This window comes from Rhodococcus sp. AW25M09 (genome assembly GCF_000333955.1).
Taxonomy (GTDB): Bacteria; Actinomycetota; Actinomycetes; order Mycobacteriales; family Mycobacteriaceae; genus Rhodococcoides.
In genome coordinates this window covers 57672-114175 of record NZ_CAPS01000072.1, presented here as the reverse complement: position 1 = coordinate 114175, position 56504 = coordinate 57672, and the positions used below count along the sequence as shown (strand labels likewise).

Here is a 56504-nt window from a genome sequence, read left to right as displayed (position 1 = left end):
AGTCCCGCCTCGTTGCGCTTGAGTCTTGCGGACAGGCTCGGATCGAGTGGCATCGAAGAACCTCTTCGTTATCGGACGACGATGCGCTCTGCGCGCATCGCATCTTTGACCTGGCCGATGGTGAGATCGCCGAAATGGAAGACGCTGGCGGCGAGAACAGCGTCGGCTCCGGCGTGCACTGCAGGTGAGAAATGCTCCACCCGGCCGGCTCCCCCGCTGGCAATGACCGGCACGTGCACCGCGGACCGGACGGCCGCGATCATCGGTAGGTCGAAACCGGCCTTCGTACCGTCGGCGTCCATCGAATTGAGCAGAATTTCGCCGACGCCCAACTCGGCACCTCGCAGTGCCCACTCGACAGCGTCGATGCCGGTGCCGCGTTTGCCGCCGTGTGTGGTGACCTCCCAGCCCGACGCGGTGTCCTGCTGCCCCTGTGGAACCGTGCGGGCGTCGACCGACAACACGATGCACTGCGAGCCGAACCGTTCGCTGAGCTCGCGCAGCAACTCCGGTCGAGCGATCGCGGCGGTGTTGACACTGACCTTGTCCGCCCCGGCCCGCAACAGACGATCGACATCGGCGACTGTGCGTACTCCCCCGCCGACGGTCAGTGGGATGAACACCTGCTCGGCGGTCCGGCTGACGACGTCGAGCATCGTGCCTCGATCGGAGGTCGACGCGGTGACGTCGAGGAAAGTCAGCTCGTCCGCCCCCTGCGCGTCGTAGGCGGCCGCCAGTTCGACGGGATCGCCTGCATCGCGCAGATTTTCGAAGTTGACACCCTTCACGACGCGTCCGGCGTCGACGTCCAGGCACGGAATCACTCTGACCGCGACGCTCATCGCAGGGGTCCTTCCAGGTAGTCGACGGGGGCACCGAGCTCGGTGATGACTTTCAGTAGTTCGCCGTGCACCCCGGGCCCGGCTGCGAGCACCGACGTGGAGTCGACCGTCCAGGGCTCGCCTGCGAGATCGGTGACGACCCCGCCTGCCGCGCGCACCAGCAGCGCACCGGCCGCGTTGTCCCAGGCACGATGACCGAACACCACAGCGCCCCCCAGTACCCCGCTGGCCGTGTAGGCCAGATCGACTCCGGTGGCACCGTGCATACGCAATCGTGAGGAATGCATCGACAGTTCTTCTAGAATACGGAATCTGAACCGACCCGGCAGTGGGCCCCGGCTGGCGACATTGAACGCACCGAACCCGATCATGGACTCGCGCAACACTTTCGGTTGCAAGGCCGGCAGGGCCACCCCGTTGAGCAAGAGCGGGCCGTCGGCCACCGCGGCAAATCGCTGATCCACCAACGGCAGCCAGGTCAGTCCGAGGACCGGCTCGCCGTCGTCGAGCAACGCCAACAGTGTTCCCGCCGAGGGCAATCCCGACGAGTAGTTGAACGTGCCGTCGATGGGGTCGAGCACCCAGACCAGCCCCGAGTTCAGATCCGGTCCGCCGAATTCCTCACCGTGCACCGCGATCCCGGTGGCGTCGTACAGTTCCGCGCCGAGTCGGCGTTCGAGTTCCAGGTCCACCGCAGTGGCAAAATCGTCGGGCCCCTTCTGCACTGCACTCGGTGCACCGACGCCGGCGACGAACCGATCGTGGATACCGTCGAGCAACCCACCGGCGATCTCGAGCAGGCGAGTCGGTTCCTCGGGAAGGGTCATTCTTCCGCTACCGAGATACCGCAGCGAGGGCGTCCGGGAGTGTGAAACGACCGGCGTACAGGGCTTTTCCGACGATGGAACCTTCCACTCCGCGATCGACCAGTCCGGCTATCGCTTCCAGATCTGCAATCGTGGACACGCCGCCCGACGCAATGACCGGCTTGTCGGTCTTGGCGCACACGTCGGCCAGCAGTTCGAGGTTGGGCCCGGTCAACGTGCCGTCCTTGGTCACATCCGTGACCACATATCGCGAACACCCGTCGCGCTCGAGACGCTCGAGAACCTCCCAGAGATCACCGCCGTCGCTGACCCAGCCGCGTCCCCGCAGTCGCGGCGCTCCGTCCACGATCAACACGTCCAGACCGACGGCGACGCGATCACCGAACTCGCCGATCGCGCGGGAGCACCACTGCGGATCCTCGAGGGCAGCGGTTCCGAGATTGACTCTGGCGCACCCGGTCGCCAACGCGGCGCGCAACGACTCGTCGTCACGGATTCCGCCCGACAGCTCCACCTTGACGTCCAGCTCGCCGACGACCGACGCGAGCAATTCGCGATTGGATCCGCGCCCGAACGCGGCGTCGAGATCCACCAGATGGACCCATTCTGCGCCGTCGTTCTGCCACGCGAGGGCGGCATCGCGGGGCGATCCGTACTTCGTCTCGCTTCCGGCTTCTCCTTGAACGAGACGGACAGCTTCGCCGCCTGCGACATCGACAGCAGGCAATAAGACCAGGCTCACGTGCGGTTATGATACGGGCCGAGCGGTGGTCAACTCACAACGGGTCGTCGGTGGCGCTACCCGATTTCCTTATTCGTGATTCGGGTGGACACCACACCCATTGCCGTAATGGCCCCCACCACTCCGACCAACGCAATCACCAGGGCAACGCCGGCGCTCGGCTGCAGGATCCCGATCAGTGCCGTGGCGAGTGCGAGCACTGCCACAGCGGCACCGAGTGACCGGTAGGCCAGTCGTCCGAGGGAGAACTCGCGGTCGCTCACACCGATCGCACCCAGTTCTCCAGTAGCGCGGCTCCGGCGTCTCCGGATTTCTCCGGATGGAACTGGGTGGCCGAGAGCGCGCCGTTCTCCACTGCAGCGAGGAATCGACCGCCGTGATCGGCCCAGGTGAGTAGCGGCGCAGGGATGGTGTCGCTCGGTTCGAGCTCCCACTGCTGCGCCGCGTACGAATGGACGAAATAGAAGCGGGTCTCGGGATCGATGCCGTCGAACAGCACGCTCTTGTTCGGCGCCTCGACGGTGTTCCAGCCCATGTGGGGCAATACGTCGGCCTGCAGACGTTCCACCGTTCCGGGCCATTCCCCGCAGCCGTCCGCTCCGACGCCGAATTCGACACCGCGCTCGAACAGGATCTGCATTCCGACGCAGATTCCCAACACGGGCCGCCCGCCCGCCAGACGACGCCCGATGATCCGGTCACCCCGCACCCCCAGGAGACCCTCCATGCATGCGGCGAACGCACCTACACCGGGGACAACCAGAGCCTCTGCATCGAGAGCCTCGTCGAAATCGGAGGTCACGGTCACGTCGGCACCGACCCGGGCGAGCGCCCTTTTCGCCGAGTGCAGATTGCCCGAGCCGTAATCGAGCAACACCACAGAAGTCATGCGAGAAGTCTATCGGGACGTGGTCGGGCGATCAGCGCCACCGCCGCGACGACGACAACTGTGATTGCCGCCGCGGTGAACCCCGCGGTGTACCCCACACTCGTGGCCAGGACGCCCAGTGCGAGCGCGCCGGCGCCGGTGCCCGCGTCGAAGCTGATGTTCCACACGGCACTGGCACTGCTGTATCGAGCGGGCCCGGCTGCATCGAATGCCATCACCAAGCTGTCGTTCTGGCATGCGCCGTACCCGATTCCGAACAGGACGGCGGCGACGAAGAACAGAGCAGCGGGCATACTTCCCAGCGCCGCGATCGCGAACAGAGCGATGCCGATCGCAGCCGACACCAGCGCTGGAGCCACTGAGCGACCGATCCCGATTCGATCTGCTACCGCCCCCGCGGTGTACCGACCGACGAGCATCGCAGCGCTGACGACGGCCAGCGCAAGCCCGATCATCGCGGCCCGGTTCGATTCGGCGATCGGCAGCAAACTGGTGATTCCTCCGTAGGCCGCGGAAACCGAAGCCACGGCGAGGCACGGGACGAGAAATCGGCGCGCGTCGAGGCGAACCCGATCGAGGGCGGGCGGCTGCGCTGCAGGCCTTGTGGGCGGCAACAGCGCCACGCCGATCAGTCCCGCCGCGGGCACGGCCGCGCCGAGCACGAAGACCGCGGTCGGGCTCACTGCGAAGATCACCAGTCCGATCGGCAGTGTGATCATCTGAGACAACGCGACGGCAATTCCCTGCGCGCCCGTAGCACGGCCGAGCAGAGCGATCGGGGCCAACTCTGCGACGATCGCGGCACCGGCCACTGTCAGCATGCCGAAACCGGTACCCCGCAGAGCAGACACGGCCAACGCCGGTATCGCTTCGACGGACACGATGAACAACAATGCAGGCACTCCCAGCAGCAGGCATCCGGCAGCCAGGACCGCGCGGTGGCCCACTCGCATCAGCATTCGCGGCACGAAGAGTTGGGTGATCACCGTGGTGGTCATGAAGATCGCAGTGCTGGCCGCGGCCACCGCGTCGGATGCGCCCGACTGGGACACCGCGAGGGGAACCACCGGAAGCAGCAAGCCCCAGCCACCGAACGATGCTGCGCCCATCGCCATCGCGGCCGGAAGACCGCGAATGGCAAGTAGACCACTCAAAGCACGGGCACCGATCGACCGATCACAGACTTCCCTTGGTGGAGAGAATTCCGGTCACGCGAGGGTCGTACTCGGTGGCCTGTCGCAGCGCGCGGGCGACGGCCTTGAACTCGGCCTCGGTGATGTGGTGCTGGTCGCGGCCGTAGATCACCCGAACGTGCAGGGCGATGCGAGCGTTGGACGCCAGCGTCTCGAACACGTGCTTGTTGATCACCGTGGAATACGGAACGCCCGGGTAGCCGCCGATGACCGAATGCACCATGTAATCGGGCTCACCGGTGTGCACGCAGTACGGGCGCCCGGACACATCGACTGCCGCGTGCACGAGTGTTTCGTCCATCGGAATGAACGAGTCACCGAACCGGGTGATGCCCGCCTTGTCGCCGAGGGCTTGGCCCAGCGCCTGGCCGATCACGATCGCGGTGTCCTCGACAGTGTGGTGTGCCTCGATCTCGATATCGCCCTTCGCACGGACCGTCAGGTCGAATCGAGCGTGGGTGCCGAGGGCGGTGAGCATGTGATCGTAGAAGGGGACGCCGGTCGAAATGTCGACGACGCCGGTGCCGTCGAGGTTCAGCTCGACCGAGATATCGGATTCCTTGGTGGTGCGCTCGATCTTGGCGATGCGGGGAGCGGGTGTGGTCACTGGTGTGCCTCTGCTCTTTCGGTCGATGCAAGTTCTGCGCTGACGGTCAGGAATCTGTCGTTCTCGTGTGCCAATCCGATTGTCGCGCGCAAGTAACCGGCGATTCCGACGTCCCGGATGAGAACGCCTTCGTCGAGGTATCGCTGCCAGGTCGCGGGCGCGTCGTCGAACCGACCGAACAGCAGGAAGTTGGCGTCGGACGGCACCACGTCGTAGCCCTGGCCGGCGAGCGCCAGTGCCACCCGGTCGCGTTCGGCGGACAGCTCGGCCACGCTGCCGAGCGTGTCCGAGGCATGCCGCAGTGCGGCCCGAGCAGCGGCCTGCGTGACAACCGAGAGGTGGTAAGGCAAGCGCACCAACAGCATTGCGTCGACGACAGCAGGTGCTGCGACAAGGTATCCCAGCCGACCCCCGGCAAATGCGAACGCTTTGCTCATGGTCCGGCTGACCACGATCTTGCTGGGGTAGCTCTCGATCAATCCGATTGCGCTTGCTGCCGAGGAGAATTCGGCATAGGCCTCGTCGACTACGACGATTCCCGGTGCGGCGTCGAGGATTCGGCGCAGATCCGTCTCGGCGATGCTGTGACCGGTCGGATTGTTGGGACTGGTGACGAACACGACGTCCGGCCGGCGCTCATCGATAGCCTGCACCGCATAATCGACGTCGAGCGAGAAATCTGCCCGACGCTTCGCCGGTATCCACTCGGTCTGTGTTCCCGACGAGATGATCGGGTGCATCGAATACGAGGGAACGAAGCCCAGTGCTGTGCGATCCGGCCCGCCGAACGCCTGCAGCAACTGCTGCAGAATTTCGTTGGAGCCATTGGCTGCCCACACGTTGGTGGCGTCGACCGGGAATCCGGTCTGCTCGGTGAGGTAGCGCGCGAGGTCGGTCCGCAATTCCACGGCGTCGCGATCGGGGTACCGGTGCAACTGTGTGGCGGCAACCCGGACCGACTCGGCCACGTCGTCGATCAACGCCTGTGTCGGCGGGTGCGGATTCTCGTTAGTGTTCAACTGCACCGGCACAGTCAATTGCGGTGCGCCGTAAGGCGACTTGCCGATCAGCGCATCGCGCAGTGGCAGATCGTCGAGCGATACCGACTGTCCGAGTGCGCTGTTCACGACGCCGCCCCGTCTGCCGGACGCAGGCCCTCGAACCGCAACCGAACGGCCTCGCCGTGCGCCGGCAGATCCTCGGCGTTGGCCAACGCAATAACATGCGCAGCAACATCTTTCAGGGCTGCTTCACTGTAGTCGACCACGTGGATTCCACGCAGGAACGTCTGCACACTCAATCCGGACGAGTGGCGAGCGCAGCCGGCCGTCGGGAGCACGTGATTGGAACCGGCGCAGTAGTCACCGAGGCTCACCGGCGACCACGCTCCGACGAATACCGCACCGGCACTACGCACCCGAGCTGCGACGTCGGACGCGTCCTTCGTCTGAATCTCGAGGTGCTCGGCCGCGTAGGCGTTGACCACGGCCAACCCCTGCGAGACGTCGTCGACCAGCACGATGCCGGACTGGCTACCGTTCAACGCGGTGGCCACGCGCTCCGCATGACGGGTGGACGGCATCTGCGCGTTGACGGCCTCGTCGACTGCGTCGGCCAGCTCCACGCTGTCGGTGACCAGCACACTGGCGGCCATCACATCGTGTTCGGCCTGGCTGATCAGATCAGCTGCCACATGGATCGGGTCTGCGGTGGCGTCGGCGAGAATCGCGATCTCGGTGGGGCCTGCCTCGGAGTCGATTCCGATGAGCGAGCGGCACAGTCGCTTGGCGGCCGTGACGTAGATGTTGCCGGGGCCGGTGATGAGATCGACCGGGGCCAACTCACCGCCGTCGGTATCCGTTCCGCCGTAGGTGAGCAGCGCGATCCCCTGGCCGCCGCCGACTGCCCAGACCTCGTCGACACCGAGTAGCTGGGCCGCAGCGAGGATGGTGGGGTGCGGCAGGCCGCCGAAATTCTTCTGTGGAGGCGATGCCACCACCAGGGAACCGACGCCGGCGATCTGAGCGGGCACGACGTTCATCACCACCGAGGACGGGTACACCGCGTTGCCGCCGGGAACGTAGAGCCCCACCCGATCGACGGGGATCCAGCGTTCGGTCACGGTTCCGCCGGGGACCACCTGCGTGGTGTGGTCGGTTCTGCGCTGATCCGAGTGCACCCGACGAGTTCGTTCGATCGCGACCTCGAGGGCGGCGCGAACATCGGCGTCCAGCTCCTCGAGCGCTCTGGCCAGTTCTTTCTGCGGGACTCTGATGCGGTCCGGCCGGACACCGTCGAACTTCTCGCTGAACTCGAGAGCTGCCTCCGAGCCACGTTCGGCGACGGCGTCGACAACGGGGCGAACCTGATGAAGCACCGAATCGACATCCACTCCGCCTCGGGGAAGTGCGCCGCGTAGTTCGGCGGTGGATGGAGTTCGTCCGCGTAGATCGACGCGGGCGAGCTCGATGCGGGCAGGCATAGTGGGCCCCTTCGTGAAGTCGGTTCGGTGCCGGGGTTCGGTCGAATCAGTGTTGTCCGAACCACCAGGATAGTTCCACCGAATATGCCTCAGCCTCGCACGTCCCACAGATGATGAATCGGATCGTGAATGTAGTACGCGGCCAGTGACTCGACGGAGAAATTCGATCCGTCGCTGCGCCTCCCTGTCCGGTGCCGATTCTCCGGCAGCACAGCCGGGAAATCGTCGGCCAATCCGTTCGCGGCGTCACCGAGATCCGCCGCCACCGCAGCGGGGTTCTGCTCGTTGTAGTTCTCGGCCACTGCGGTCGCGTCCTGGTCCCAGTTCGCGAACTCGGGGTCGTCCTCGGTCAGTACCAGTGCCAGCCGGGTGCGGAAGATTCGGTGCGCGTCGCGCACGTGTGCGGCGTACTCGAGTGCGGACCACGTCGAATCGTCGGGCCGTACGGCCACGTCATCCCTCCGCAGGACCGCCATCCAGCGGCCGACGTCGGCGCGGATCAGGCCGGGGATGTCGTCGTACTCGACGGCACTCGCATCGAACCCGCAATCGGGGCAGGCTCGCTCGAGCACCCACGTCCAGTTCTTCGTATCGGGATCGATCGCCATGCTGGTGAGAATAGATCAGGGTCAGCAGCGACGAGCGCCCACAATTCGCGTCGTCGAGCTAAATTGACGCTTCCGACGGCGAATTGTGGGCGGTGGGCTCGGTTGTCCGGACTACTGCTCAGGCGTAGCGAGCCGCCAGATTCTGCAACGTACTGCCGATTCCCTGCGCATTCTTCTGCGGCATCTTGAACAGCTCCAACATCTTCGGTGCCTTGGCCGTGCCGTACTTGAAGCTCTCGGTGACCGTCGTCAGACCCGGTTGCTTCTCCTCGAACTCCCAGCGCCAGCTGTGTCCCAATGGGTGCTGCCACTCGACGACCTTGTGCTTGTCGGCGTCGAGGAACTCGGTGACCGTGCTGGTGATCTTGTACGGCACGCCGTACTGCTTCATGCCGACGGAGAACTTGGCACCGCTACTGAGCCGGTCGGGGCCGCGAACGGTGTCCTTGACGGTTCCCGATCCGTCGAGCTCGCCGTGTCGCCGGGGATCGGCCACGATGTCGAACAGTTCGGCTGCGGGCGCCCGGACCTCGGTCTGCCGGGTGACCTGCTGGGAGCCTGTATCGATTGTTCTGATGTCTGCCATCCAACTGGCCTACCCCGCACAGACACGTTCGACACCCACGGTCGAACGAAATCGCGGTTGACCGACGTAGTTCAATGAACGCATGTCCTGCTTCTTGTGTCGCGCGAGACATACCTGACGACAGCCTAGAAGTCGGTGGGCTAAAACAGCGACCATGTCGACCGGAATAGCCGAACGTCAAAATCGGTAACGCACAGTCGGTTTGAGCGATACCAACGGCATGAACAAATTGAGAGTTGCCACAGTCACCGTCACCGTTGGTCTTGTGCTCTTGATGACAGCAGGTGTAGCCAGTGCATCGCCTGGTAGCGGTCCCGTGACCCCTACCTGGGTGCCCGACTGGCTCTATCCGGCGTACATCGCCGTCTGGGGATTCTTCTATCAAATCGGTCAGGGTCTCAACCCGTTCGCACTGTAACGAACAAAACCGAAACGCCCTTGTCTGTCGGCAGGGGCGTTTCTGCGTGTCAGCGGCGCAAACCAGGTGGACCGCTCTACGCTGCGTCTGTGTTGGCACGGAGTCACTCCGGCTCCGGACACGCCGAGCTCGGATCGATGCCAACCAGGCTGCCGATGCAACGACCGAGGAACAACAGCGCATCGAGGAACTCGAGCGTGACAACCGAAATCTCCAGGAAGTAAACGGGATTCAAGCAGTCGACATCGATTTTCTTCGCGAGGGAGCTCGTCCCCCGCGAGCGGGAGGTACCCACCTCGCCGCCGCAGATAGTCCAGTTCATCGATCAGATGCGTGCAAAAAACCACCGGGTCGAGTCAAATGGGCCCAAGATCTGGCGCGTATGTGTGCGGGGACTGGCGCGTACGCGCGCGGGGACTGCCGCGTGCTCAACGAGCACAGCGTGCAGGTTGACCCACGCACGGATCGCAACTGTAAGTCAGCACAACTATTGTCTCGGAGGATCTCCGACGCGTACCTCACTCACACTCCCCGCGACACGGTCGGCGGACCGGAAGAGCACTATGGACGGCGCTAGATGCAACGCCACCTGCGCAGGAAGGGTCATATCGCATCTGCGCGCATGGTTCGGCCGCCTGATGGACGACGGAATGTGCGGTGTCGTCCGAGGCGGACGGCACAGGACCACGATCCACGGTGGCAAGAACCCGCCGGGTAGAGCGCGTGCTCGACGTTGGCGCGGCGGTGCAACGCCACCGGTCAGACGGTCGAACGGAATCCCAGTTGACCGACGTAGTTCAATGAACGCATGTCCTGGTCAGTGTGGCTCGCCTTCCTCGGCGCGAGCATCGTCATCAGTCTGTCCCCCGGAGCCGGTGCCATCGCATCGATGTCCACCGGGCTTCGCTACGGCTTGCGCCGGGGATACTGGAACATCTTCGGACTCCAGCTCGGTTTGCTGGTGCAGATCGGCATCGTTTCCGTCGGGCTGGGAGCCGTCCTGGCCAACTCCGCGCTGGCTTTCACGGCCATCAAATGGTTCGGCGTTGCCTACCTGCTCTACCTCGGCGTTCGGCAGTGGCGAGCCGGCCCCACCGACGTCGCGGACGCTCCCGCCGTGGCCGATCGTGGAACCACGATGCTGGCAAGAGGGTTCCTCGTCAACGCCAGCAACCCGAAAGCCGTCGTCTTCATGGTGGCGGTGCTCCCCCAGTTCCTCGATCCGGCGCGGCCCCTGCTCGCCCAGTACCTCGTGATCGCGGCCACGATGGTGGCGGTGGACATGCTGGTGATGACCGGTTACACCTCGCTGGCATCTCGGGTGCTGCGATTGATGCGCTCACAGCGTCAGCAGAAGACGATGAATCGCACGTTCGCCGGGATGTTCTTCGCCGCCGCGACGTTCTTGGCTACCGTTCGCCGGGTGACACCGTGAAGAAATACCGCGTGATCATGAAGAACGCCCTCGGCGGAGATCCGATACCACTGGGATTGTTCGACACGTTGCTCGAAGCCAACACGTGGATCCAGGACGTCGGCAAGCGGGACGAGCACGAGCTCGGTACTTACTCTGTAGGAGTGGAGCCTGCTGAACGACCAGGTGATCAGAAGGTGGTCGACGAGTGAGTGGGAGGTGTCCGTGTTCGAGCGGCGACACGGTGGACGCGTGTTGCGAGCCGTATCTGCTCGGTGTTGCGAGCGCACCGACGGCGGAGAAGCTGATGCGATCACGATTCACCGCGTTCGCCCTCGGAGACGCGGCATATCTGCTCGAATCCTGGCATCCGGACACCGCACCGGCCGAGTTGGAACTGGACCCCGACCAGCGCTGGTATCGACTCGACATCGTCGCAGCCGACGGTGGTGGGCTGTTCGACGACACGGGGACCGTCGAGTTCCGGGCCCACTACAAGCACCCCGCAGGTGGGGGCACGATGAGTGAGGCGAGTCGCTTCGTCCGAGTGGACGGCCGGTGGCGCTACCTCGACGGGGTCGTCTCCCGCTAGAGGTTACGAAGCTTCGTCGGCCGGTTTCCCGCTGTACGACGCGCTTGTTGCTTCTCCTTGATGCGTTCGGCATCCTTGCGAACCTGGATCTGGGTTCGACGCTCGCGAACGAGCCACTGCGGCGGGTTGGCGATGAGCTCGTCGATGGCCTCGCTGGTCAACGCTTCGGTCACTCCGCCGCGGGCCAGGCCGGCGATGGAGATGTCGAGCTTCTTGGCGATGACGTCACGCGGGAAGGGTCCGTTGGCCTGCAGCTCGGTCAGCCACTGCGGCGGATCGCTGCGCAGTGCGTCCAGGTCGGATCTGCTGACCGGGGTGTTCTGAAATTCTTCGGGTGCTGCGGGAAGGTAGATACCGAGCTTGTTCGCCGCGGTCAATGGCTTCATGGTCTGCTGCTTGTTCTCCGGGCTCACCGCACCAGCTTATCCGGCAATACTCGTTCTCGACGCCACGGTCGCTCGCAGACCGCGTCGTCCCATAGGCTCGGGACCGTGAATATCGATGTGCAGACACTGCGCTGGTTTGCGGCGGTGGCGCAGCAACTGCATTTCGCCCGCGCTGCCCAGTCGCTGGGAATCTCGCGAATACGCCTGAGCAAGACCGTGGTGGAACTCGAGGAGCAGCTCGGCGTCGACCTGTTCGTGCCGGGAGCATCCCCCACCGAACTCACCGCGGCCGGCCGAGATCTGCTCGAGCGGGCGCTGGTGGAGATCGCCGAGGACGATCGGCACATTGCTGCGGAGCAGGAGGCAGCGGCGGAGCCGACGACCTTCACGATCGGATACGCCGAGGGTGTGACGCTGACCAAGTGGACGCGCATCTGGGCAGATCGGTTCCCCGGTGTCGCGCTGTCGGTGGTGGCCACAACACCGGAAACACAGGTGCTGAGCCTGCGCGACGGAACGGTCGATGTCAGCTTCGTGCGACCGCCCATCGATCGCGACGGACTCAATGCCATTGGCCTCTACCAGGAAGTGCAGGTCGTGGTGGTTCCCAAGGACCACGCCGTCGCAGCATTCGATTCGGTCACCGCAACCGATCTCGCCGACGAGCATCTGCTTGCAGATCCTGCGACGGTGCCCGAATGGGCAGCTGTGGCTACCGAACTCGTCAGCGGAGATCGTCCGGAACTACCTCCGATGAGCTCCACAGCGGAGACATTCGAGTACGTGGCTGCCGGGTTGGGAGTGGCGATCGTTCCGCACTCGGTCGCCCGATTCAATGCTCGCAAGGATCTCGTCTATCGCCCTGTGACAGACATCGAACAGTCGCAGATCGCGCTCGCGTGGTCGGCCGATCGCGAGGACGACAGGATCGAGGAGTTCATCGGCATCGTTCGCGGTCGATCGACCCGTAGTTCACGAGGGGCGACGGACGACGCGCCGGTCAAGAAGAAGAAGGCACACCCCTCCAAGCCTGCTCGTCCCGTTACCAAGACGAAAACGAACGCTCGGCGCAGCGGAAAGCGGCGCTGAACAGGCCTCCAGGAGACACTCCCATCCGACTGGGAACGTACGTTCGAAAGTCTGTCGGTGGGTCGCGATAGATTCTGTACATGCTTTCGGGGGACGGCGGATCAGGGGTGGACGGCATCGATACGGTGCCGCCCGCCCCTCAGGTGTGCGATCCCGCACTGTCGCTGTTGGTGGACCGGGTCGAGTCCGCGGTCGCGGAGTTGGCGGAGCAGGCGTCGGTGGCGTGGTCCAATGCCGACCGTCGTGCGGTGATCCAGCGAATGGAAACCCTCACGCGCTCGGTGAACGCGCACTCTTATACCTGGCTCAACGAGCTGATCACTCAACACGGCCTCGATGTGTACCCCGGGTCGGTACCGTCCTCGGTGGCGTGGATGCTGCGAATCACCCCACGTGCAGCAGGGGCTCGGGTGCGTCTGGCAGCGGAGCTGGGCGATCGCACCGCGTTCTCCGGCGAAGTGCTCCCGCCGCTGCTGCCGCACACCGCTACAGCGCTACGAGCGGGATTGCTCGACGCCAAGCATGTGCAGATGATCCGGGAGTTCTTTCGGCACCTGCCCTCGAGTGTCGACCCTCAGACGAGGGATCTCGCCGAGGAGCAATTGGTGGAACAGGCCGTGAAATTGCGGCCGGACGATTTCGCGCCCGTGGTGGCATCTCTGGACGCGATGGTGAACCCCGACGGCGATTACGACGAAGACGAAGACGACGGGAAGCAGCCGAAGCCACGCAAGCGGCGGGATGCGTACTTCTACCTCGGTGAGCAGGGTGCCGACGGTATGTCGGAAGGCAAATTCTGCGTCGACCCCGAACTGCGGGCCTACCTCGAAGCACTGTTCTCCAAGGCAGCGAAACCTGGAGTCAACAACCCCGCCGACCCGACATCGGTCGTTCACGACGACGAGACCGACAGCGACGGCAAAGACGGGGACGGCGGGGAAGGCGGCGGGAGCGGCAGAACCACTGCGCCGAAGCCCGAGCCCACTGCCCGTGATGCCGGGTCCAACGATGCGGGCTTGTGGGATGAAACGGACGGCATCAGTGACGACGGCTGCGGTGACTGCGGTGCCGACTGCGGTTGCGACACAGAGCCAGATGACTCCGGCAGGACCGTTGGCTCCGACGGTTCCGACGGAAGTGCCGAACCAGACGACGATGCCGCGGATACGGCAGCACCGGACTCTGCGGTGCGGGATGCCGCTGCAGCTCGGGATCTGCGCACCCAGAACGAACGCCACCACGACGCCCTGAAACTGGCGCTTCGGCACACCCTGGCCTCCGGAACTCTCGGCACCCATCGCGGCCTGCCCGTCACCGCCATCGTCACCATGACCCTGAAAGATCTGGACGCCGGCTGCGGCTACGCCATGACCGCCACCGGATCACGCGTCTCCATCCGCGACGCCATCCGCATGGCCTCCCACGCCCACCACTACCTGACGATCTTCGACGACGACGGCAGAGCTCTGTACCTGGGCCGCTCGAAACGTATCGCCTCCGCCGATCAGCGCATCGTGCTGATCGCCCGAGACCGCGGCTGCAGCTTCCCCTCCTGCACCCGCCCCGCCACCTGGTGCCAGGCCCACCACGTCACCGACTGGACCGACGGCGGCCTCACCGACATAGATTCCCTGACCTTCGGCTGCGACATGCACCACGCACTCGTCGGCGACGGACCCGGCAAGTGGGCGACCACCAAAACCACAGCCGGACATCGATACCCAGGCCGCACCCTCTGGCACCCACCCACCGCAATGGACCCCAAACGCCGCGGGCTGATCAACCACGCACACCACCCAGAAGAGGTCCTCTACCCGCCCGACGAGCACGAAGACCCCGGCGACGAGGAACCACGACAACCCGCATGACGGCCCAGGCCAGCATCAGGCCACAGCCCTGCCTACACACGCCCAAGCGCCTGCGCGAACCGCGATGAAGTCGGCCGGAGGTGACGAGGCCACCTCGGTGAACCTGGCGAAACCAGGCAAGAGTCTCCTCATCCAACAGGGGAAAAGGCGCTCCCAAGCCCGTCCGGTAGACACACGGATGGCTGAGGGCCACGACCGACGATGCACTGGCTACGACTGCCGTCAGGAACAGAACTAGCACTACGGTGGCGGCAACAGTGGCGACCTCGAGCTCTTTCATGTTGCTGATATCGATGAAATCAACTGAACATCAACGGGTTTCGTGCTCAGTCTTTCAGTCGGTGGAGTTGCTGTCGCGGACCAAAAACTGTCAGGCCATTGCCAGCGTGTATGTACCTCAGGTGATTACCAATGGTAGTGACAGAGTGCTGAACGCTCTACTGTTCCAGTCCCCGCAATCGGTCGATCTCGCGCCGATCGCGCTTCGTCGGCCTCCCGGCTCCTCGATCGCGCCTCGGTACCGACGCCAGAACTTCTTTCGGTGGCGGCGGTGGACTGCGATCGACCATGCATTCGGGAACCACAGCTGCGCCGACCCGTTTGGTGATCGCTCGCACGACCACGACGATCTTCTCGACCCCCTCGACTCGGAGCCTGATCTCGTCGTCCGGACCGACGCGCTGGCCGGGTTTGGCCGGGGACCCGTTGACGCGGACGTGCCCGCCGCGGCACGCAGCGGCTGCTGCGGATCGCGTCTTGAACAACCGGACCGCCCAGATCCAACTGTCGAGGCGGCGCTCTGCATTTCCATCTTCGAAGAATTTCCTCACATCGCGAGGCGCTGTTCACATGTCCAGGCCGAGATCGAGCACTGTCACCGAGTGTGTCAGACCGCCCACAGCGAGAAAGTCGACACCCGTTCGGGCGTAGTCTCGCGCCACGTCGACGGTCAGTCCACCCGACGATTCCAATTTCGTCGTCGGCGCGAGCTTGTCTCGGCGCTGCACCGCCATCTGCGTCTGCCACAGCGCTAAGTTGTCCAGCAGAACGAGTTCGACGTTCTCGACGAGTACTTGATCGAGTTGCTCGAGGCTGTCGACCTCCACCTCACAGGAGATGTTCGGCGCTGCCGCTCGTACCGCCTCGAGTGCCGCAACAACCGAACCGGCTGCCGCCACGTGATTGTCCTTGATGAGCGCGGCATCGCCCAGGCCCATCCGATGGTTGACGCCGCCGCCGGCACGCACCGCGTACTTCTGCAACGAACGTAGTCCTGGCAACGTCTTTCGACTGTCGCGAATCTTGCACCCGGTATCGGCCACCTCGGCGACCCAACCGGCAGTTGCGGTGGCGATCCCCGACAGGTGGCACACGATGTTGAGCATCGTGCGCTCGGCCGTCAGCAACCCCCGCGTCGGGGCCTCGATCGTCAGGACGGCCTGTCCTGGTTCGACAGTCGTACCGTCCTCGATGCGATGCAGAATGGAATATCCCTCGGCACCGATCACCTCGTCGAGAACGAGGAGACCCACATCGAGCCCAGCGACGGTACCGAATTGGCGAGACACCACCGAGGCCGTTGTCACGGCGTCCTCCGGAACCGTTGCCACAGTGGTGATATCGGGGCCGTACCTCAGGTCTTCATCGAGTGCTGTGCGGATCAGGGCGAGCACCTCGCCGCGATCGACGCCCGGGCTCACCTCGTTCGAAATGTCGGTCATGTCAACGTGCTCCCGTCATCACTTCGTCGTTCACTATGGCCAGGTTTCCGTCGAGATCTCGCTCGATGTGCAGGCTTCGGAGTTGCGCAGGTTCCCGTTCCGGGAAATCGCGTCGGGTATGGCATCCTCGGCTTTCCCGTCGGTGGGCAGCGGCCAGCACAATGACCTCCGCTGCCGCCGTCAATGCCGCGTCCTCCACCGCACGCGCGTCGACCGGCGGTTCGGACACCACCCCGTGGGCGAGAACGCGGTGCGCCTCGGCGAGACCGGCGGCATCGCGAACCACACCGACGTCGGCAGTCATGGTGCGTTGCAGCACAGCTCGGTCGATACGGCGATAGGTCGGCAGGGCGACGTCCGTGATGTCCACGGCGCGTCCCGCCCGCTCGGCAGCCACGAGTGCCGCACGTTCGCCCACCACCAAGCCCTCGAGCAAGCTGTTCGACGCCAACCTGTTTGCGCCGTGCAGACCGGTGCGTGCCGCTTCACCGGCAGCGAGCAGGCCGGGAACCGATGTACGACCGGATGTATCGGTCACGATTCCGCCGCAGGAGTAGTGCGCGGCCGGTGCCACCGGAATGAGGTCCGTCGCTGGATCGATACCGGCCTCGAGGCACGACGCGGTCACCGTGGGGAATCGGTCGCGCACGCCCTCGACTCCACGAGCATCCAGCAGCACGTGCTCGCCCCCACTGACGTGCAACAGTTCTGCGATGGCCCGCGACACCACATCACGTGGGGCGAGGTCACCGAGCGGATGTACGGCAGCCATGAACGCACGACCGGTGACATCGACTAGCCGAGCGCCCTCGCCGCGTAGCGCTTCGCTGATCAATGGACGGCGGCCCGTCGAACCGGCGGCGAACAGCACAGTCGGATGAAACTGAACGAATTCGAGGTCGGCAACCCGGGCACCTGCGTCGAGGGCGAGCGCGATACCGTCGGCTGTCGCGCCCGCAGGATTGGTGCTGCACGAAAACAGCTGTCCCAGTCCGCCGGTCGCGAGTAGAACCGTCGGGCAACGAACGACTCCGACGCCGCCGGGCCCACGGACGAGCAGTCCCGCAACCTCGCCGTCCGTCGTCAGCACGCGCAACGCCGTCGTGTCGAAGTGCACCGCCGGCACCACAGCGTCGAGCGTGCGCTGAACCTCCGCCCCGGTGGCATCGCCGCCGGCGTGGATGATGCGGCGCACGCTGTGCCCGCCCTCCCGAGTGCGCGCGGGCGATCCGTCGGCGCCGCGATCGAACGACGCTCCGACGGCCTCGAGCGAAGCGATCGCTGCGCGCCCACCCGACACGATGGATCGCACCGCGGCCTCGTCGCACAGTCCCGCACCGGCGACACAGGTGTCGGCAACGTGCGATTCGATGGAATCGTCGAGATCGGGTCCGACGACCGCGATCCCGCCCTGCGCATACTGCGTCGCGGTGTCGGTGCAGCTCGCTTTGCTGACGGTCAGCACGCGCAGGCCTCGGGCTGCTGCGGTGCGGGCGGCGGTCAGACCGGCGATTCCGCCGCCGACGACGACCAGATCAGCCCCGGTTTCCCATCCGACGGGCGCGGTTTCCCACCCGCCCGACATAGTCACTCACCGCCGCCGGGGGTACCGATCTCGATCATCCGCTGCACCGATTTGCTGGCAATGTTCGCGGTTTCGAGATCGACATGCACCTCGTCTCGTCCTTCGACGAGGCAGCGGAGCAGCGCGGCAGGGGTGATCATCTTCATGTAACCGCACGATGCACGATCGTTGACGGCGAGGAAGTCGACCTCGGGAGCGGCCATCCGCAGCTGGTGCAGCATGCCGATCTCGGTGGCGACCAGCACCTGCTTGGACGTGGTGGTGCGGGCAGCATCGAGCATGCCGCCGGTGGACAGGATCTTCACCTTCTCTGCGGGGACGAATCCTTCACCGGCGAGGTACAGCGCCGACGTGGCGCAACCGCATTCGGGGTGCACGTAGAGCTCTGCATCGGGGTGGGTACGCGACTTCTCGGCCAGCTCGTCGCCGTTGATGCCGGCGTGCACGTGGCATTCTCCGGCCCAGATGTGCAGGTTCTCGCGCGCAGTGACGCGCTTGACGTGCGCGCCGAGGAACTGATCCGGCAGGAACAGGATGTCGCGGCTCGGATCGATGGACTGCACCACCTCCACTGCGTTGGACGAGGTGCAGCAGATGTCGGTCAAGGCTTTGATCTCGGCGGTGGTGTTGACGTACGACACGACGACGGCGTCGGGAAAATCAGCCTTCCATTCGCGGAGCTGATCCGCGGTGATGGAATCGGCGAGCGAGCAGCCGGCGCGCTGGTCGGGAATGAGTACCGTCTTGCTCGGGCTCAGAATCTTCGCGGTTTCGGCCATGAAGTGGACGCCGCAGAACACGATGGTGTCCTCGGATACCTCGGCAGCGATGCGCGAGAGTGCCAGCGAGTCACCGACGTGATCGGCGACATCCTGGATTGCAGGCAGTTGATAGTTGTGCGCGAGCAGTGTTGCACCGCGCAGATCGGCGAGCCGTCGAATCTCGGCTGCCCATTCCGGCGTTGCCTCGACTCCCCCGTAGCCGCCGGCTCCGTCGACGATGTCGCGAACTCCGGCGAAAGCCGAGTCCAGGATGTTCATCCGGGTAGCGCTGCTGGTCATGACGGTTCTCCTTCACCGATCATCCGGTCGTCGATGACCGGATTTCCTCCGAGGAAGTTTTCGACTTATGATCGAAAACATGATTCATCGTAGCACCGTCCACGAAGTCCTCATTGCGGTGTTCCAAGTTCGGGTCTTTTCCGACCCCGACGCCCCCGAATTGGCAGTGCTGCTCTGGCAGCGCGCACTCGACCCCGAGGCCGGCACCTGGTCACTTCCCGGTGGCACCCTCAGTGACGACGAGAACCTCGCCGCGTCCGCGCGTCGTCAGCTCGCCGAAAAGGTCGACGTGCGATCCGTCGCGCACCTCGAGCAACTCTCCATCTTCAGCGAGCCGGATCGGGTTCCGGGAGATCGACGGATAGCGTCGACCTTCCTCGGCCTGGTTCCGATAGCGACCGAGCCGACACTGCCCGAGGACACCACATGGCATCCGGTCTCGGAGTTGCCCGCCATGTCGTTCGATCATGGAACCGTCGTCGCCCATGCGCGACATCGACTTGCCGCGAAGCTCTCCTACACCAACATCGGATTCGCACTCGCTCCGGTCGATTTCGCGATCTCGACGCTACGCGAGATCTACGGCGCAGCACTCGGATATCAGGTCGACGCCACCAACTTGCAGCGGGTACTCAGCCGACGCGGCGTCATCGAACCCACTGGGCGGCGCGCGCCGTCGGGCAAAGCCGGCGGGCGGCCACCCGCACTGTTTCGATTCGCCGACAACAGCATTCGAGTCACCGACGAGTTCGCGGCATTGAGACCGCCCAGCGCCAACGGCAACTAGCCGCCCGGCAGCCATCACGCCCTCGACCTTTTCGCCGATAGGCTGGTGCAGTGCAGGAAGCGGCGTTCGATTGGTATGCGCGAGAAATCCTGGATTCAACAGGTACTTCGGCGATAGTTCACGGCGACACCACGAACGCGGAGTACGACGGGCTGATAGCGCAGATCCACGGCGAACGTTGGCGGGTGCGCACCGCTCGGGAGACCCCACGTAAACCGGGTCTCTTTCTGGCTTTCTGGCGACGAGGAGCAGACGGAACCACAGAACCGTTCCGATCGACCGACCAAGATGGTCTCCTGGTGTTGATCGATGCAGGCGGGCGGCGTGCTGGATTCAGGTTTGCAGCAGACCAACTCGACCGACTCGGGATCACCGCGTCTGCGGCGCACCCGGGCAAGAGGGGTTTTCGCGTGTATCCGGCCTGGAGCACCGGGCTCAATCCCCAGGCGAGCCGAACCCAGAAACAGCACGCAGCGGCGTTCTTCGAGATCACTGCCCAGGCGTGACCCAGGAGAACGATCCAGCTCAGTTCGCGAGTCGAGAGTCGAACGACGGCGGTGGCGGCCGGTCGACGTCGAGCTCCTCCGGATCGGGATCGGTGTGTTGCAGATCGTCGTTGGGGTTCATGGCGGCCAACAGCAGAACGACCAACGACGCTGTCAGTGCCTGCACGATCAGCACCAAGGGGGTTTCGACGGCAGGTGCCACCGACACAATGGATCCGATCGCCGGATCATCTGCCTTCGGAAAGCGCAGGGCGGCAACGCCGTTGCCAGTCAGCATCGCCGCGAACGAACCGGCGAGCGCACCGAACAGAACGGCACCGAACAATCGCGGACCGCGCTCGGACTTCCACAGCCACCACCCGATCGGAAGAATCAGACCCAGCGCGAACGAGATGAAGGAGAACAGAGCGAGGGCATCGAAACGGTGCAGGCTCTCCCCCGTCAGTGCCGCACCGCGATCCTGCGCCACCACGAGCAATTGCTCCGCCGGCGCAAGAAAACCCCACATCAGGCCGCCGAGTGCCGAGAGCGCCACCGATATCCCTACGACCGCTACCAAAACCCGACCGGCACCGGCACGCTGTGGGCTTTCGCGCAATTCCGACATGTCCACCTAGCCCCTGCCTGTCGCAACCGAGTCGATCAGGCCGTGCCGCGAGCACACCGAAGTCCACCCGTCGGGCACGATCTGCACCACCATCCGGCGGCCGCACCGAGCACAGAACCTCGGGGGCTCCAGTCCGAGGCGGACTGCGACCGACAGCGAATCCGCGGCCACCTCGGTCCCAGACTCGACAGGGCGACCGGTGTGCGGGTCGTAGTGGGTCTCGCTCGTCATTCGACCCACCCTAATACGCCCATCAGATAGTCGAGTTGAGCGCTTTGATCGGCATCTGCAGTTCACCGAGGAGATCGAGGTCCTGCTCTGCCGGACGGCCGAGCGTCGTCAGATAGTTGCCGACGATCACGGCATTGATACCACCGAGTATCCCTCGCTCGGCCCCCAGATCACCGAGGGTGATCTCACGGCCGCCGGCGAATCGCAGAACAGTGCGCGGCAGAGCCAGACGGAACGCAGCAACTGCCCGTAGAGCATCGTGCGCCGGCAGCACGTCGAGGTCTCCGAACGGGGTGCCCGGCCTGGGGTTCAGGAAGTTCAGGGGCACTTCGTCGGGTTCCAGCGCAGTGAGATCGGACGCGAACTCGGCCCGTTGCTCGAGTGTCTCCCCCATGCCGAGGATGCCGCCACAGCACACCTCCATGCCCGCCTCCCGCACCATGTGCAGGGTGGCCCAGCGTTCCTCCCAGGTGTGAGTGGTCACGACGTTCGGAAAGTACGACCGGGAGGTCTCGAGATTGTGGTTGTACCGATGCACGCCCATCGCTGCGAGTTGATCGACTTGATCCTGTTCGAGCATGCCCAGCGAGCACGCGATATCGATGTCCACCTCGCCTCGAATGGCCTCGATTCCCGCGGCGACCTGTGCGAGCAGTCGGGCATCGGGGCCACGCACCGCTGCGACTATGCAGAATTCCGTGGCTCCGGTCTTGGCAGTCTGCTTCGCGGCTTCGACCAGCGACGGGATATCGAGCCACGCAGCACGAACAGGGGATGCGAAAAGGCCTGATTGCGAACAGAAGTGGCAGTCCTCGGGGCATCCGCCGGTCTTGAGGCTGACGATTCCCTCCACCTCGACCTCGGGCCCGCACCACCGCATGCGCACTTCGTGTGCCAGCAGCATCGTCTCTTCCAGACGGTCGTCACCGAGCTCGAGGATCTCGAGAACCTGAGATCGATCGAGCGCGATGCCGTCGCCCAGCACCTGTTCTCGCGCGGTGTGCACTATGTCCATGCCGGTCCCCTCGTAGTCGAACGACGCCATATTGAACACCGTTCAAGTTGAACGGCGTTCACGTTAGGCACTGGGCTCGGCTACTGTCAAAGCGAACACGCGTCGAACGACTGGGAGGAAACAGTGCAACTACGTCGGCAAGACGTCCTGGACGGCGCGATCGCAATTCTCGACGAGTACGGCCTGGCGGACCTGACGATGCGCCGGCTGGCAACGTCATTGCACGTACAACCCGGTGCGCTGTACTGGCACTTCCCCAACAAACAGACTCTGCTCGGAGCTATCGCAGATCACCTGCTCTCCGGTGCCGATGCACCGCCCACCGAGCAGTCTTGGGACGCGCAGATCGGACAGATCGCACACCGGTTGCGCGATGCTCTTCTTTCACGTCGAGACGGGGCCGAACTCGTCGCTGCAACGTATGCGTCGCGGCTGACCACCAACCACATCCGCGAACGCATCGCCGCCGTCTGCATTCGCGCAGGACTGTCGCGGCGCGATGCGGAACTGACCGCCGACACCTTGCTCTACTACATTCTCGGCCAGACAGTGGACGAACAAGCGCGACTTCAGATGGACTCTGTCGGCGCCCTCACCCAGGACGCGTCACCGATGTTCGAGAGTCCCGACCCGACCAGCAGATTCGATTTCGGGCTGAATCTCTTTCTCGACGGTGTTCGCCACACGACTGCCGACCGCATCCGCCGTTAGCAGATCCGGCGATCAGGACTCGGAGAAGACGACGCGGTCGTTTCCGTTGTCCAGGGTCATGGTGCCGCCCTCACGGGACCATCGCGGGTTCGACGTCAGGAAAGCCGACAGCCAACCGTCCTGGTCCATCAACGCCTGCGGACAGGCGACCCGGGTCGAGCCCAAAGACTCGATGGTGATCCTGCCCTGCGAGGTGTCAACGGTGCCGAACAATCTGTTGCACCCGGCTTCTGCCGAAATTCGGGTGTCGACGAATTCGAGCCTGATCGTCGTTCCGTCGACGGGCGTGTACGAGTCGGGCGCGTCGATGGACGTGTAGGTCTTGCCGGCCGGAAATTCACCGTACGACTCGCCGCACCCACCGGCCAGCACGATCGCTCCGAACGCGACAGCAACCAGCGCGCGACCCGTGTCAGCCACCGAAGATCGGCCCCAGACCGGCCGCTCCGGCATTTCCGCGAGATGCGAACGGGTTGTCGTGCACCATGTACGTCCAGGTCGACGTCGGCCGACGCAGCCCTTCTTCGTGGAGATCGATTCCATCCGCGCTGATATCGGCTGATTCGAAGGTCGCGTGCGAGAGATCCATCGCCTTGGAAGACACCGTCTTGAACGCCTCGACCGCGATGCGGTGATACTCGTCCAGCGGATTTTCCCGGCCCAATGCACGCAGGTGGATACTCTCACGCACGTCGGCAAGGTGGGCGAGGTAATCCGACCAGGATCGATCGAGATGGTAGAGGACTATCTGACGAGCGACTTGGACCAGCGTCTCCTCCGACACGGTCTCGCGCAGCTCTTTCGAGCGCTTCGGCGAATGCGTCTCGAGCAAGGTCAATGCCTCGCTCGAATCGAGTAACGTGGCGCGGCTGCGATCCAGAATGTCGCGATGCTGGGCCGTCAGCTGATTGTAACGCCAGGTGCGAGAATGGATCTCGAGCATCTGCCCCTCGGCGATGCGCTGTGCGTGATCGACGCGATCAGCAGCTGTCGCGGAAGTGAACATGCCGCTGTCGTCGGCGCCCTTGGGGGCATCCTTGTCGCCGATGTTGTTCTTGACGACGTCGTCTTCCCAGCTGCCGAAGAACAGTGAGCGGCCAGGATCACCCTGCCGGCCCGCTCGTCCCCGTAGCTGATTGTCCAGTCGCTCGGTGGTGTGGCGACCGGTACCGAGAACGAACAGCCCACCGAGTTCGGCGACACGATCGCGATCGGCTCCGTCGGGACCGCCGAGCTTGATATCGGTTCCGCGACCGGCTATTTGAGTCGATACCGTCACCGCCCGGTGCACGCCTGCCGCAGCGATGACCGCCGCTTCCTCTGCGTCGTTCTTGGCGTTGAGCACCGTCACGTCCACGCCCGATGCAGTGAGGGTTTCGGCCAGGGCCTCGGACTCCGCCACATCGTGGGTTCCGATGAGGATCGGCTGGCCGGTCTCGTGGATCTTTTTCACCTGCAGAGCAATTGCAGCGTTCTTGTGCTCGATCGTGTCGTACACCCGGTCGCTCTCGTCGACACGAACCGTCGGCACGTTGGGTTCGATGACCGATACACCGAGGCCGTAGAACGTCCGAAGCTGCTCCCCTGCCGCCATCGCCGTGCCGGTCATACCGCACACCGTGGCGTACCGATTGATCAACGCCTGCACGGTGATCGTGTCGAGAATTTCGCCGGTCTCGGTGGGCTCGATTCCCTCCTTGATCTCGACCGCCGCCTGCAACCCGTCCGGCCACCGCTGGAGCTCGGCCACCCGACCGCGCGAGGCGTTGATCAACTGCACCCGTCCCGCGCGGACGATGTAGTCGACGTCGCGCTGCACCAGAACCTGGGCGTGCAGGGCCACGTTGACCGCCACCAGCGTCGATCCGACGTGATGTTCGGAGTACAGGTCGATTCCGCCGAGATCCTTTTCGATCCGCAAAGCGCCCTCGTCGGTGAGGAACACGTTGCGCCCCTCGGCGTCTACATCGTAGTGAACACTCTTGTCCAACAACCGAACTGCATCCATCACGGTCGAGGTCGAGACGTCGCCCGACACCGAACCGGCCAACACCAGGGGCACCAGCGCCTCGTCCACCAACACGGAGTCGGCCTCGTCGATCAGCGCAACATCAGGCGTGGGCGAGACCAGATCCTTCCGATCGTCGACCAAATGGTCACGCAGGACGTCGAACCCGACCTCGTTGACCGAGACATACGTGATGTCGCAGGCATAAGCTTCGCGACGCTCATCTGCGCTGGACGCCTCGCCGATGGAACCCACGCTGATACCGAGCCCCTCGAGCACAGGCTTCATCCACTGTGCATCACGCTGCGCGAGGAAGTCGTTGACCGAGATGACGTGAACCGTGCGCCCCGACAACACGTATCCGACGGCGGCGATCGCACCGGCCAGCGTCTTGCCTTCACCGGTGGCCATCTCGACCACATCACCGGCGAGGAGTCGCACAGCCCCGTGTAGCTGGACGTCGAACGGTCGCATGTTCAGCGCTCGAGCACTTGCCTCCCGCACCAACGCGAGGTAGCGCGGGACGTCGAGCTTCGCTGCATCCTCGACACGCAGCGAGCTCGCCTCGGTGGCCAACGCCGCATCGGACAGTGCCGATGCCCACTCCGCATGCGACTGGGCCTGGTCGACACGCTGACGCGAGGTGCTCTGCGCCTTCTGCGCGGAGCGCCCGAGTACACGCCAGAATCGGTCGGAGCCCAAAGCCATCTGTAATCCCTACCTGAGAAAGAAGAACCGTTCTCTCCCACAGTACCGAGTGCGACTTTCGCCGACGCCGGTAATCGAATGTGCAGGGGTCCTGGTTTCCGGCGTCGGGATCGAGTGATTTCCCTCGGTGTTGCGTCATCGATCCACCGTGTATTCGTTCACCACCACCCCCGATTCGTAGGACGCACTGGCAACGAGTCGACCCTGTAGAGGCGAGTACGCGCGCTCGGCGAAGAGCGGTTTGCCGGAGCCGAGCAGAATCGGATTGACTTTGAGGATCAATCTGTCGATGTCGTTCACCAAAGTCGACGCCAGGATTCCTCCGCCCGCCAGCCAGATCGAACTACCGCTCTCGTGTTTCAATTTTCGAACGACCGCCACGGGATCCTCTCCGGTGAGAGTCACGGCTGGTTCGACGCCCGAGTGGTTGCGTGAGAACACATACTGCCTCAAGTGGCCGTACGGGCCTTCCGGAGGATGGACTCCACCGGCTCGGTAGGTGTTCCATCCCATGAGGACGGTATCGAAGCGGCTCAGGTCGGGTGTCAATCCGGTCGCCCGAAGGCCAAGCGTGGGAATGGTATCGGTGTAGTCCCGCAAAATCATGTCGATGTGGTCACCCTGCATGGGAAAGTCCGAGAACGTGTCGTCGGGGGCCGCGATGTAACCGTCCAGACTGACGGCGACGTAGTACACCAGTTCACGCATGAGACTCTCCGATCACGACGGCTGTAGTGGTTAAAACAAGACTACGACATCCGTAGTGGTTCCGCTAGCCTATTGCCATGGCCCGCAACCCACTCCGACGCTCCGAACTGGCCGACGCCGGTCTCCGCATCCTGGCCGAGGAGGGGGCCAGAGGACTCACCCACCGCGCGATAGACGAGGAAGCCGCGGTGCCCAAGGGGACTGCATCGAACTACTTCAAGACCCGCGCCGACGTCATTGCCGGACTGATCGAGCGCATCGGAGAAAGACTCGCTCCCAGCGCAGAGGTCCACGAACCACTCGCTGCGCAGTCGCCCAGTCCCGAGCTGTTCGGCGCATACATACGCGACATCGTCGCGCGGCTTCTCGCCAATCGCGAGGTGACGCTGGCCTTGTTCGAGTTGCGACTCGAGGCGTCGAGGCGCCCGGAGATCAAAGAAGCACTCGGAAGCTGGCAGCGCGCGAGCTTCGCAGCCGACGTCGAGTTCAATCTCGCCGCAGGACTTCCCGGGGGCGCAAAAGAAATCGCACTCTTTCACTATGCGATCGATGGCCTGCTACTCGACCGTCTCACAGACCCCATCGACCCGGACACGTCGACCGACGAGGTTGTCGACGCCCTGGTTGCCGGGCTCCTGCACCCCCAGCCCTGAAGGGCACCATGGACAAACCGGGCAGTACGTATTACCGTGTTCCACTAATCAACTAGTGAAAGGGTCCTGGTGATCGCATACCGCATCGATCGTCAGTCCGGCATCCCCACTTATGTCCAACTGATACTGCAGACCAAGCAAGCCCTGCGCCTCGGATCACTCATGGTCGGAGACAAACTGCCGACAGCGAAAGACGTGGTCACAGCACTGGCCATCAACCCGAACACCGTGCTCAAGGCCTATCGCGAACTGGAACGAGAGGGCCTGGTCGAACCCCGCACCGGATCGGGAACCTTCGTCGTCGCCTCGCTGGCAAAACCCGGCATGGCCGAACGATCGGCACTCGAGGCCGAACTGGGCCGCTGGATTCGCCATTGCCTCGCAGCAGGACTGGACAGACCTGACCTCGAGGCCATCGTCACCGCAGCACTCGACACCCACTTCGACCGACCGGAAAGAGACTGATCATGACCGACGCGGTTCTCAGCATGAACGAGGTGGTCAAGTCGTTCCGACGGACGACCGTTCTCGACCGCTGCTCGTTCGCCATCGAAAGAGGAAGCGTCACAGCGTTGGTCGGTTCCAACGGTGCAGGTAAGTCGACTCTGATGTCGCTCGCCGTCGGACTACTTTCGCCGGATACCGGAACCATCGAGGTACTGGGCAAGTCGGTGGGACAACGCGGCATCTCCCCCGGACTGTCCTACTTGGCTCAGCACAAGCCCCTTTACCCACACTTCACTGTTGCCGAGATGCTGAGGTTCGGCCGAAATACCAACGTGCACTGGGACGATGCATATGCCGCAGAGATCGTCGACGCAGCCGGAATCTCAGTCTCGGCCCGCGTGAAAATGCTCTCCCCCGGCCACCGCACCCGAGTTGCCCTGGCCGTGGCTCTCGGACGGCGGCCGGAAGTACTTCTGCTCGACGAGCCTCTCGCCGACCTCGATCCGGTTGCCCGTCGCGCCGTGGCTCGCACCCTGATGCGCGACGCAGCCGAGAACGGAACGACCATCGTCCTGTCCTCGCACGTTTTGTCCGAACTCGTCGACGTCGCGGATCGGCTACTACTGTTGCGCGAGGGGAGAATTCGACTCGACGGCGAGTTGGACGCGATCACCGCCGAGCACTATCTCCTCGTCGGTAACCCCGATTCCGAACCCTTCGTCGAGGACGGCGTAATCGTGGCCGAGGCATTCGGTTCCGGTGCCGCGGTTTTCGTCGTCCGCGGCACCCGTCCGCACACCACAGCACCCGGCTGGACCGTCGAGGACGCAACCCTCGACGACGTCGTCCTCGCACACCTCGGTTCGGCGGTGGCGGCATGATCTGGGTGACGTGGCGACAATTCCGCACGACGATTCTGTTCGGGGTACTGACCCCACTTCTGTTGGCCGCGATCACGATTGCGATCACGACAATTGCGGGGGGTGTCGCTTCGACACCAGTACTGCAGGGCTGCCGATCCTTCGAGATGCCGAACTGCGTAGCGGAGACCACGCAGGCGGTAGCGATTTTGCTGACCATCGGCCTCCCTGTGTTGTTCGGGGCATTCGTCGGTGCGACGGTGTTCTCTCGTGACCTCGAACGCCGAACTCACGTAGTCGGTTTGACTCAGTCGGTCAGCCGAAGGCGGTGGTACGGCGTTCGGGTATTCGTAGTGTTTGTTCCCACGATCCTCGCGATGACCCTGCTCGGATGCGCGCTGTTTTGGGCGAAATACCGGACCGCGCCCAATGAGTTCGCGTTTGTGATGGGCGGCCCCGGCCAAACCCGTATGGACTTTCCGATTTTCGGAGCAACGGGATTCGTCACGGGCGGCTATACAGCGATGGCGCTGATGCTCGGCGCAGCATCGGCACTGGCACTGAGAAACACTGTCGCGGCCATGATCACGACGGTGATCGCAACGTCACTGGTGCTGGCACTGTTTCCGACCGAGATTCGGGAACATTATGCAACCCCCTCGGTCGATGTGCTGGAGCTCGAGCAGAAGGTGAACGAGCTGTACGGCACGTTTCCCGCTCAGTATGGGCAGTACGGTCTCTTCGAGACTTACCCACGCTGGGACATCGAATCCAGTTACGTGGACGACGCTGGAAATCCTGTAGCTCCGGACTACGAGTCCTGCACCACCGTCGACTACAACGAGATGGAGTCCCGGGACAATGAGACCGTTGGCGACTACCGGGCACGCTATGACCGACTGATGGCCGAGGATGGACGGCTACGACTGGAGTGCTTGCGCGCCCAGGGAATCGACCACTTCGAAACGAAGTACCACGAAGATCGACTGTTCTGGCGGTTTCAGACGATCGAGACGGCGCTGTCGTTGCTTATCGCCGGTCTTTTCGGTGGAATGTCACTTCTCCTGGTTCGGAGACTGCGACCGTGAGGAAATGTCCCGACTACCGGCCGCTTCGAGGGATCAGAGTTGCGCAACCAGTGCGGGCAGTCCGACCGCAGCAGTGGCACGCCATCGGTAATCGGCCATGTCCGAGACCTCGGTCTCGACCGGATTGATCTCGACGACTGTGGCTCCTGCGCTGCGAGCGATGGCCGGCAGTCCCGCGAACGGGTAGACGACCCCGGACGTGCCGACCACCAGCACGAGGTCTGCAGCGCGAACCGCGTCCTCGGCTGCAGCCCATGCGTCCTCGGGGAGCGACTCGCCGAACCACACCGCCCCCGGTCGAATCAGTCCGCCGCACACAGGACACTCCGGCGGCGGAACCCGTTGGTCCGCTTCGGCTTCCGACATGGCTGCGTCGTCGAGCTGCGCGCGCACTCCACAATCGCTGCAATATGGCTCGAACAGACTGCCGTGCACGTGCGACAGCACGGTGGCTCCGGCGCGTTCGTGGAGGTCGTCGACGTTCTGAGTAGCGATGTCGACGTGAGCCCGCTCCTGCCACCGCGCCAGAGCGATATGGCCGGCATTGGGCTCGGAGCGTCGGACCAGTTCCGCTCGCCACCGATACCAACCCCACACCAGATCGCTGTCGGCCTGCCAGCCCTCGGGACTCGCGAGATCCTTGGGGTCGAAGTCCTTCCAGAGGCCCGTCCGAGCATCGCGAAACGTCGCAATCCCCGATTCGGCGGACATACCGGCTCCGGTCAGAACGACAATGCGCGACGCCCCACGCGCAGCATCCACGACAGGCTCAGGAACAACGACGGAAGACTGGTCCTGAGGGTGAGTCACGGCCTCATTGTGCCAAGCCGTGAAAAGGACCGCGCTACCGTGGTCGCATGAGCATCGACACCACCCCGCACACTCGACGCCGATGGCCGCTGTGGTTGGCGGCGTGCACCGTCGCGGTCGTCGTGGTGGTCGGTGTTCTGTGGCTGGCACCGAGCCGGTACTTCCCGTGGGACACCGAAGCCTTCCCCGAGGTGAACAGCAGTGAGTTGAACTCGGATCAGGCCCGAGTAGTGGAACTGTTGCGGGCCGAGCACGAGCAGCAGCGTCCGGGAACGTTCTACGCCGAGGGCGTCGACGAAGCCTGGTGTGCCGATTTCGTGAGCTGGATCATGAAGGAAGCGGACGTGCCGCTGTCGAATCCCAATTCGGGTTCGTGGCGGATACCCGGCGTCTACACGCTGCAGGAGTACTACGAGCAGCAGGGACGATTCGAGACGGTCGGCACGTACACGCCCGCGGTGGGAGATGTGGTGCTCTACGACAACGCCAGCTGGAGCGGCCAACACACCAACGTGATCGTGGCGGTCGACGGCGACGAGGCCATCACTGTCGGAGGTAACGAAGGCGGAAAGATCAGGGTCCACTCTCTGCACTACGGATCCGATTCCGGCGTTGTCGGATTCGGTCGACTGACCAGCTGACGGTCAGTCGCCGCTACGGCGACTTGCGTCGCTGTAACACCGCGCACCGCCGTCTCGCTTGGCGTCGAAGAGCAACATGTCTGCGCGGTCGAAGCAGTCGTCCACCGACTCATCCGAGCGCAAGGTCGTGTAGCCGGCGGAGAAGGTCTGCCTGTCGGGTACGACGTCAGCGAGCTCGGCCAGCATTGCCGCCATGGTCGTCGACCCCGCGCCCGGGACAGCGAGAGCGAACTCTTCTCCGCCCCACCTCGCGAAACACGCGCGGCCGTCGAGCAGGTCTGCTGCGGCAGCGGAGAACCGGACCAACAGCTGATCACCGCGGCCGTGCCCGTGCTTGTCGTTGTACAACTTGAAGCGGTCGAAATCGACCATTGCCAATGCCAATGCGACATCGCCACCCCGCGGTGTCGTCAGCACCTGCAACCGATCTCGCCATCCGCGCCGATTGAGCAGTCCCGTGAGGGCATCGGTCTGTGCCGCTGTACGCAGGTCGTCCTCGACTCGCCGACGGTCGGTGGTGTCGTGCACGACGGCCATCGTCCACCGCTTGCCGTCAGGCCCGGGAACCTCGCTGGCCGAGATCCAACCCCACCGCACCGTGCCGTCGGAATGCAGATAGCGCTTCTCGACATGGACCGATTCCCCGCGGGCCTTGGCGTCGGCCATGATCTGCTCCATGGCTGCGTGCTGAGCCAGATCGTCGGGATGGGTGAACTCGCGAGAGGACCGGCCGACCAGAAGCGCCCGGGGACATCCGACGATGGCTGCGTACGCGTCGTTTGCGAGAACGAGCAATCCGTCTTCGTCGGCGAGAGCCAATCCGACCGTGCTGGCCTCGAACATCTCCCGGTACCAATGATCGGCGTCGATGATTTTCCTTTTCGGCCACTTCGTCCAGCGGTGCGAGCCAATTCACACCCAAGTCGTCGACGATACGCCGCGCCCGAAAAACCGCTGTCGAACAGTGCCGACGTTCGAGGTTGACCTTGACACAACGTCATGGTTCACAGTGGACACATGAGAATCGGATCGCTGGCGGACGCCGCCGGCACGACACCCCGAACGGTGCGTCACTACCACCGCCTCGGCCTGCTCGGCGAGCCGCGCCGTCTCTCCAACGGGTATCGCGAATACACGATCGACGATGTGGTCCGTCTGATGAGAATCCGATGGCTTGCCGACTGTGGGATGCCGCTGGGTGAGATAGCGGCCGCCCTCGGCGACACCGCGGCGACAGAGGGCAACGTAGTGGCTGATCTACGAGCGCTGCTGACCGGAATCGAAACGCAGCAGAGAGCGCTCACACGCAAGCACACCCGGCTGTCGGCGTTGCTCGACGACGCCGTCGAGCATCGCCCGCTGACCGCTCTTCCGCGGGATGTGGCCGACGCTCTGGGCGCGGTGATCGATGCCGCTGCCGAGACCGATCGAGAAGCTCTGATCCGTGAACGCGATCTGCTCGAGGTGATGGCGATATCGGGTACCGTTCCCGCGACGTTCTTCGAGACGGTGACCGCGACGCTCGGCGATCACGACCTGCGTCAGAAGTATCTGGGAGTCCTACGCCGATTCAGCGCGCTCGAAGGCCGAGATCCGAGCGATGCCGCGAGCGATATCGATTCGCTCGCCGCAGAGTTGGTGTCGATGCTCGATCTCGATTCACTCGCCTCCGCGCAAACTGGAGCCGCCGCTGATCCGGTCGAAATCAGCCAGCTGAGCATCGACGACATCGTGCCCGATCCGGCTCAACGCGCGGTGATCGTTCGCACCACCGCGCGTCTGGAGAACACCGAACAACCAGGGTCCGGAGCCACGCGATGACGGTCGACGCGGGATTCCAAGTGGGCAGATGGCGTTCGTTGCTGCTGTGGATGCGGGGCCGTCACGCGCCGGTTTCCGCGGACTCGACGGTGTTCACGGCAACACGCGGAACACTCGCGATGCCCCTGATGTTCGGTGCCGCGACCGTGATCGAGATGGCCGTTCTCCACCTGCTGATTCCGTGGCTGTGGCTCAGCGCCGCGGTCGCAGCCCTGTCGATGGCGGCGCTGGTCGCGCTCGCATCATCGATCGCCCTGGCCCGGGTGCACCCGCACGTTCTGTCGGCCGAAGCACTCACCCTGCGCACGTCCGGAACGGTGGTCGCGACGGTGAACCGAGCCAGTATCGCTTCCGCCCGAATCCACCGGCGCTACGGCGTCGTGTCGCCGGCTCTCGACGAGGGCAGGCTCGTACTGCCGAACCAGGACGGCACGAACGTTGCCATCGAACTGTCCGTTGCAATACCGGTGCTTGTGCCCGCAATTCTGCAGCGGTGGCAGATATCGGGCACTGCTCACTCACTCAGTCTTCAGGTCGACGATCCTGCAGCACTGGTTGCATCGCTCACGCGGTCCGAACCTCCTCTCGGAGCCGATCGACCGAGCCGAACCTTTTCGTAGCTGTTCGACAGTGCAGAGTGCAGGTTGTCCGGGAGGAAACTGCGTCACCGCAGCGGTCACGACCAACTCCCCGAGCTCGGTCTGTCGACCCGAAACGGACGCCGCGAAGTGCGTTACCTCGTGTACACGTATTGTTTGCCGGGAATCGCACACCCAACCGAGTAGTCGATCGACAGCCGGAGCCACTTCTCTTTCATGCATGTACATCCGAGCACCGTCACCGACTCGGCCTCCGATCTCTCGGCACCGGTCCAGAACGCCCCCATTGCAGACCCCGGCGTGCCATCGCGGGGTGCGCAGGATCGGCCACCGCAGCGGCGAGACCTCAACGGGCTGCGTGGTGTTGCGATCGCCCTCGTCGTCGTATTCCACATCTGGATGGGTCGGGTATCGGGGGGCGTCGATGTCTTCCTCACGCTGTCCGGCTTCTTCTTCACCGCATCCCTGATGCGATCGGCCGAGGCCGGAGCGAGCCTGAATCCGATCACCCGGGTCACCCGTGTGCTGCGCAGACTCGGGCCGCCATTGCTGATCACGCTCCTGTCCGTGGCCGTCGCATCGGTCTTCGTGTTGCCACGTACCCGCTGGGCCGACCTGGGCGATCAACTGGTGTCCGGTGTGTTCTATTACGTGAACTGGCAACTCGCGGCAACGGCGAACGACTATCTGGCCGCCGACCCTTCGGTGAGTCCGCTTCAGCATCTGTGGTCGGTCGCTGTGCAGTTCCAGTTCTACTTGTTCGCCATAGCGGTCGTATTCGGCCTGGCCTGGATCCGGCGCAGAGTCCGCCCGGAAGGACCTCGCAGCCTCGGACCGCGCACTTTCGCGGTGATCTTCACCGTGATCGCTCTGGTCTCCTTCGTGTACGCAGCGGACGGTGCTCGAAGCCATCAGGCATGGAACTACTACGACACCGGTGCGCGACTCTGGGAGATCATGCTCGGCGCCGCAGTTGCCGCCGTGTTCGCCGCCCGACGCAACGGGCCCATGGCCCAGGCTCCGTCGCGATACCCGCGATTGTCGTCCGCGGCGCGCGGAGGCCTCGCCGTTCTCGGCATGACCGTCATCGTGACGTGCGGCTTCGTGGTCGACGGCGTGACTGCTTTCCCCGGTCCCCTGGCTCTGATTCCGGTAGCGGCAACCCTCGCGCTGATCGTCGCCGGCTCCGAGACCGCCGTCGCGGCGACACTGTCCAACCGATTCTTCGCCTGGGTCGGCTCGATCGCGTTTCCGCTGTACCTGTGGCACTGGCCGTTGCTGATCTTCTACCTGTCGGCCACCGGCAAGCCCCATGCCGACGTACTCGGTGGTCTCGGCATCGTCGGAGCCTCGGTCGCACTCGCGTGGCTCACCGTCCGACTCGTCGAGCGGCCCCTACAGTCGAAAACCTTCACTCCGGGACGCATCGCGGTGACCGCCATCGCGGCAATCGCCGCGATCTCGGTCACCGCCGGTTCGATCGGCTGGAACGCCTACATCGCTCGTTCGATCACCTCCGTCCAGGCCGATGGCGCGGTCGACGAGCTGACACACCCGGGAGCGCTCGAGCTGACCGACGGAATCCGAGCGGACGCAGCCGAGGTGCGCCCCCCGCTGTACTCGGCTCCGGAGGATCTCCCCATCAGCACACTCGAAGGCTGCATCGCAGATTTCGAGACGCCCGACGCGATCTCGTGCACCTACGGCGACGTCGACGCGGCCCGAACCATCGTGCTCGCGGGCGGGTCGCACGCCGAACACTGGCTCACGGCCCTCGACACGCTGGGACGTACGCACGGGTTCAAGGTCGTCACGTTTTTGAAGATGGGCTGCCCACTGAGTAAGGACACGATGCCGATGCTCGGCTCCAACGAGTACCCGGACTGCCTGGATTGGACGCAGAGCGTGTTCGCCGACGTCGTTACGATCCAGCCGGATTACGTGTTCACCACCGCCACCCGCCCCCGGGAGAACCTTCCCGGCGACTACACCCCCGACTGGTACGTCTCGGTGTGGCGGGAACTGATCGCGGACGGTGTCGACATACTCGGAATTCGAGACACTCCGTGGCTTCCGTACCGCGCCATGGATTGCTTGGCCGACGGCGGTACGGCCACGTCGTGCGGTATACCGAGGGACGAGGCGTTGGACCCGGTCAACCCAGCACTGGCCTCGTCGTTTCAACTGCAGGGATTCTCTGCTCTCGACCTCTCCGACGCGGTCTGCGACACCACTGTGTGCCGCGCCGAGCAGGGCAACATCCTGATCTACCGTGACGAACACCATCTCACCGCGACATACATGCGAACCATGACCACCGAGCTGGGGCGGCAGATCGGGTCGGCCACCGGCTGGTGGGCCGGACCGTGAGTCGAGGCCCTCGCGCTCGGTAAGCCCGGGCACAGCGGCCACAGTAGGGTTGATCCATGCTGCACGAAGCCTCCGAAGACACACCTGCCATCGCCGTCTGGCCGGGATCCGCGTATCCACTGGGAGCGACCTACGACGGAGCAGGAACCAATTTCGCCCTGTTCTCCGAGGTCGCAGAGGCAGTGGACCTGTGCCTGATCGCCGAGGACGGAACCGAGACTCGCATTCGTTTCGAGGAGTCCGACGGGTACGTGTGGCATGCATATCTCCCGACGGTGGTGCCGGGTCAGCGCTACGGCTACCGCGTCCACGGCCCGTGGGATCCGGCGGCCGGGCACCGCTGTGATCCGAGCAAGTTGCTCGTCGATCCGTACGGCAAGGCGTTCGAGGGTTCGTTCGACGGTGACCGTTCGCTGTTCTCCTACAACATGGACATCGACGGTACGGACACCCCAGCTCCCGAACCGGAACTCGACGCGGCCGAAGCCGTGAAGTCCGACAGCTCGTCCACCGTCGAGGCCCCGTTCGAGGATGCCGCCGATCTTGCCGGTGTCGAAGGGGAGAGCATCGACGCCGCCCCCATCGCGCACGACGACGAACCGAACAACGAATTCCCACAGTACGATGCGCTCGGTCACACGATGACCACCGTCGTGATCAACCCGTTCTTCGACTGGCAGGCCGACCGCGCTCCCAAGCGCCCGTACCACGAGACGGTCATCTACGAGGCCCACGTCAAGGGCATGACCATCAACCATCCGGACATCCCTGAGGCCGAACGCGGCACCTACGCCGGGCTGGCACACCCGGTGATCATCGATCACCTCAATCATCTCGGCGTCACGGCAATCGAGCTGATGCCGGTACACCAGTTCATGCAGGATCAGGTCCTCTTGGACAAAGGGCTACGAAACTACTGGGGCTACAACACATTCGGATTCCTCGCCCCACATGCGGAGTATTCGTCGCTGCAGTCGCCCGGTGCCGCGGTCACCGAGTTCAAGGCCATGGTTCGCGAGTTCCACGCTGCGGGCATCGAGGTGATCCTCGACGTGGTCTACAACCACACTGCCGAGGGCAACCACATGGGCCCCACCATCAGCTTCCGAGGCATCGACAACGCGGCGTACTACCGACTCGTCGATGGCGATCTCGAGCACTACATGGACTACACCGGCACCGGCAACAGTCTCAACGCCCGGCATCCGCACACACTGCAGCTGATCATGGACTCGTTGCGCTACTGGGTCACCGAGATGCACGTCGACGGCTTCAGATTCGACCTCGCCTCCACGTTGGCTCGCGAACTGCACGACGTCGATCGCCTCAGTGCTTTCTTCGATCTGGTTCAGCAGGATCCGGTCGTGAGTCAGGTCAAGCTCATCGCCGAGCCCTGGGACATCGGAGAGGGTGGCTACCAGGTCGGAAACTTCCCCGGACTGTGGACGGAGTGGAACGGCAAGTACCGCGACACCGTTCGCGACTATTGGCGCGGGGAGCCGGCGACGCTGGGCGAATTCGCGTCGAGGCTGACCGGATCCTCGGATCTCTACGAGTCGAACGGCCGTCGCCCCGGTGCGAGCATCAACTTCGTCATCGCCCACGACGGATTCACCCTCAACGATCTCGTCTCGTACAACGACAAACACAACGAGGCCAACGGTGAGGGCAACAACGACGGCGAGAGCCACAACCGGTCCTGGAACTGCGGTGTCGAGGGACCGACCGATGATCCGGAGATTCTGGACCTGCGAGCGCGTCAGATCCGCAACATCATGGCGACGTTGCTGCTGAGCCAGGGCACGCCGATGATCGCGCACGGAGACGAACTCGGTCGAACTCAGCAGGGCAACAACAACGTGTACTGCCAGGACTCCGAATTGGCCTGGATGGATTGGTCGTTGGCCGAGACCAACGCGGAACTGGTCGAGTTCACCCGAAACGCCATTGCCCTGCGCGCCGAGCACCCGGTATTTCGTCGTCGACGATTCTTCGAGGGCCGTCCTATTCGTACCGGCGAGCAGGCCCGCGACATCGCCTGGCTCACCCCCGCGGGCGAGGAGATGACGCCCGAGGACTGGGACAGTGGCTTCGGCAAGTCCCTCACCGTGTTCCTCAACGGAGAAGGAATCCCGGAACCGAATCAGCGCGGCGAGCGCGTGGTGGACGACTCGTTCCTGTTGTGCTTCAACGCACATCACGAGACCCTCGAGTTCGTGACCCCGGACGGGAACTACGCAAAGGAGTGGACCGTGGCACTCGATACGGCGTCACGAACCGGAACAAGTGAGAAATCGATCGAAGCGGGTACACCGGTGGAGGTCACCGCTCGTTCCTTGCTCGTTCTACGAAAGACTGCCTGACACATGCCGCTGCCCACCAGTACATACCGGTTACAACTGCGGGGCGATGCCTTCACCCTGGCCGACGCCGCGAACGTGGTCGACTACCTGCACGACCTCGGGGTGACGCACCTGTATCTGTCGCCGATCCTGACCGCAACCGATGGGTCGACTCACGGGTACGACGTCACCGACACTTCGACGGTATCGGCGGCGCTCGGAGGTCGCGAAGCGTTGACACAGTTGCGTTCCCGCGCTTCCGAACTCGGCATGGGGATCATCGTCGACATCGTCCCCAACCACGTCGGAGTCGAAGATCCCCGGCAGAACGCATGGTGGTGGGACGTTCTCGAGCGCGGTCGCGAATCCGAGTACGCGACGTACTTCGACATCGACTTCGGTGCCGACAACGGCGTCGACGGCAAGATCGCCATACCTGTCCTCGGTAGCGCCGGCGACGTCGATGCGCTGACCGTCGACCGATCCGGGGACCGACCATTGCTTGCGTTCTACGAGCACCGCTTCCCGATTGCCGAGGGTACGGAGGGCGAGGGCACCGACGGCGACGATGCGCGGGCCGTGCACGACCGGCAGGCGTACCGACTGGTGAGCTGGTCCGACGGGCTGATCGGGTATCGACGGTTCTTCTCGGTGAACGGCCTGGCGGGAATCCGACAGGAAGACCTCGACGTCTTCACCGACTCCCATCGCCAGGTGGCCAGTTGGATCGAAGACGACTTGATCGACGGGTTACGCGTCGACCATCCCGACGGGCTGGCAGACCCCGCCGGATACCTCACCGAACTGCGCGGGCTTCTCGGTCCGGACCGGTGGCTGGTCATCGAGAAGATATTGGCCGACGGCGAACCACTGGACGAATCTCTGCCGGTCGACGGAACGACCGGATACGACGCGCTGGCGGCCGTCGGCGGCGTGTTCGTCGACCCCGACGGCGTCCATGCGCTCACCGCGCTGTCGCAGGTGCGCTCGGGCATCGCATTCGACAGCGAATCGCTGCACGAGACCGAACTCGATCTCAAGACCGGTGTCGCCCGCGGCGATCTGTCCCCGGAAGTACGACGGCTCGCCCGGGCCATCGTGCGCGAGTCCGGAACCACCGTCGATCTCGAGGCCGTCATCGACGCGATCGTCGCCGTGGTCGCGGCAGTTCCGGTGTACCGAACCGATTACGCTCCGCTCGCCGGAGTGCTGCCGGGAGTGATCGCGGCGGTCGGCGAGGAGCAACCGGACCTGAGCGGTGGACTGGGCGCACTGGCAACCGCGCTCGTCACCGGAACCGAATCCCCGGTACGGTTCGACCAGGTCTGTGGTGCCGTCACCGCCAAGGGTGTCGAGGACTGCCTGTTCTATCGAGCCAACCGACTCATCTCGTTGCAGGAAGTCGGCGGCGATCCGAGTCGATTCGGTTGCAGCGCAGCGTATTACCACCTGACCAATGCCGACAGAGCACAGCGTTGGCCGGCCGCGATGACCACGCTGTCGACACACGACACCAAACGCGGCGAGGACGTGCGGGCTCGAATCGGCGTTCTGTCTCAAGCTCCCGAATTGTGGGCACGCTCTATTGCGGATTGGGAAGAGCTGGCCCCCAGCCCGGACGGCACGACCGGAATGTTCTTGTGGCAAACCCTCTTCGGCGTGTGGCCGACAGACGGAGTGATCACCTCCACACTGCGCGAGCGCGTTCATGCTTACGCCGAGAAGGCCATTCGAGAGGCAGCCCTGCGCACGACGTGGACTGCTCCGGACGAAGAGTTCGAGTCTGCCGTGCACGCCTGGCTCGATGCCATCTTCGACGGCGGTGTCGCTCGTTCGATGACGATGCTGGTCGAGAAGCTTTCTCCGCACGGCTACTCCGATGCACTGGGTCAGAAGCTGCTGAATGTGGCCGGGCCCGGCATCCCTGATGTGTACCAGGGCACCGAGTTGTGGGAGGACTCGCTCGTCGACCCCGACAACCGCAGACCAGTGGACTACTCGGTCCGTCGATCGATGCTCGCCGCGTCGAACACCGGCACTCCCTCCATCGACACCGGCGCCGCCAAGCTGGCGGTCGTCCGCTCCGCTCTGCACGTACGACGCGAACGTCCGGAGAGCTTCGTCGGCGGCACCTACACGCCGATCGTCGCGGACGGGTCCGCGGCCGAGCACCTCGTCGGATTCGCACGTGGCCCGATGCCCGGCAGTGCCGACGTCATCGCTTTGGCAACCCGGCTCTCGCTGAGCCTGTCCGAGCAGGGTTGGGGTGAAACATCGGTGACACTCCCCGACGGCCGCTGGCGCGATCGAATCACCGACGTCGAACATACGGGCACCGTCACGGTGGCCGAGGTGTTCGCCTCACTCCCGGTCGCACTTCTGGTGCGTGACAACGAAGAAGGGTCCGCGCAGTGACAACCCCAGCAGTGACATCCCCAGCAGCGACACACCCGGCAGCGACACACCCGGTAACGACGCGGCGGTTCCAGGTGTGGGCACCCACCCCGAAAACGGTCCGCCTGCAACTCGACGACGCAGTTCATCCGATGCAGCGCTCCTCGGACGGGTGGTGGCACGCCGACGTCGACGCCGCACCGAACTCTCGATACGGCTTCCTGCTCGACGACGCAGACAAGGCGCTACCCGATCCGCGATCGCCGCGGCAGCCCGACGGCGTGCACGAGCTGTCCCAGGTGTTCGACGTCGATCCCACGCTGTGGACCGATGCGGCGTGGACCGGACGCCAGCTACCGGGCTCGTCGATCTACGAACTGCACATCGGCACGTTCACCGACGAGGGCACGTTCGACGCGGCCATCGACAAACTCGACCACCTCGTCGATCTCGGCGTCTCGTTCGTCGAGGTCATGCCGGTCAACGGATTCAACGGCGAGCACAACTGGGGCTACGACGGCGTGCTCTGGTACACCGTCCACGAGGCGTACGGCGGCCCGGAAGGATTGCAGCGCTTGGTCGATGCCTGCCATGGCCGCGGCATCGGCGTCGTGCTCGATGTGGTCTACAACCACCTCGGCCCGTCCGGCAACTATCTCGACCGTTTCGGCCCGTACATGACCGAAGGTGCCAACAGTTGGGGCCAAGCGATCAACTACGCCGAGGCCGACTCGGGCGAGGTACGGCGCTACGCTCTCGACAATGCGCTGCGGTGGTTCTCGGAGTTCCACATCGACGCGTTGCGGCTCGATGCGGTGCACGCGATCGTCGACCACACCGCGGTGCACCTGCTCGAGCAACTCTCGATCGAAACCCGCACTCTCTCGGCACATCTGGGTCGTCCGCTGACGCTGATCGCCGAGAGCGACCTCAACGATCCGACGCTCATCACCGCACGGTCGGGCGGCGGCTACGGACTCGATGCCCAGTGGGACGACGACATCCATCACGCGATTCACGCCGCAGTCTCCGGCGAGCGGCAGGGATACTACGGCGATTTCGGTTCCCTTCGGGGCTTGGCGAACACGCTGCGGCAAGGTTTCTTCCATGCCGGAACGTATTCGAGCTTCCGCGGGCGTATCCACGGTCGTCCCTTGGACACACGTCGAATTCCGGCCAGTTCGCTGGTGACCTACACGACCACACACGACCAGGTCGGCAACCGTGCGATCGGCGACCGGCCGGGGTTCTACCTCTCCCCCGGCCAACTCGCGATCAAGGCCGCTCTGGTGCTCACCTCGCCGTACACGCCGATGCTGTTCATGGGCGAGGAATGGGGCGCTTCGACGCCGTTTCAGTTCTTCACTTCGCACCCCGAGCCCGAGCTCGGCAAAGCCACAGCCGAGGGACGCAAAGCGGAATTCGCCGAACACGGCTGGGACAAGAGCGATATCCCCGACCCACAGGATCCCGAGACATTCACCCGGTCGAAATTGAACTGGTCGGAGCTGGGCGACGGAGACCACGCGCGCCTGTTGGCCGTCTATCGAGATCTGCTGATGCTTCGCCGCGACCGGACCGAGCTGACCGATCCGTGGCTCGAACACGTCAAGATCGACTACGACGAGGACGCTCAGTGGATCGTCATGCGTCGCGGCCGACTCGGTATTGTATTCAACCTGTCCGAGTCCGCGGTCACAGTGCCGGTCGGCGGCTCCGCACTGCTCGAGTGGGAGCCGACGACCTCGGACGAGACCGGTTCTGCCACAACAGTTCCCGGTCACTCCTTCGCAGTGATGGAGTCCTGACGCCTGCGTAGGTTGACCAGGACGAACACGGCGGTCACTGCCAGCACCGCCGAGGTGGCGACGGCTGCGACGTGCATGCCCGATACGAACGCAGCATGTGCGGAGTCCATCACGACCGTCGCCACCGAGTCCGGCAGCTCACGGGCCACTGCGTCCGCCGCCGAGGGTTTCGCCGGCCCGAGCACCGAGTTCGGGAGTGAGCTGCGAGACGTCGATGCCGCGTCGAAAGAAGGCCATGACGACGGTGCCCAATATCGCCACGCCCAACGCGATGCCCAGTTCGTATGCGGTCTCCGACACCGCCGATGCTGCTCCCGCTCGTTCGGGTTCGACGGCACTGACCACCAACTCGGAGGTCAGCGTGAGCGCGACACCGACACCCGCCCCCACGAGTACGAATCCGGCGATGAACAAGCCCGGGCCGCTGTCCGTGGCAAGACCGACCAGGATCGCTGCGCCGGCCGCGCCCACGAACATCGCGACACCGAGAACCGTTCCGGCACTGAAGTAGCGCACCAGGACCGCGACCAGCAGCGAGGTGACCACACTGGCTGCCGTACCCGGAAGCAGCAACAGTCCGGCTTCCAGCGGACTGTTGCCGAGGACGAGCTGCAGATACTGCGAGCCGAAGAACAGCACTCCGGCGAGGGCGAACACCGAGAGGAAGTTCGTGGCGACGCCCGTCGAGAACGCCCGGTTGGCGAACAGTCTGAGATCGATCATCGGGTCCTCGAGATTCCGCTGCCGGCGCACGAACGCCGTACCGGCGATCACACCGACGACTGCGGACATCAGGTAGGCCACGTGAAAGCCGTGTGCCGCGATCTCCTTGACCGCGAACACCATCGGAACGATGGCGAGCATCGACAGCGCCGAACTGGGCAGGTCGAAGCGCCCCGGATTCGGATCCTTGGACTCGGGGATAACCAGCGGCCCCAGCGCGATCAGGGCGATCATCACGGGAATGTTGATCAGGAACACCGATCCCCACCAGAAGTGCTCGAGCAGCCAGCCGCCCACGAGCGGTCCGGCGGCCGCACCGCCACCGGCCATCGCGCCCCACACTCCGATCGCGGCGACGCGCTGACGGGGGTCGAGGAATATGGTTCGAATCAGCCCGAGGGTCGCCGGCATCAGAGTCGCACCGGAGATGCCCTGCAGTACCCGAGCCGCGATGAGCATCTCTGCACTGATCGAGACAGCCGCCACGAGCGAGGCAATACCGAAGCCCGCGGCTCCGATCAACAACAATCTACGGCGGCCGATTCGATCTCCGAGCGTACCCATGGTGATGAGCAGACCGGCAAGAACGAAGGAATAGACATCGATGATCCAGAGCAACTGGTTGCTGGTCGGTGCAAGATCCGAACTGATGAAGGGCAGGGCCAGGTCGAGGACGGTGCCGTCGACAGCGATCAGCAGCACTGCGAAGGCGAGCACCACCAGCCCGAGCCAATCTCTCGGGGTGGCCCGGTGCTCGAACCCGCCGGACACCTCGTGCACCGAACCGGTGCGCACGTCACTCACTGCTTCTCCTACGTTCTGCACTCGGCGATCCCGCTGACTGGTCCGAGCGAATCATTGCACCAACCGTCCAGCCGGTACAGTGATCGAGAGTACCGCCAACCGTCCAGCCGGTAAAGTGGTTTTCATGTCATCTGACACACACGACCGAATTCTCGATGCACTCGAGACGATGTTGCTCGAACACGGCATGACGAAGGTGACCCTGGACAGCGTCGCCGCAGCCGCTGGAGTCTCCAAGGGCGGCTTGCTCTATCACTTCAGGACCAAGGATGCGTTGGTCGCGGCAATGGTCCGTCGACTCGCCGTTCAGGCCGATCAACAGCGCAGCGACGCAGCAGCGGGCGGAACATCGGTCGCGGAGTGGTACCTACAGCCGCCGGATTCCATCTCCGAGAAAGAAATTGCGCTCTATCGCTCCACACTGGCGGCACTGCGCAGTGTGGACGGGAACTCCGGTGAGGTGCAGGACGCGGTCGTCGACATGATGCAGCAGTGGGACGAGGGCTTACGAACAGAGATCGACGATCCGGTCCAGGCCGAGATCATCCGACTCGTCGGCGACGGGATCTATCTCGGGGCCGTGCTCGACCTGCCACCAGTGGACCCCGAATTGCACAAGCGCGTCGTCGACCGTCTACTCGGTCGGTAGCTCGGTCGGTAGGTCAGCTCAGGTCAGGTACCGGTACACCGGCGAGTCCGGTTCGAGCTGCTCGACCTTCAGGTGCGACTGTCGCATCCGTTCGAGGAGCGGGCTCAGCCCACTCGCCGACCCGAGTTCGATGCCGACCAGAGCTGCGCCGGTCTCCCGGTTGTTTCGCTTGACGTACTCGAACAACGTGACGTCGTCCTCCGGCCCCAGCACCTCGTCCAGGAACCGACGGAGCGCTCCGGGTTCCTGCGGGAAGTCGACCAGAAAGTAGTGCTTGAGACCGAGGTGGACGAGCGAGCGCTCCAGTATCTCGCCGTACCGGGAGACGTCGTTGTTGCCCCCGGAGACCAGACACACGACAGTGCTATCGGGAGCGATGTCGAGGTGTTCGAGGGCGGCGACGGCAAGCGCGCCCGCGGGCTCGGCGATGACCCCCTCGTTTTGGTACAGCGCCAACATCGCAGTACAGATCGCGCCCTCGTCGATCTGCGTGATCAAGAACGCCCCGGGACCGGAGCTGTCGAACACCGGCGCGGTGATCAGGGGCAACGAGGCGTGCGAGACCACCGTCGCACCCAACGAGTGCAGTGCGGCATACGGCACGTCGCCGATGCGTCGGACTGCGGCTCCGTCGACGAAGGGATCGATTTCGGAGAGGGTCACCGGGCCGCCGGCGATCAGTGCGGCGGTCATCGACGCCGCTCCGGACGGTTCGACGCCCACCAAGGACGTCTGCGGTGCGCGCTCACGCAGGTAGCTCGAGATGCCGGCGATACATCCGCCTCCCCCGACGGGCATCACGACGACGTCGGGGGCTCGACCGAGTTGATCGACGATTTCCGCGGCGATGGTGCCCTGACCGGCCACGGTTCGCGGATCGTCGAACGGCGGCACCATGGTGGCACCGGTACGAGCAACATCGTCGGCCGCGGCCGCGGCGGCGGCATCGAACGTGTCGCCGATGACGATGAGCTCCACGAATTCACCGCCGTGCACCCGGATACGGTCACGCTTCTGCTTGGGCGTGTTGGCCGGGACGTAGATCCGACCCCGCACCTGCATCGAACGGCACGCGAACGCCACACCCTGAGCATGGTTTCCGGCGCTCGCCGTCACGACCCCGACGGCCCGCTCGGCGTCGGTCAACTGATCCATCAGGTTGTACGCACCACGAATTTTGTACGACCGTACGATCTGCAGGTCTTCGCGCTTGAGGTAGACCTTCGCACCTGTCTCGGCAGACAGGCGCTCGCACAACTGCAGTGGCGTCGCGGCAACCACCGACGAAATTCGCACCGCAGCGGCATCGATGTCGGCAGCGGTGACGGCTAGCGACGATGGGTGCTGGGAGGCGAGGTCAGGGGATGAAGACACCAACACATGCTGCCAGCAGTGTGGAACGGTTCCCCATCCGGGACCGTTCTACGGCCGGGCAGACAACGAATCAGGCGCGCGCGAGCACGAAGACAGGTATCTCGCGATCGGTCTTCTTCTGATACTCCGCGTATTCGGGGTAGGCCGCGACCGAGCGCTCCCACCACTGTGCCTTTTCCTCGCCGGTCACTTCACGCGCGACGTAGTCGTGCCTGTCGGGACCGTCCTGCAACTCGACCAGCGGTTCGGCCTTCACGTTGTAGTACCAGACGGGATGCTTGGGGGCACCGCCCAGCGAGGCGACAATGGCGTAATCGCCGTTGTGCTCCACCTTCATCAGCGGGGACTTGCGCAATTTGCCGCTCTTGTTGCCCTTGGTGGTCAACAGCACCACCGGCATACCGTTCATCATCGTGCCTTCGGTTCCGCCGGAGTTCTCGTACAGCTCGGCCTGCTTGCGGGCCCAGTCGGATGAACTCGGTTCGTATTCTCCTGTCAGTGGCATGGCTTTCAGTGAACACCTCATGCCACTCGGACGCCACAGGATCGGCAACATTACCTGGTCCGGACGCTAAGTTCGGTGGACCGAATCTTTGGGCCGGTGTAGCCTGAACTTCACCTCCCGGGAGGCCGAATCATCAACCCGACGGGCGCAGCAGAGGAGATCACTATGACGTTCGCGAGCACTCGGGTGAGCCGTCGACCCGCCCCTGCCCTGCGCACCGTCGACCTGGCAGGCGTCGCGTGGCCGGTCTACAAACTCGAGTCGCTCGCACTCGGATTCTTCGTGGTCGCCGCGACACTCGTCATTGCCGGCTCCCTGCACGCAGCAGTGCTGGCCGGCGCTGCGGTCGCCGTTGCTGCCTGGTGGGCGCTGCGGCTGACCGAGTTGGGCTCGCTCGGCCGGGGCTCGGCGGAGTCCCGACCGATCGAGTCTGCGTCATCCCGTCAGACAACCGGGCCCCAGTAGCGCCTTCAGGTCTCCCATCAACGCCGATGTCGGCGTCACGCGCAAGCTGTCGTCCAGCTTCATCGTGGTGATCTTGTCGCCACTGACCAGACGTAGATGCACATCGGACGTTCCCGGGTGGCTCGACAGGACTCGCTTGAGAGCACCGACCTTGTCCGCAGTGCACAGCCTGGTCGGCAGACTCACTGCGAGCGGCTTGTCGATCCCGATGGCCGAAAGATCCGGCACGGCGAGGTCGTTGGCGATCAGAGAGACCCGATCGTCGCGTACCGACACACGACCCTTGACGAGAACCACCGAGTCCTCGGTGACGTCGGCACCGAACACCGAATACGCCTGCGGGAAGAACAGCACCTCGATGCCGCCGGCCAGATCCTCGAGCTGAGCCGACGCCCACGTCAAACCGTTCTTGTTGATACGCCGGTTGACCGAGGCCAGAATTCCGCCGACGGTGACCTGAGTGCCGTCCTTGATGTCACCCTCGAGAATGGTCGGAATGTTGCAGTCGGACTTCGCGGCCAGCATGTGTTCGACGCCGAGGAGTGGGTGGCCCGACACGTAGAGACCGAGCATCTCGCGCTCGAGAGCGAGCCGATGCTTGGATTCCCATTCCTCTTCCGGCACGCGAACGTTGAACACCGCAGAGATCGACTCGTCGGCATCCTCGCCGCCGAACAGATCGAACTGACCGATGGCCTCGGCCTTCTTGGTCCCCATCACCGCGTCGATCGCATCGGCGTGGATGAGCATCAGACCCTTGCGCGGATGGTCCAGTGAATCGAAAGCACCTGCCTTGATCAGGGATTCGGTGACCTTCTTGCTGCACGCGATTGCGTCGATCTTGCCGAGGTAGTCCGAGAAGTCGGTGTACTTGGATTTCTCCGACCGCGCCCTGATGATCGAGGCGACCACGTTGGTACCGACGTTGCGCACCGCGCCGAGACCGAACCGGATGTCCTTTCCCACGGACGCGAAGTTGAGTTCGGACTCGTTGACGTCCGGCGGAAGCACCGTGATGCCCAGCTTGCGGCAGTCCGCGAGATAGATCGCAGCCTTGTCCTTGTCGTCACCGACGCTGGTGAGCAAGCCGGCCATGTACTCGGCCGGGTAATTGGCCTTGAGGTACGCCGTCCAGTACGACACCAGGCCGTAGCCCGCGGAGTGAGACTTGTTGAATGCGTAGCCCGCGAAGGGCAACACGGTGTCCCACAGCGCCTTGATGGCGGCCTCGGAGAAGTCGTTGTCCAACATGCCCTGCCGGAATCCGGCGTAGGCCTTCTCCAGCTCGGAGAGCTTCTTCTTACCCATCGCTCGACGCAGCAGGTCGGCCTGGCCGAGGGTGTACCCGGCGACCTTCTGCGCGAGCTGCATGATCTGCTCCTGGTAAACCACCAGGCCGTACGTTTCGCCGAGGATCACCTTGAGCGGCTCTTCGAGCTCGGGGTGAATCGGCTTGACCTCTTGCCTGGCGTTCTTGCGATCGGCGTAGTCGTTGTGCGAGTTCATGCCCATCGGGCCCGGCCGGTAGAGCGCCAGCACGGCGACGATGTCCTCGAATCCGGTGGGCTGCATGCGGCGCAGCAGATCTCGCATCGCGCTGCCGTCGAGCTGGAACACGCCCAGAGTGTCTCCGCGCGAGAGCAAGTCGAAGGTTGCCGGGTCGTCGAGCGGCAGCGCGTCGAGGTCGATGTCGATGCCGCGGTTGGCCTTGATGTTGTCGATCGCGTCGCCGATGACGGTGAGGTTGCGCAGACCCAGGAAGTCCATCTTGAGCAGACCGATGGCCTCGCACGACGGGTAGTCCCAGCCGGTGATGATCGCGCCGTCCTGAGCGCGCTTCCACACCGGGATGGCGTCGGTGAGCGGTTCCGAGGACATGATGACCGCGCAGGCGTGCACGCCCGCATTGCGGATCAGCCCTTCGAGCCCCTTGGCCGTCTTGTAGATGGTCGCCACGTCGGGGTTCGAGTCGATCAGCGCTCGAACCTCGACCGCTTCCTTGTAGCGCTCGTGCGCTGGATCGGTGATGCCCGCGACGGAGATGTCCTTGGCCATGATGGGCGGCGGCAGCGCCTTGGTGATCTGATCGGCGATCCCGAAACCGGGCTGGCCGAACTGCACGCGCGCGGAGTCCTTGATGGCGGCCTTGGTCTTGATGGTGCCGAACGTGATCACCTGTGCGACGCGATCGCTGCCCCATTTCTCGGTGGCGTATCGGACCATCTCGCCGCGGCGGCGATCGTCGAAGTCGATATCGATATCGGGCATCGACACACGCTCGGGGTTGAGGAACCGCTCGAACAGCAGACCGTGCGGCAGCGGATCGATGTTGGTGATGCCCATGGCGTAGGCCACCAGCGATCCGGCGGCCGAGCCGCGGCCCGGTCCGACTCGGATGCCGACGTCCTTGGCGTGGTTGATCAGGTCACCGACCACGAGGAAGTACGCCGGGAACCCCATTTCGAGGATGACCTTGATCTCGTACTCGGCCCGCGCGAGGTAGTCCTCGGCCGGACCGTCCGGGAACCGTCGCTCGAGGCCGGTCATGACCTCGTGGCGCAGCCACGTGCCCTGGGTGTACCCCTCGGGCACGGGGAAGATCGGCATCCGGTCTCGGTGCGCCCACACCTCGTCGTAGGGCTGCACCCGCTCGGCGATGAGCAGCGTGCTGTCGCAAGCGCCGGGCACCTGATCGTCCCAGAGCGCGCGCATCTCGGCGGCGGACTTGAGGTAGTAGCCGTCACCGTCGAACTTGAAGCGGGTGGGGTCACTGAGCGTCTTTCCGGTCTGAATGCACAGCAGTGCTTCGTGGTTCTCGGCGGCGTCCTTGGTGACGTAGTGGCAGTCGTTGGTGGCCAGCGGCGGGATCGAGAGCTTCTTGCCGATGTCGAGCAGACCCTCGCGGACGCGGCGCTCGATGGACAGGCCGTGGTCCATCAGTTCGAGGAAGAAGTTGTCCGGGCCCCAGATCTCTCGCCACTTGGCGGCGGCTTCGAGTGCCTCGCGGTCCTGGCCGAGTCGCAGCCGAGTCTGCACCTCCCCGGACGGGCAGCCGGTGGTGGCGATGATGCCCTCCGCGTGCGAGGCGATGATCTCCTCGTCCATGCGAGCCCACTTGCCGAGCTGGCCCTCGATCGACGCGAGCGACGACAGCTTGAACAGGTTCCGCACACCGGTGGCATTCTCGGCGACCATCGTCATGTGCGTGTAGGCACCGCTACCGGAGACGTCGTCGGACTTCTGACTGCGGTCGCCCCACAGGACACGCTTCTTGTTGAACCGAGACTCCGGGGCGATGTAGGCCTCGATACCGATGATCGGCTTGATCCCGGCCTTCTTGGCTTCGTTGTAGAACTCGCTGGCTCCATACATGTTGCCGTGGTCGGTCATGCCGACTGCCGTCATCTCCAACCGGGACGCCTCGGCGAACATCGCGCCGATCTTGGCAGCGCCGTCGAGCATCGAATATTCGGTGTGGTTGTGCAGATGAACGAACGAATCGGCCACGAAGGTTCTCTCCTGAAGGTCGTGCGTTTTCGAAAATACGAGCCGCGAATGCACCCACTGTAAGCGGTCGAACCGACAGAATTTTCGTAGCGGACGGTGTGTCCTGGGACGACGTGACAGGTGTGACGGATGCGACGACAGTTGTTCTCATTCGGCCGGCACGAGTCCGTCGTCCGGTAGCGGGGCAACGACGTCGACGTACTCCGGCAGCAGCGGCTCGACCGCGAACTTGCCGGACACCGCGTCCGGCGGAAGTGCCTCCACAGCGCGCACTCCGGTGCGGTCGGCCACCTCGATCAGCTGGGCCGGGGTGCCGCGCACCACCAAGGTCACCACGCACGCGCACCCGCCCAGCACACGGCGCCGAGTAAGCGCAGCAATCTGCGCGGCCCTGTCCCCCGGATCGAGCGATTCCTGCGCCTGACCCGCCGCTCGGGCGGTCGAGTTCAGCACCGACCGTCGGCTGCCCGACACCCCGACGGTGAGAATCGGAGTCTGCACGCGATCGAGCGGAACGCGGAAGAGCACCTGCGAGATGCGAACTCCGTCCGCGACGGCATACGCCTGCTCGACAGTGAGTTCGCGATCGAACGACACCGAGCCCCATCGGGGTTCGTCACCGCCGGTACGCACACTCTCTGAAGCACGGGCCAGGTAATCGGTCACCTGCTCGCCACTGTCCGGGCCGAGTCGATCGGTACCGACACCCAGCTGTCGCTGCGGATTCAGGTACCCGACAACGGCCAACGCACCGACCACCAGAACAACGGCAAGGACACCGCCGAGCGCACCCGCCACTCCTCTACTGCCCATCACGCTTTCCGAAGCACCTCGAGGGCATGTTCGAGGTCCGCCGGATATTTGCTCTCGATTTCGACCCAGCGACCGTCCGACGGGTGGGCGAAGCCGAGGGAGCGAGCATGGAGCCATTGCCGCTCGAGGCCCAACCGTTCGGCCAGGCGAGGATCGGCACCGTAGGTGAGATCCCCACAGCAGGGGTGCCGCAAGGCCGAGAAGTGCACACGAATCTGGTGTGTGCGACCGGTTTCCAAGTGCACGTCCAGCAAGCTCGCGGCCTGGAAGGCCTCCACCGTGTCGTAATGGGTGACGCTCGGCTTGCCGTCGGCACGCACGGCGAATCTCCAGTCGTTGCTGCCGTGTCGCCCGATCGGCGCATCGATGGTTCCGCTGCTCGGGTCCGGATGACCTTGCACCAATGCGTGATAACGCTTGTCGATGGTCCGCGCCTTGAACGCTCGCTTGAGCACGGTGTACGCCCGCTCGGACGTGGCCACCACCATCACCCCCGAGGTTCCGACGTCGAGTCGGTGCACGATGCCCTGCCGCTCGTGCGCGCCGGAGGTGGAAATCCGGAAACCGGCGGCAGCGAGACCGCCGATGACGGTCGGACCTGTCCAACCGACACTGGCATGCGCGGCCACGCCGACGGGCTTGTCCACGGCCACGATGTCGTCGTCGGCATAGAGAATCTCCATTCCCTCGACCGGCTCCGCATCGATCGTCAGCTGACGAGCCGGCTCGGGCAGCGTCACTTCGAGCCATGATCCTGCGGCCAGCCGGTCGGACTTGCCCACGGCATCGTGATCGATCAGAACCGAGCCCTCCTCGGCCAACGTAGCCGCGACGGTACGCGAGAGCCCCAGCAACCGGGCGATCCCGGCGTCGACTCGCATTCCGTCCAAACCGTCGGGCACCGGCATCGAACGTGATTCCCTCACTTGTCGGCCTCTCCGACGGCGCCGGAAGCGGACTTCGTCACCCGTTCGCCATTCGGCTCGAACCCGAACAGGCTGAGCGCGACCAGCAGAATCGCCCCGCAGACGATGGACGAGTCGGCAACGTTGAACACCGGCCACCACCCCACCGACACGAAATCGACGACATGGCCCTGGAACGGCCCCGGTGCGCGGAAGAAACGGTCGATCAGGTTGCCCAGTGCGCCACCGAGAACCAGACCCAATCCCAACGCCCACCACGGCGACCGTAGCGTCCGGCCGATCTTGATCACTCCGATGACGACCGCGACGGCCACAACGGTGAGCAACCACGTCATTCCGGTGGCCATGGAGAACGCTGCACCGGGATTGCGTACCAGGCGCAACGTCACGACATCTCCGAAAATCTCGATCGGATTGCCGGGCTTCACGAAGTGCACGACGAGAATTTTCGTCAGGAGATCGAACAGCAGAATCACGGCCGCGATGGCAATCAGCAACCGAGTCTTCAGCGGCTCGACCGGTCGGTCGACAGCGCTGTCGGTATCGTTCACCTGCGAGTCCGCGGTCTCGTTCGGTGCGGGAACACTGCTGGTCTCGGTTGGTGGGTCGTCGGCGCGGTCTTCACTCACCCCTCCATCATGGCGCATGGGCGGCCGCACCCCCTCATCCGCGCGGGCGCACGACCGGTCACCGGGCCCGGTGTCAGTAGCCTGGTGGCCGTGAAGTCGACCGATCGCTCCCGCGCCCTCCGCTCCACTCTTCTCGCCGCATCCTGTGCGATGGCTCTGCTGGCCGGCTGCTCGAGTACCGACTCCGATCCTGCACCCTCACCCGCATCCGAGCAGGCCGCATCCTCGAACGAAGTGACGATCGCGGTGACTCCGACGACCACCACGGTTGTCGACCCCGGAAGTGAGCCGCGGCGAGTACTGACCTTCGACACCGCTGATGCGGACGAGCAGAACATCGACCTCACCACCACCTCCACCGTGCAGCAACAGATCAACAGCGGCGCTGCACAGGACTTCTCCAGTCCCGAACCCACTTTGCCGCTGAGCGCATCGACGTCGGATGCAGGAGCGGAGCCGTCGGAACGGCCCCAGAACGCCGTTCCGGACGAGGACGCGTCGACCGGGGCGACTCGTTCGATCGCCTTGACGATCGGAGCAGCGACGTCACCAGACGAGGGCCTGACCGACGCGCTGTCCGCATCGGACGGCTCGACGGCGCGACTGGCAACCACCGATTCCGGAGCGATCACCGCACTGCACATCACTCCGGCCGAGGCCGCCCTCGACACCGCCCGGGCCGCCATAGAACGTTCGTTCAACGCGGCGGTATATCGCTCCGTGAACTTCCCCGACACCGAAGTCGGTGTGGGTGCCGTGTGGACCATCGATCAGCAGGTGCTCAGTGGCATCACACTCGACCAACGCACCACCGTCACTCTGCGGGAGCTCGACGGAGACCGAGCAACACTGGACGTCGCGATCACCCAGACGCCGGAATCGAATGTCTGGAACCTTCCCGACGATTCCGGCACGCTGAACATCGCGTCGTACACCTATACCGGGTCGGGAACCCTCGAGATCGACCTTGCCCAGCCACTTCCCGTCGGCGGATCGATCACCGCGGGTGGCGAGCAGATGTACACCGATCCCGACAGCACGACCGTCCTGCGGCAGACAGTCGGAGACTCCATCACCTGGGGTGCCCGATGACACGCGTCTCGACCCGGATGCTGGCCGCCCTGTCTCTCGTCGGTGTCGCCGCGGCCGCCGGGTGCAGCTCGGACGCACCATCGTCGACTCCCGCTGTTGTTCCCACCGCTGTCGCCGCTCCCGACCCCCTCCGCGGTGCGGCCGTCACCGACGATGACGTTCTGGGTGCGGCGATGTTGGGTCCGAGCGAGCTCCCGAACGGGTTCACCTCGATCCCGGACCCGGTACGGGATCTGGGACTGGACCCGGCTCCCGGGTACGACTCACCCGACAAGTCCGGCACCGATCCGGCCGAGTGTGCAGCCGTACTCGCGCCGGTATCGGAGCAACTCGACGGCGCGGCGTCGACAGCGGTGGCCCGCTTCTCGGGACCCGACTTCTCCTCGATCGACGAGGACGCGGCGAGCTACTCGGGTACAGGCGCAGCCGACGCGTTCGCTTCTGTGCAGCAGGCGTGGGTGGGATGCACCGAGTTCAGCGGCACGGACGCGGACGGTGTGGGCGTCGAGTACGAGTTGGCGGGCCGCGAGCAGCCACAGATCGGTGATGCGTCCGTCTCGGTGCGTCTGACCACCAGCAGCGAGGGGTTCACGCTGATCTCCGACGTGGTGGTGGCCGTGGTCGATTCGACCGTGATGCAGATCGTCGTCTCGGATCGGAGCGGACTCGAACCCGAGACCGTCACCGCCGTCGCCGAAGCAGCCGCCGAGCGCATCCGATCGGCCACGCCGAGCGTCTGACTCCGGATAGCTCGTCCAGACCCGTCGATCGACGAAAAAACTGCCGGCGACATATCCACGAGAGGAGATGTCGCCGGCAGTTCCGGGTCGGTCAGAGACGATCGGCAGGACTCAGGGTGCGGGGCACGCCGGGCTGGTCAGCTGCGCGAGCGACACGATGCCACAAGCGTTCTCCTTCGACAGCTTCCAGACGCCGTCCTCGGGGACGAACTGGAACGTGCCGGGGTTGGCCTGTCCGTTGAGCGTGATGGTGATGCCCGCGTTGAGAACGCCGGTACCGAGATCGTCGACGCTGGTGATCTCGATCTGCGCGTTGTTGGCGACGGCCGCGGCGGCGACCTGGTTGATCAGTTCCGGATCCTCGGAGGCACCCTGAATCAGGGCGGCCTTCTCCTCGACCGGCACGTTGGGATCGAGACCGCGATTGAGCTCGGTGTTGAGCTGCTCGACGCTGGGCACCGGCGGGTACGAAGCGTCGGGAGCGGGGGCCGCTGCCGAGGTGGTGACGGCCGTCGTCGTGGTGGCCGTGGTGTCGCCGTCGTCGGAGCTGCACGCGGTCATGGTGAGCGCTGCGGCGACGGCGATGCCGGCAACCATTGCCCGTCGGGTGTTGCGAAGCTTCAAGTGCTTGTCCTTTTCACTCTGAGTCACGTCTCGATCGTTCTGTGACTCGTCGGTCGTCTGGGGTGGGTCGTCTCGGACCGGAACCCACTATGTCAGCTCGGATCGGTCGAGTCACAACCCAGAACCCATACCTGTGAAACCTCACAGAGTTTCCTCAGCTCTGCCACAGTCACTTCAGGCTGTCCAAAATGTCGGCAACGACCAGGTTCTCGTCCGACTCGGCGAAGGTCCGCGCGATACCAGGCCCGGTGGTGCGGGTCTCGAATCGGACGGTCACCACCGCGTGACCGGCACCCTGTACCCAGCCGTGACCGAACTCCGGATGCCGGACGTCCATTCCCGGTTGCCAGCGCGGGCCGTCCGGAACCACGACATTCGATTCGGCCTCGACGGGCGCAGGCGACTCCTCGGTCGCGTCTGCGGCAGGCTCGTATTCCAACTCGGGAAACAACGATCCCTGCCGCACTGCCGACAGCCCGGCCAAGCCGACTCCGACCAGACGAATGGGGCCGACGTCGACCGGGTCGACCGCCAACCGCTGTGCGGTGGCCACGATGGTCTGCTTGTCCACCGTCGCGTACGGCAGCGTTGCCGACCGGGTGATGATGCTCATGTCGGACTTACGCAGTTTGAGCACCACGGTCCTGGCTCCCCGGCCGTCCTTCAGCAGTCGTCGATGCGTCGAGTCGACGATGGACTCGATGGCAGGTCGGAGCTGAGCCAGCGAGATGACGTCCTGCGCGAATGTCGTCTCGGCGCTGACCTGTTTGGCCTCGGCACGCTCGGCCACCACACGATTGTCGATTCCTCGCGCCAGCTGATGCAGGCTCGGCCCCATCGTGGCCCCCAGGATCGATGCCACCTCCGACTCGGGTGTGGCCACGAACTTGCCGATGGTGTCGATTCCCAAGCGGTGCAATCGTTCACCAGCAACAGGGCCGATCCCCCACAACTTCCGTACCGGCAGATCAGCCATCAGCTCGGCCTGTATTCCGGGAGCCACGACGGTGATCCCGTCGGGCTTGGCCAGTCCCGACGCGATCTTGGCGATCTGCTTGCCCGATCCTGCACCGATCGAGGCCACCAGCCCGGTCTCCGCCAGTACCAGGGTGCGCAGATCCGCGCAGAACCGGTCGACCTCGCGCACCGTCGCTCCGGCCAGTTCGAGCGGCTCGCCGAACGCCTCGTCGATCGAGAGCTGTTCGAGGACGGGCATCCGCCCCCGCAATGCCTCGAACGCCCGCCTGCTCAGCTCCGAGTACAGCGCGAATCGGGGCGGCAGCACCACGGCGGTCGCGCCGACCAGCCGGCGAGCCTGATGCATCGGCATCGCCGATCGGGCCCCGAATGCCCGGGCCTGGTAGCTGCAGCCCGCCACCACTCCTCGCCCGCCTGCACCGCCGACCAGGACCGGTCGACCCTGCAGCGTGGGCCTGGTCAATTGTTCGGCGGAGGCGAAGAACGCATCCATGTCCAGGTGCAACACCCATCGGCGACTCCGCAGGGTGTCGTCGGCGATGTCGGGCACGGTCAGCGAGGATCGACGGAGAAGCCGAGCGCCTTCGCTGCGCGTTCGGGTGTCGGATCCGACCACAGCTCGCCGTACTGCTCGCTCGTGGTCAACGAGCG

The 56504-nt window shown here is 64.5% G+C and carries 58 protein-coding genes and 1 pseudogene (2 of these 59 cut by a window edge); 24 read left to right on the top strand and 35 right to left on the bottom strand.

Annotated elements, in window-relative coordinates:
* The 12 genes from hisI to RHODMAR_RS14755 all read right to left on the bottom strand — a co-directional run.
* On the bottom strand, positions 1-53 hold the start of the coding sequence (hisI, locus tag RHODMAR_RS14810) for a phosphoribosyl-AMP cyclohydrolase (RefSeq protein ID WP_008715870.1). It extends 301 nt beyond the left edge of the window; only the first 53 of its 354 coding nucleotides appear in the window; it begins with the start codon at positions 51-53; its stop codon lies off the left edge, out of view.
* Positions 54-68: 15 nt separating this feature from the next.
* Positions 69-842 (bottom strand): imidazole glycerol phosphate synthase subunit HisF, encoded by a 774-nt coding sequence (hisF, locus tag RHODMAR_RS14805; RefSeq protein ID WP_008715869.1) that lies wholly within the window; start codon positions 840-842, stop codon positions 69-71.
* Positions 839-1669, bottom strand: coding sequence for an inositol monophosphatase family protein (locus RHODMAR_RS14800; protein WP_008715868.1), 831 nt, complete (start codon positions 1667-1669; stop codon positions 839-841). The genes hisF and RHODMAR_RS14800 overlap by 4 nt, the downstream gene beginning before the upstream one ends.
* A 7-nt stretch (positions 1670-1676) precedes the next feature.
* Positions 1677-2411 carry a bifunctional 1-(5-phosphoribosyl)-5-((5-phosphoribosylamino)methylideneamino)imidazole-4-carboxamide isomerase/phosphoribosylanthranilate isomerase PriA gene (gene priA, locus RHODMAR_RS14795; RefSeq protein WP_008715867.1) on the bottom strand — a complete coding sequence of 245 codons (735 nt, stop codon included), beginning with the start codon at positions 2409-2411 and terminating at the stop codon, positions 1677-1679.
* Between the two features lie 56 nt (positions 2412-2467).
* The gene (locus RHODMAR_RS14790; protein WP_008715866.1) at positions 2468-2674 is read right to left on the bottom strand and encodes a hypothetical protein; all 207 of its coding nucleotides are present in this window, start codon (positions 2672-2674) and stop codon (positions 2468-2470) included.
* Positions 2671-3300 (bottom strand): imidazole glycerol phosphate synthase subunit HisH, encoded by a 630-nt coding sequence (gene hisH / locus RHODMAR_RS14785; RefSeq protein WP_008715865.1) that lies wholly within the window; start codon positions 3298-3300, stop codon positions 2671-2673. The genes RHODMAR_RS14790 and hisH overlap by 4 nt, the downstream gene beginning before the upstream one ends.
* Positions 3297-4415, bottom strand: a complete 1119-nt coding sequence (locus RHODMAR_RS14780; RefSeq protein WP_008715864.1) for an MFS transporter — start codon at positions 4413-4415, stop codon at positions 3297-3299. Before RHODMAR_RS14780 ends, hisH begins: the two co-directional genes overlap by 4 nt.
* A gap of 61 nt (positions 4416-4476) precedes the next feature.
* Positions 4477-5100: an imidazoleglycerol-phosphate dehydratase HisB gene (hisB, locus tag RHODMAR_RS14775; protein ID WP_008715862.1), complete on the bottom strand. Its 624-nt coding sequence runs from the start codon at positions 5098-5100 to the stop codon at positions 4477-4479.
* Positions 5097-6227, bottom strand: a complete 1131-nt coding sequence (locus RHODMAR_RS14770) for a histidinol-phosphate transaminase (RefSeq protein WP_008715861.1) — start codon at positions 6225-6227, stop codon at positions 5097-5099. Before RHODMAR_RS14770 ends, hisB begins: the two co-directional genes overlap by 4 nt.
* On the bottom strand, positions 6224-7582 hold the full coding sequence (gene hisD / locus RHODMAR_RS14765) for a histidinol dehydrogenase (RefSeq protein ID WP_008715860.1): 1359 nt from the start codon (positions 7580-7582) through the stop codon (positions 6224-6226). The genes RHODMAR_RS14770 and hisD overlap by 4 nt, the downstream gene beginning before the upstream one ends.
* Before the next feature lie 89 nt (positions 7583-7671).
* Positions 7672-8190, bottom strand: coding sequence for a DinB family protein (locus RHODMAR_RS14760; RefSeq protein WP_008715859.1), 519 nt, complete (start codon positions 8188-8190; stop codon positions 7672-7674).
* Positions 8191-8308: 118 nt separating this feature from the next.
* Complete coding sequence (locus RHODMAR_RS14755) at positions 8309-8776, bottom strand: SRPBCC family protein (protein WP_008715858.1); 468 nt, start codon at positions 8774-8776, stop codon at positions 8309-8311.
* A 274-nt stretch (positions 8777-9050) separates the two neighbouring features.
* Between RHODMAR_RS14755 and RHODMAR_RS14750 the strand changes: the two genes are divergently transcribed.
* From RHODMAR_RS14750 to RHODMAR_RS14730, 4 genes are all read left to right on the top strand, one after another.
* On the top strand, positions 9051-9194 hold the full coding sequence (locus RHODMAR_RS14750; RefSeq protein ID WP_198289449.1) for a hypothetical protein: 144 nt from the start codon (positions 9051-9053) through the stop codon (positions 9192-9194).
* Between the two features lie 808 nt (positions 9195-10002).
* Positions 10003-10629: a homoserine/homoserine lactone efflux protein gene (rhtB, locus tag RHODMAR_RS14740; protein ID WP_042939278.1), complete on the top strand. Its 627-nt coding sequence runs from the start codon at positions 10003-10005 to the stop codon at positions 10627-10629.
* On the top strand, positions 10626-10820 hold the full coding sequence (locus RHODMAR_RS14735; RefSeq protein ID WP_042939277.1) for a hypothetical protein: 195 nt from the start codon (positions 10626-10628) through the stop codon (positions 10818-10820). The genes rhtB and RHODMAR_RS14735 overlap by 4 nt, the downstream gene beginning before the upstream one ends.
* Positions 10817-11200, top strand: coding sequence for a YchJ family protein (locus tag RHODMAR_RS14730; RefSeq protein ID WP_008715854.1), 384 nt, complete (start codon positions 10817-10819; stop codon positions 11198-11200). Before RHODMAR_RS14735 ends, RHODMAR_RS14730 begins: the two co-directional genes overlap by 4 nt.
* Here the strand turns inward: RHODMAR_RS14730 and RHODMAR_RS14725 are convergent.
* The gene (locus RHODMAR_RS14725; protein ID WP_008715853.1) at positions 11197-11613 is read right to left on the bottom strand and encodes a DUF5997 family protein; all 417 of its coding nucleotides are present in this window, start codon (positions 11611-11613) and stop codon (positions 11197-11199) included. The two genes, RHODMAR_RS14730 and RHODMAR_RS14725, sit on opposite strands and share 4 nt — an antisense overlap.
* A gap of 78 nt (positions 11614-11691) precedes the next feature.
* Between RHODMAR_RS14725 and RHODMAR_RS14720 the strand changes: the two genes are divergently transcribed.
* Positions 11692-12675, top strand: a complete 984-nt coding sequence (locus RHODMAR_RS14720) for a LysR family transcriptional regulator (protein WP_008715852.1) — start codon at positions 11692-11694, stop codon at positions 12673-12675.
* Between the two features lie 80 nt (positions 12676-12755).
* Positions 12756-14543: an HNH endonuclease signature motif containing protein gene (locus RHODMAR_RS27030; RefSeq protein ID WP_008715851.1), complete on the top strand. Its 1788-nt coding sequence runs from the start codon at positions 12756-12758 to the stop codon at positions 14541-14543.
* A 437-nt stretch (positions 14544-14980) separates the two neighbouring features.
* Here RHODMAR_RS27030 and RHODMAR_RS14705 read toward each other — a convergent pair whose 3' ends face one another.
* Genes RHODMAR_RS14705 through nadA form a run of 4 tightly spaced genes read right to left on the bottom strand, consistent with a single transcriptional unit; the run spans position 14981 to position 18910 of the window.
* Positions 14981-15373 (bottom strand): RNA-binding S4 domain-containing protein, encoded by a 393-nt coding sequence (locus RHODMAR_RS14705; protein ID WP_008715850.1) that lies wholly within the window; start codon positions 15371-15373, stop codon positions 14981-14983.
* Between the two features lie 15 nt (positions 15374-15388).
* A complete protein-coding gene (gene nadC, locus RHODMAR_RS14700) occupies positions 15389-16264 on the bottom strand; it encodes a carboxylating nicotinate-nucleotide diphosphorylase (RefSeq protein ID WP_008715849.1) in 876 nt (291 codons plus the stop codon).
* Between the two features lies 1 nt (position 16265).
* On the bottom strand, positions 16266-17849 hold the full coding sequence (locus tag RHODMAR_RS14695; RefSeq protein ID WP_008715848.1) for an L-aspartate oxidase: 1584 nt from the start codon (positions 17847-17849) through the stop codon (positions 16266-16268).
* A 2-nt stretch (positions 17850-17851) separates the two neighbouring features.
* Positions 17852-18910, bottom strand: a complete 1059-nt coding sequence (gene nadA, locus RHODMAR_RS14690; RefSeq protein WP_008715847.1) for a quinolinate synthase NadA — start codon at positions 18908-18910, stop codon at positions 17852-17854.
* A gap of 79 nt (positions 18911-18989) precedes the next feature.
* Here nadA and RHODMAR_RS14685 point away from each other — a divergent pair, with 79 nt between their 5' ends.
* Both RHODMAR_RS14685 and RHODMAR_RS14680 read left to right on the top strand, forming a co-directional pair.
* A complete protein-coding gene (locus tag RHODMAR_RS14685) occupies positions 18990-19697 on the top strand; it encodes an NUDIX hydrolase (RefSeq protein WP_042939324.1) in 708 nt (235 codons plus the stop codon).
* 50 nt (positions 19698-19747) lie between these two features.
* Positions 19748-20203: a MepB family protein gene (locus RHODMAR_RS14680; protein ID WP_008715844.1), complete on the top strand. Its 456-nt coding sequence runs from the start codon at positions 19748-19750 to the stop codon at positions 20201-20203.
* Between the two features lie 19 nt (positions 20204-20222).
* Here the strand turns inward: RHODMAR_RS14680 and RHODMAR_RS14675 are convergent, their stop codons facing one another.
* Genes RHODMAR_RS14675 through bioB form a run of 3 tightly spaced genes read right to left on the bottom strand, consistent with a single transcriptional unit; the run spans position 20223 to position 22086 of the window.
* Positions 20223-20810, bottom strand: a complete 588-nt coding sequence (locus RHODMAR_RS14675; RefSeq protein ID WP_042939323.1) for a DUF2567 domain-containing protein — start codon at positions 20808-20810, stop codon at positions 20223-20225.
* Between the two features lie 6 nt (positions 20811-20816).
* Entirely contained in the window at positions 20817-21041 is a 225-nt protein-coding gene (bsaP, locus tag RHODMAR_RS14670) for a biotin synthase auxiliary protein BsaP (protein ID WP_008715842.1), read from the bottom strand.
* A gap of 22 nt (positions 21042-21063) precedes the next feature.
* The gene (gene bioB / locus RHODMAR_RS14665; protein WP_008715841.1) at positions 21064-22086 is read right to left on the bottom strand and encodes a biotin synthase BioB; all 1023 of its coding nucleotides are present in this window, start codon (positions 22084-22086) and stop codon (positions 21064-21066) included.
* Positions 22087-22179: 93 nt separating this feature from the next.
* Here bioB and RHODMAR_RS14660 point away from each other — a divergent pair, with 93 nt between their 5' ends.
* Positions 22180-22767 (top strand): TetR/AcrR family transcriptional regulator C-terminal domain-containing protein, encoded by a 588-nt coding sequence (locus tag RHODMAR_RS14660; RefSeq protein ID WP_008715840.1) that lies wholly within the window; start codon positions 22180-22182, stop codon positions 22765-22767.
* Between the two features lie 12 nt (positions 22768-22779).
* On the opposite strand, the gene RHODMAR_RS14655 is transcribed toward RHODMAR_RS14660, so the two are convergent.
* The 3 genes from RHODMAR_RS14655 to RHODMAR_RS14645 all read right to left on the bottom strand — a co-directional run bounded on the left by RHODMAR_RS14655 (position 22780) and on the right by RHODMAR_RS14645 (position 26191).
* Positions 22780-23187: an META domain-containing protein gene (locus tag RHODMAR_RS14655; protein WP_008715838.1), complete on the bottom strand. Its 408-nt coding sequence runs from the start codon at positions 23185-23187 to the stop codon at positions 22780-22782.
* The gene (secA2, locus tag RHODMAR_RS14650) at positions 23180-25483 is read right to left on the bottom strand and encodes an accessory Sec system translocase SecA2 (protein WP_008715837.1); all 2304 of its coding nucleotides are present in this window, start codon (positions 25481-25483) and stop codon (positions 23180-23182) included. Before secA2 ends, RHODMAR_RS14655 begins: the two co-directional genes overlap by 8 nt.
* A 135-nt stretch (positions 25484-25618) precedes the next feature.
* Entirely contained in the window at positions 25619-26191 is a 573-nt protein-coding gene (locus tag RHODMAR_RS14645; protein WP_008715836.1) for a dihydrofolate reductase family protein, read from the bottom strand.
* A gap of 77 nt (positions 26192-26268) precedes the next feature.
* Between RHODMAR_RS14645 and RHODMAR_RS14640 the strand changes: the two genes are divergently transcribed.
* The 4 genes from RHODMAR_RS14640 to RHODMAR_RS14625 all read left to right on the top strand — a co-directional run bounded on the left by RHODMAR_RS14640 (position 26269) and on the right by RHODMAR_RS14625 (position 29239).
* Entirely contained in the window at positions 26269-26844 is a 576-nt protein-coding gene (locus RHODMAR_RS14640) for a TetR/AcrR family transcriptional regulator (protein ID WP_008715835.1), read from the top strand.
* Between the two features lie 69 nt (positions 26845-26913).
* Positions 26914-27309 (top strand): GntR family transcriptional regulator, encoded by a 396-nt coding sequence (locus tag RHODMAR_RS14635; protein WP_008715834.1) that lies wholly within the window; start codon positions 26914-26916, stop codon positions 27307-27309.
* Between the two features lie 2 nt (positions 27310-27311).
* On the top strand, positions 27312-28172 hold the full coding sequence (locus RHODMAR_RS14630; protein ID WP_008715833.1) for an ABC transporter ATP-binding protein: 861 nt from the start codon (positions 27312-27314) through the stop codon (positions 28170-28172).
* Entirely contained in the window at positions 28169-29239 is a 1071-nt protein-coding gene (locus RHODMAR_RS14625; RefSeq protein ID WP_008715832.1) for an ABC transporter integral membrane subunit, read from the top strand. Before RHODMAR_RS14630 ends, RHODMAR_RS14625 begins: the two co-directional genes overlap by 4 nt.
* Positions 29240-29272: 33 nt before the next feature.
* On the opposite strand, the gene RHODMAR_RS14620 is transcribed toward RHODMAR_RS14625, so the two are convergent.
* A complete protein-coding gene (locus RHODMAR_RS14620; RefSeq protein ID WP_042939274.1) occupies positions 29273-30049 on the bottom strand; it encodes an NAD-dependent deacylase in 777 nt (258 codons plus the stop codon).
* Positions 30050-30096: 47 nt separating this feature from the next.
* Here RHODMAR_RS14620 and RHODMAR_RS14615 point away from each other — a divergent pair, with 47 nt between their 5' ends.
* Complete coding sequence (locus tag RHODMAR_RS14615; RefSeq protein WP_008715830.1) at positions 30097-30690, top strand: CHAP domain-containing protein; 594 nt, start codon at positions 30097-30099, stop codon at positions 30688-30690.
* A gap of 3 nt (positions 30691-30693) precedes the next feature.
* Here the strand turns inward: RHODMAR_RS14615 and RHODMAR_RS14610 are convergent, their stop codons facing one another.
* Positions 30694-31560, bottom strand: a complete 867-nt coding sequence (locus tag RHODMAR_RS14610; RefSeq protein ID WP_269744629.1) for a GGDEF domain-containing protein — start codon at positions 31558-31560, stop codon at positions 30694-30696.
* A 147-nt stretch (positions 31561-31707) separates the two neighbouring features.
* Between RHODMAR_RS14610 and RHODMAR_RS14605 the strand changes: the two genes are divergently transcribed.
* From RHODMAR_RS14605 to treZ, 6 genes are all read left to right on the top strand, one after another.
* The gene (locus RHODMAR_RS14605; protein WP_157226106.1) at positions 31708-32511 is read left to right on the top strand and encodes a MerR family transcriptional regulator; all 804 of its coding nucleotides are present in this window, start codon (positions 31708-31710) and stop codon (positions 32509-32511) included.
* Entirely contained in the window at positions 32508-33131 is a 624-nt protein-coding gene (locus RHODMAR_RS14600) for a hypothetical protein (RefSeq protein WP_008715823.1), read from the top strand. The genes RHODMAR_RS14605 and RHODMAR_RS14600 overlap by 4 nt, the downstream gene beginning before the upstream one ends.
* 195 nt (positions 33132-33326) lie before the next feature.
* Positions 33327-35480: an acyltransferase family protein gene (locus RHODMAR_RS14595; RefSeq protein ID WP_008715822.1), complete on the top strand. Its 2154-nt coding sequence runs from the start codon at positions 33327-33329 to the stop codon at positions 35478-35480.
* A 56-nt stretch (positions 35481-35536) separates the two neighbouring features.
* The gene (gene glgX / locus RHODMAR_RS14590) at positions 35537-37843 is read left to right on the top strand and encodes a glycogen debranching protein GlgX (RefSeq protein ID WP_008715820.1); all 2307 of its coding nucleotides are present in this window, start codon (positions 35537-35539) and stop codon (positions 37841-37843) included.
* A 3-nt stretch (positions 37844-37846) separates the two neighbouring features.
* Positions 37847-40237, top strand: coding sequence for a malto-oligosyltrehalose synthase (treY, locus tag RHODMAR_RS14585; RefSeq protein ID WP_008715819.1), 2391 nt, complete (start codon positions 37847-37849; stop codon positions 40235-40237).
* 74 nt (positions 40238-40311) lie between these two features.
* The gene (gene treZ, locus RHODMAR_RS14580) at positions 40312-42024 is read left to right on the top strand and encodes a malto-oligosyltrehalose trehalohydrolase (protein ID WP_008715816.1); all 1713 of its coding nucleotides are present in this window, start codon (positions 40312-40314) and stop codon (positions 42022-42024) included.
* Here treZ and RHODMAR_RS14575 read toward each other — a convergent pair.
* A pseudogene (locus RHODMAR_RS14575) lies at positions 41997-43527 on the bottom strand (MFS transporter). The gene treZ and the pseudogene RHODMAR_RS14575 sit on opposite strands and share 28 nt — an antisense overlap.
* A 148-nt stretch (positions 43528-43675) precedes the next feature.
* Here RHODMAR_RS14575 and RHODMAR_RS14570 point away from each other — a divergent pair.
* Positions 43676-44200 carry a TetR/AcrR family transcriptional regulator gene (locus RHODMAR_RS14570; protein ID WP_042939313.1) on the top strand — a complete coding sequence of 175 codons (525 nt, stop codon included), beginning with the start codon at positions 43676-43678 and terminating at the stop codon, positions 44198-44200.
* 18 nt (positions 44201-44218) lie between these two features.
* Here RHODMAR_RS14570 and ilvA read toward each other — a convergent pair whose 3' ends face one another.
* The gene (ilvA, locus tag RHODMAR_RS14565) at positions 44219-45574 is read right to left on the bottom strand and encodes a threonine ammonia-lyase IlvA (protein ID WP_008715807.1); all 1356 of its coding nucleotides are present in this window, start codon (positions 45572-45574) and stop codon (positions 44219-44221) included.
* Between the two features lie 70 nt (positions 45575-45644).
* Positions 45645-46079, bottom strand: a complete 435-nt coding sequence (locus RHODMAR_RS14560) for a nitroreductase family deazaflavin-dependent oxidoreductase (protein ID WP_008715805.1) — start codon at positions 46077-46079, stop codon at positions 45645-45647.
* Between the two features lie 165 nt (positions 46080-46244).
* Here RHODMAR_RS14560 and RHODMAR_RS14555 point away from each other — a divergent pair, with 165 nt between their 5' ends.
* A complete protein-coding gene (locus tag RHODMAR_RS14555) occupies positions 46245-46544 on the top strand; it encodes a hypothetical protein (protein ID WP_008715803.1) in 300 nt (99 codons plus the stop codon).
* Here RHODMAR_RS14555 and dnaE read toward each other — a convergent pair.
* From dnaE to lspA, 4 genes are all read right to left on the bottom strand, one after another.
* Entirely contained in the window at positions 46515-50051 is a 3537-nt protein-coding gene (gene dnaE / locus RHODMAR_RS14550; protein WP_008715802.1) for a DNA polymerase III subunit alpha, read from the bottom strand. The two genes, RHODMAR_RS14555 and dnaE, sit on opposite strands and share 30 nt — an antisense overlap.
* A 147-nt stretch (positions 50052-50198) precedes the next feature.
* Positions 50199-50864, bottom strand: coding sequence for a hypothetical protein (locus RHODMAR_RS14545; RefSeq protein WP_051048034.1), 666 nt, complete (start codon positions 50862-50864; stop codon positions 50199-50201).
* Entirely contained in the window at positions 50864-51790 is a 927-nt protein-coding gene (locus RHODMAR_RS14540; RefSeq protein ID WP_008715798.1) for an RluA family pseudouridine synthase, read from the bottom strand. The genes RHODMAR_RS14545 and RHODMAR_RS14540 overlap by 1 nt, the downstream gene beginning before the upstream one ends.
* Positions 51787-52419 (bottom strand): signal peptidase II, encoded by a 633-nt coding sequence (gene lspA / locus RHODMAR_RS14535; RefSeq protein ID WP_008715797.1) that lies wholly within the window; start codon positions 52417-52419, stop codon positions 51787-51789. Before lspA ends, RHODMAR_RS14540 begins: the two co-directional genes overlap by 4 nt.
* Before the next feature lie 90 nt (positions 52420-52509).
* On the opposite strand from lspA, the gene RHODMAR_RS14530 reads away from it, so the two are divergent.
* The gene (locus RHODMAR_RS14530) at positions 52510-53511 is read left to right on the top strand and encodes a hypothetical protein (RefSeq protein WP_232433662.1); all 1002 of its coding nucleotides are present in this window, start codon (positions 52510-52512) and stop codon (positions 53509-53511) included.
* Positions 53508-54251 carry a sensor domain-containing protein gene (locus tag RHODMAR_RS14525; protein ID WP_008715794.1) on the top strand — a complete coding sequence of 248 codons (744 nt, stop codon included), beginning with the start codon at positions 53508-53510 and terminating at the stop codon, positions 54249-54251. The genes RHODMAR_RS14530 and RHODMAR_RS14525 overlap by 4 nt, the downstream gene beginning before the upstream one ends.
* 111 nt (positions 54252-54362) lie before the next feature.
* Here the strand turns inward: RHODMAR_RS14525 and RHODMAR_RS14520 are convergent, their stop codons facing one another.
* The 3 genes from RHODMAR_RS14520 to RHODMAR_RS14510 all read right to left on the bottom strand — a co-directional run.
* The gene (locus RHODMAR_RS14520; protein WP_232433667.1) at positions 54363-54848 is read right to left on the bottom strand and encodes a hypothetical protein; all 486 of its coding nucleotides are present in this window, start codon (positions 54846-54848) and stop codon (positions 54363-54365) included.
* Between the two features lie 196 nt (positions 54849-55044).
* Positions 55045-56346, bottom strand: coding sequence for a DNA polymerase IV (locus RHODMAR_RS14515; RefSeq protein ID WP_051048043.1), 1302 nt, complete (start codon positions 56344-56346; stop codon positions 55045-55047).
* A gap of 59 nt (positions 56347-56405) precedes the next feature.
* Positions 56406-56504 carry the end of a peptide deformylase gene (locus RHODMAR_RS14510; protein ID WP_008715787.1) on the bottom strand. It continues 621 nt past the right edge of the window, so only the last 99 of its 720 coding nucleotides appear in the window; its start codon lies beyond the right edge, outside the window; it ends in the stop codon at positions 56406-56408.

What these genes read in the sequence shown, in the direction of transcription:
- hisF (WP_008715869.1), bottom strand. Translation starts at nt 842, where the DNA reads ATGAGCGTCGCGGTCAGAGTGATTCCGTGCCTGGACGTCGACGCCGGA.
- RHODMAR_RS14800 (WP_008715868.1), bottom strand. Translation starts at nt 1,669, where the DNA reads ATGACCCTTCCCGAGGAACCGACTCGCCTGCTCGAGATCGCCGGTGGG.
- hisH (WP_008715865.1), bottom strand. Translation starts at nt 3,300, where the DNA reads ATGACTTCTGTGGTGTTGCTCGATTACGGCTCGGGCAATCTGCACTCG.
- RHODMAR_RS14780 (WP_008715864.1), bottom strand. Translation starts at nt 4,415, where the DNA reads ATGGCGATGGGCGCAGCATCGTTCGGTGGCTGGGGCTTGCTGCTTCCG.
- hisD (WP_008715860.1), bottom strand. Translation starts at nt 7,582, where the DNA reads ATGCCTGCCCGCATCGAGCTCGCCCGCGTCGATCTACGCGGACGAACT.
- RHODMAR_RS14760 (WP_008715859.1), bottom strand. Translation starts at nt 8,190, where the DNA reads ATGGCGATCGATCCCGATACGAAGAACTGGACGTGGGTGCTCGAGCGA.
- RHODMAR_RS14755 (WP_008715858.1), bottom strand. Translation starts at nt 8,776, where the DNA reads ATGGCAGACATCAGAACAATCGATACAGGCTCCCAGCAGGTCACCCGG.
- RHODMAR_RS14750 (WP_198289449.1), top strand. Translation starts at nt 9,051, where the DNA reads ATGACAGCAGGTGTAGCCAGTGCATCGCCTGGTAGCGGTCCCGTGACC.
- rhtB (WP_042939278.1), top strand. Translation starts at nt 10,003, where the DNA reads ATGTCCTGGTCAGTGTGGCTCGCCTTCCTCGGCGCGAGCATCGTCATC.
- RHODMAR_RS27030 (WP_008715851.1), top strand. Translation starts at nt 12,756, where the DNA reads ATGCTTTCGGGGGACGGCGGATCAGGGGTGGACGGCATCGATACGGTG.
- nadC (WP_008715849.1), bottom strand. Translation starts at nt 16,264, where the DNA reads ATGACCGACATTTCGAACGAGGTGAGCCCGGGCGTCGATCGCGGCGAG.
- RHODMAR_RS14695 (WP_008715848.1), bottom strand. Translation starts at nt 17,849, where the DNA reads ATGTCGGGCGGGTGGGAAACCGCGCCCGTCGGATGGGAAACCGGGGCT.
- nadA (WP_008715847.1), bottom strand. Translation starts at nt 18,910, where the DNA reads ATGACCAGCAGCGCTACCCGGATGAACATCCTGGACTCGGCTTTCGCC.
- RHODMAR_RS14685 (WP_042939324.1), top strand. Translation starts at nt 18,990, where the DNA reads ATGATTCATCGTAGCACCGTCCACGAAGTCCTCATTGCGGTGTTCCAA.
- RHODMAR_RS14675 (WP_042939323.1), bottom strand. Translation starts at nt 20,810, where the DNA reads ATGTCGGAATTGCGCGAAAGCCCACAGCGTGCCGGTGCCGGTCGGGTT.
- bsaP (WP_008715842.1), bottom strand. Translation starts at nt 21,041, where the DNA reads ATGACGAGCGAGACCCACTACGACCCGCACACCGGTCGCCCTGTCGAG.
- bioB (WP_008715841.1), bottom strand. Translation starts at nt 22,086, where the DNA reads ATGGCGTCGTTCGACTACGAGGGGACCGGCATGGACATAGTGCACACC.
- secA2 (WP_008715837.1), bottom strand. Translation starts at nt 25,483, where the DNA reads ATGGCTTTGGGCTCCGACCGATTCTGGCGTGTACTCGGGCGCTCCGCG.
- RHODMAR_RS14645 (WP_008715836.1), bottom strand. Translation starts at nt 26,191, where the DNA reads ATGCGTGAACTGGTGTACTACGTCGCCGTCAGTCTGGACGGTTACATC.
- RHODMAR_RS14640 (WP_008715835.1), top strand. Translation starts at nt 26,269, where the DNA reads ATGGCCCGCAACCCACTCCGACGCTCCGAACTGGCCGACGCCGGTCTC.
- RHODMAR_RS14630 (WP_008715833.1), top strand. Translation starts at nt 27,312, where the DNA reads ATGACCGACGCGGTTCTCAGCATGAACGAGGTGGTCAAGTCGTTCCGA.
- RHODMAR_RS14625 (WP_008715832.1), top strand. Translation starts at nt 28,169, where the DNA reads ATGATCTGGGTGACGTGGCGACAATTCCGCACGACGATTCTGTTCGGG.
- RHODMAR_RS14615 (WP_008715830.1), top strand. Translation starts at nt 30,097, where the DNA reads ATGAGCATCGACACCACCCCGCACACTCGACGCCGATGGCCGCTGTGG.
- RHODMAR_RS14605 (WP_157226106.1), top strand. Translation starts at nt 31,708, where the DNA reads ATGAGAATCGGATCGCTGGCGGACGCCGCCGGCACGACACCCCGAACG.
- RHODMAR_RS14600 (WP_008715823.1), top strand. Translation starts at nt 32,508, where the DNA reads ATGACGGTCGACGCGGGATTCCAAGTGGGCAGATGGCGTTCGTTGCTG.
- RHODMAR_RS14595 (WP_008715822.1), top strand. Translation starts at nt 33,327, where the DNA reads ATGCATGTACATCCGAGCACCGTCACCGACTCGGCCTCCGATCTCTCG.
- glgX (WP_008715820.1), top strand. Translation starts at nt 35,537, where the DNA reads ATGCTGCACGAAGCCTCCGAAGACACACCTGCCATCGCCGTCTGGCCG.
- treY (WP_008715819.1), top strand. Translation starts at nt 37,847, where the DNA reads ATGCCGCTGCCCACCAGTACATACCGGTTACAACTGCGGGGCGATGCC.
- RHODMAR_RS14570 (WP_042939313.1), top strand. Translation starts at nt 43,676, where the DNA reads ATGTCATCTGACACACACGACCGAATTCTCGATGCACTCGAGACGATG.
- RHODMAR_RS14560 (WP_008715805.1), bottom strand. Translation starts at nt 46,079, where the DNA reads ATGCCACTGACAGGAGAATACGAACCGAGTTCATCCGACTGGGCCCGC.
- RHODMAR_RS14555 (WP_008715803.1), top strand. Translation starts at nt 46,245, where the DNA reads ATGACGTTCGCGAGCACTCGGGTGAGCCGTCGACCCGCCCCTGCCCTG.
- RHODMAR_RS14545 (WP_051048034.1), bottom strand. Translation starts at nt 50,864, where the DNA reads ATGGGCAGTAGAGGAGTGGCGGGTGCGCTCGGCGGTGTCCTTGCCGTT.
- RHODMAR_RS14525 (WP_008715794.1), top strand. Translation starts at nt 53,508, where the DNA reads ATGACACGCGTCTCGACCCGGATGCTGGCCGCCCTGTCTCTCGTCGGT.
- RHODMAR_RS14520 (WP_232433667.1), bottom strand. Translation starts at nt 54,848, where the DNA reads ATGGTTGCCGGCATCGCCGTCGCCGCAGCGCTCACCATGACCGCGTGC.
- RHODMAR_RS14515 (WP_051048043.1), bottom strand. Translation starts at nt 56,346, where the DNA reads ATGGATGCGTTCTTCGCCTCCGCCGAACAATTGACCAGGCCCACGCTG.